At 64.2% G+C, this 54577-nt stretch carries 58 protein-coding genes and 1 pseudogene (1 of these 59 cut by a window edge); 27 read left to right on the top strand and 32 right to left on the bottom strand.

Going from position 1 to position 54577, the window contains the following annotated elements; all coding sequences use genetic code 11:
• The 6 genes from AB0E56_RS03295 to AB0E56_RS03270 all read left to right on the top strand — a co-directional run.
• Nucleotides 1-425 carry the 3' portion of a DUF3830 family protein gene (locus AB0E56_RS03295; protein ID WP_017829890.1) on the top strand. It extends 46 nt beyond the left edge of the window, so the window shows 425 of its 471 coding nt (coding positions 47-471); its start codon lies off the left edge, out of view; its stop codon occupies nt 423-425.
• Between the two features lie 41 nt (nt 426-466).
• Entirely contained in the window at nt 467-1546 is a 1080-nt protein-coding gene (locus AB0E56_RS03290) for an ABC transporter substrate-binding protein (protein ID WP_359796637.1), read from the top strand.
• On the top strand, nt 1543-2370 hold the full coding sequence (locus AB0E56_RS03285; RefSeq protein WP_183151364.1) for an ABC transporter permease: 828 nt from the start codon (nt 1543-1545) through the stop codon (nt 2368-2370). The genes AB0E56_RS03290 and AB0E56_RS03285 overlap by 4 nt, the downstream gene beginning before the upstream one ends.
• 2 nt (nt 2371-2372) lie before the next feature.
• A complete protein-coding gene (locus tag AB0E56_RS03280) occupies nt 2373-3173 on the top strand; it encodes an ABC transporter permease (protein ID WP_359796636.1) in 801 nt (266 codons plus the stop codon).
• Nucleotides 3173-4216 carry an ABC transporter ATP-binding protein gene (locus AB0E56_RS03275; protein ID WP_359796635.1) on the top strand — a complete coding sequence of 348 codons (1044 nt, stop codon included), beginning with the start codon at nt 3173-3175 and terminating at the stop codon, nt 4214-4216. The genes AB0E56_RS03280 and AB0E56_RS03275 overlap by 1 nt, the downstream gene beginning before the upstream one ends.
• 97 nt (nt 4217-4313) lie before the next feature.
• Complete coding sequence (locus tag AB0E56_RS03270) at nt 4314-6071, top strand: alkaline phosphatase family protein (RefSeq protein ID WP_359796634.1); 1758 nt, start codon at nt 4314-4316, stop codon at nt 6069-6071.
• 100 nt (nt 6072-6171) lie between these two features.
• Here AB0E56_RS03270 and AB0E56_RS03265 read toward each other — a convergent pair whose 3' ends face one another.
• Both AB0E56_RS03265 and AB0E56_RS03260 read right to left on the bottom strand, forming a co-directional pair.
• On the bottom strand, nt 6172-8103 hold the full coding sequence (locus AB0E56_RS03265) for a carboxypeptidase regulatory-like domain-containing protein (RefSeq protein ID WP_359796633.1): 1932 nt from the start codon (nt 8101-8103) through the stop codon (nt 6172-6174).
• A gap of 133 nt (nt 8104-8236) precedes the next feature.
• Nucleotides 8237-8365 (bottom strand): annotated as a pseudogene (locus AB0E56_RS03260) (alkane 1-monooxygenase); the annotation flags it as partial.
• Between the two features lie 17 nt (nt 8366-8382).
• On the opposite strand from AB0E56_RS03260, the gene AB0E56_RS03255 reads away from it, so the two are divergent.
• The 5 genes from AB0E56_RS03255 to AB0E56_RS03235 all read left to right on the top strand — a co-directional run bounded on the left by AB0E56_RS03255 (nt 8383) and on the right by AB0E56_RS03235 (nt 12036).
• A complete protein-coding gene (locus AB0E56_RS03255) occupies nt 8383-10017 on the top strand; it encodes a recombinase family protein (RefSeq protein ID WP_359796632.1) in 1635 nt (544 codons plus the stop codon).
• A gap of 371 nt (nt 10018-10388) precedes the next feature.
• Nucleotides 10389-10916, top strand: a complete 528-nt coding sequence (locus tag AB0E56_RS03250) for a hypothetical protein (RefSeq protein ID WP_359796631.1) — start codon at nt 10389-10391, stop codon at nt 10914-10916.
• Between the two features lie 24 nt (nt 10917-10940).
• Nucleotides 10941-11276, top strand: a complete 336-nt coding sequence (locus tag AB0E56_RS03245; protein WP_359796630.1) for a hypothetical protein — start codon at nt 10941-10943, stop codon at nt 11274-11276.
• A gap of 59 nt (nt 11277-11335) precedes the next feature.
• The gene (locus AB0E56_RS03240) at nt 11336-11698 is read left to right on the top strand and encodes an Imm51 family immunity protein (RefSeq protein WP_359796629.1); all 363 of its coding nucleotides are present in this window, start codon (nt 11336-11338) and stop codon (nt 11696-11698) included.
• Nucleotides 11699-11733: 35 nt separating this feature from the next.
• Nucleotides 11734-12036, top strand: a complete 303-nt coding sequence (locus tag AB0E56_RS03235; RefSeq protein WP_359796628.1) for a hypothetical protein — start codon at nt 11734-11736, stop codon at nt 12034-12036.
• 54 nt (nt 12037-12090) lie between these two features.
• On the opposite strand, the gene AB0E56_RS03230 is transcribed toward AB0E56_RS03235, so the two are convergent.
• The 3 genes from AB0E56_RS03230 to AB0E56_RS03220 form a co-directional block, all read right to left on the bottom strand.
• Nucleotides 12091-12228 carry a hypothetical protein gene (locus tag AB0E56_RS03230; protein WP_359796627.1) on the bottom strand — a complete coding sequence of 46 codons (138 nt, stop codon included), beginning with the start codon at nt 12226-12228 and terminating at the stop codon, nt 12091-12093.
• A complete protein-coding gene (locus AB0E56_RS03225) occupies nt 12225-12392 on the bottom strand; it encodes a hypothetical protein (protein ID WP_359796626.1) in 168 nt (55 codons plus the stop codon). Before AB0E56_RS03225 ends, AB0E56_RS03230 begins: the two co-directional genes overlap by 4 nt.
• Nucleotides 12393-12459: 67 nt before the next feature.
• Nucleotides 12460-12702: a hypothetical protein gene (locus AB0E56_RS03220; RefSeq protein WP_359796625.1), complete on the bottom strand. Its 243-nt coding sequence runs from the start codon at nt 12700-12702 to the stop codon at nt 12460-12462.
• Nucleotides 12703-12838: 136 nt separating this feature from the next.
• Here AB0E56_RS03220 and AB0E56_RS03215 point away from each other — a divergent pair, with 136 nt between their 5' ends.
• A complete protein-coding gene (locus AB0E56_RS03215) occupies nt 12839-13138 on the top strand; it encodes a hypothetical protein (RefSeq protein ID WP_359796624.1) in 300 nt (99 codons plus the stop codon).
• Between the two features lie 213 nt (nt 13139-13351).
• A complete protein-coding gene (locus AB0E56_RS03210) occupies nt 13352-13849 on the top strand; it encodes a hypothetical protein (protein WP_359796623.1) in 498 nt (165 codons plus the stop codon).
• Between the two features lie 62 nt (nt 13850-13911).
• Here the strand turns inward: AB0E56_RS03210 and AB0E56_RS03205 are convergent, their stop codons facing one another.
• The gene (locus AB0E56_RS03205; protein WP_359796622.1) at nt 13912-15120 is read right to left on the bottom strand and encodes a hypothetical protein; all 1209 of its coding nucleotides are present in this window, start codon (nt 15118-15120) and stop codon (nt 13912-13914) included.
• 1163 nt (nt 15121-16283) lie between these two features.
• Here AB0E56_RS03205 and AB0E56_RS03200 point away from each other — a divergent pair.
• The 5 genes from AB0E56_RS03200 (at nt 16284) to AB0E56_RS03180 (ending at nt 19383) form a co-directional block, all read left to right on the top strand.
• Nucleotides 16284-16538: a hypothetical protein gene (locus AB0E56_RS03200; protein WP_359796621.1), complete on the top strand. Its 255-nt coding sequence runs from the start codon at nt 16284-16286 to the stop codon at nt 16536-16538.
• Nucleotides 16535-17557: a hypothetical protein gene (locus tag AB0E56_RS03195; protein WP_359796620.1), complete on the top strand. Its 1023-nt coding sequence runs from the start codon at nt 16535-16537 to the stop codon at nt 17555-17557. Before AB0E56_RS03200 ends, AB0E56_RS03195 begins: the two co-directional genes overlap by 4 nt.
• A 176-nt stretch (nt 17558-17733) precedes the next feature.
• Nucleotides 17734-18357, top strand: coding sequence for a hypothetical protein (locus tag AB0E56_RS03190; RefSeq protein WP_359796619.1), 624 nt, complete (start codon nt 17734-17736; stop codon nt 18355-18357).
• A gap of 362 nt (nt 18358-18719) precedes the next feature.
• Nucleotides 18720-18950 carry a hypothetical protein gene (locus AB0E56_RS03185; protein WP_359796618.1) on the top strand — a complete coding sequence of 77 codons (231 nt, stop codon included), beginning with the start codon at nt 18720-18722 and terminating at the stop codon, nt 18948-18950.
• Nucleotides 18951-19077: 127 nt separating this feature from the next.
• On the top strand, nt 19078-19383 hold the full coding sequence (locus AB0E56_RS03180) for a hypothetical protein (protein ID WP_359796617.1): 306 nt from the start codon (nt 19078-19080) through the stop codon (nt 19381-19383).
• A gap of 1426 nt (nt 19384-20809) precedes the next feature.
• Here AB0E56_RS03180 and AB0E56_RS03175 read toward each other — a convergent pair.
• Nucleotides 20810-21319, bottom strand: a complete 510-nt coding sequence (locus AB0E56_RS03175) for an N-acetyltransferase family protein (RefSeq protein WP_359796616.1) — start codon at nt 21317-21319, stop codon at nt 20810-20812.
• Nucleotides 21316-21672: a metalloregulator ArsR/SmtB family transcription factor gene (locus AB0E56_RS03170; RefSeq protein ID WP_359796615.1), complete on the bottom strand. Its 357-nt coding sequence runs from the start codon at nt 21670-21672 to the stop codon at nt 21316-21318. The genes AB0E56_RS03175 and AB0E56_RS03170 overlap by 4 nt, the downstream gene beginning before the upstream one ends.
• An 86-nt stretch (nt 21673-21758) precedes the next feature.
• On the opposite strand from AB0E56_RS03170, the gene AB0E56_RS03165 reads away from it, so the two are divergent.
• Nucleotides 21759-23078 (top strand): NAD(P)-binding domain-containing protein, encoded by a 1320-nt coding sequence (locus tag AB0E56_RS03165; RefSeq protein WP_359796614.1) that lies wholly within the window; start codon nt 21759-21761, stop codon nt 23076-23078.
• 54 nt (nt 23079-23132) lie between these two features.
• On the opposite strand, the gene AB0E56_RS03160 is transcribed toward AB0E56_RS03165, so the two are convergent.
• The 9 genes from AB0E56_RS03160 to AB0E56_RS03120 form a co-directional block, all read right to left on the bottom strand.
• Nucleotides 23133-23540, bottom strand: coding sequence for an arsenate reductase ArsC (locus tag AB0E56_RS03160; protein ID WP_359796613.1), 408 nt, complete (start codon nt 23538-23540; stop codon nt 23133-23135).
• Between the two features lie 14 nt (nt 23541-23554).
• Complete coding sequence (locus AB0E56_RS03155) at nt 23555-24550, bottom strand: metalloregulator ArsR/SmtB family transcription factor (RefSeq protein ID WP_359796612.1); 996 nt, start codon at nt 24548-24550, stop codon at nt 23555-23557.
• Nucleotides 24547-25638 (bottom strand): ACR3 family arsenite efflux transporter, encoded by a 1092-nt coding sequence (arsB, locus tag AB0E56_RS03150; RefSeq protein WP_359796611.1) that lies wholly within the window; start codon nt 25636-25638, stop codon nt 24547-24549. Before arsB ends, AB0E56_RS03155 begins: the two co-directional genes overlap by 4 nt.
• 91 nt (nt 25639-25729) lie before the next feature.
• On the bottom strand, nt 25730-27004 hold the full coding sequence (locus AB0E56_RS03145) for a hypothetical protein (RefSeq protein WP_359796610.1): 1275 nt from the start codon (nt 27002-27004) through the stop codon (nt 25730-25732).
• Between the two features lie 3 nt (nt 27005-27007).
• Nucleotides 27008-27874, bottom strand: a complete 867-nt coding sequence (locus tag AB0E56_RS03140) for a hypothetical protein (RefSeq protein WP_359796608.1) — start codon at nt 27872-27874, stop codon at nt 27008-27010.
• Between the two features lie 134 nt (nt 27875-28008).
• A complete protein-coding gene (locus AB0E56_RS03135) occupies nt 28009-28869 on the bottom strand; it encodes an AbiJ-NTD4 domain-containing protein (RefSeq protein ID WP_359796607.1) in 861 nt (286 codons plus the stop codon).
• 77 nt (nt 28870-28946) lie between these two features.
• Nucleotides 28947-29666, bottom strand: a complete 720-nt coding sequence (locus AB0E56_RS03130) for a hypothetical protein (RefSeq protein WP_359796606.1) — start codon at nt 29664-29666, stop codon at nt 28947-28949.
• Nucleotides 29667-29928: 262 nt separating this feature from the next.
• On the bottom strand, nt 29929-31155 hold the full coding sequence (locus AB0E56_RS03125) for an MFS transporter (protein WP_359796605.1): 1227 nt from the start codon (nt 31153-31155) through the stop codon (nt 29929-29931).
• A gap of 28 nt (nt 31156-31183) precedes the next feature.
• Nucleotides 31184-31555: a metalloregulator ArsR/SmtB family transcription factor gene (locus AB0E56_RS03120; protein WP_359796604.1), complete on the bottom strand. Its 372-nt coding sequence runs from the start codon at nt 31553-31555 to the stop codon at nt 31184-31186.
• A 195-nt stretch (nt 31556-31750) separates the two neighbouring features.
• Here AB0E56_RS03120 and AB0E56_RS03115 point away from each other — a divergent pair, with 195 nt between their 5' ends.
• Genes AB0E56_RS03115 through AB0E56_RS03105 form a run of 3 tightly spaced genes read left to right on the top strand, consistent with a single transcriptional unit; the run spans nt 31751 to nt 33526 of the window.
• Nucleotides 31751-32374 carry a hypothetical protein gene (locus tag AB0E56_RS03115; protein WP_359796603.1) on the top strand — a complete coding sequence of 208 codons (624 nt, stop codon included), beginning with the start codon at nt 31751-31753 and terminating at the stop codon, nt 32372-32374.
• A gap of 2 nt (nt 32375-32376) precedes the next feature.
• Nucleotides 32377-33306, top strand: coding sequence for a recombinase family protein (locus AB0E56_RS03110; protein WP_359796602.1), 930 nt, complete (start codon nt 32377-32379; stop codon nt 33304-33306).
• Nucleotides 33296-33526 carry a hypothetical protein gene (locus AB0E56_RS03105; protein ID WP_359796601.1) on the top strand — a complete coding sequence of 77 codons (231 nt, stop codon included), beginning with the start codon at nt 33296-33298 and terminating at the stop codon, nt 33524-33526. The genes AB0E56_RS03110 and AB0E56_RS03105 overlap by 11 nt, the downstream gene beginning before the upstream one ends.
• 166 nt (nt 33527-33692) lie before the next feature.
• Here the strand turns inward: AB0E56_RS03105 and AB0E56_RS03100 are convergent, their stop codons facing one another.
• From AB0E56_RS03100 to AB0E56_RS03090, 3 genes are all read right to left on the bottom strand, one after another.
• On the bottom strand, nt 33693-34523 hold the full coding sequence (locus AB0E56_RS03100; RefSeq protein WP_359796600.1) for a hypothetical protein: 831 nt from the start codon (nt 34521-34523) through the stop codon (nt 33693-33695).
• A gap of 111 nt (nt 34524-34634) precedes the next feature.
• Nucleotides 34635-35690, bottom strand: a complete 1056-nt coding sequence (locus AB0E56_RS03095; protein WP_359796599.1) for an LLM class flavin-dependent oxidoreductase — start codon at nt 35688-35690, stop codon at nt 34635-34637.
• Between the two features lie 28 nt (nt 35691-35718).
• A complete protein-coding gene (locus tag AB0E56_RS03090) occupies nt 35719-37221 on the bottom strand; it encodes a methyltransferase (RefSeq protein WP_359796598.1) in 1503 nt (500 codons plus the stop codon).
• Nucleotides 37222-37327: 106 nt separating this feature from the next.
• Here AB0E56_RS03090 and AB0E56_RS03085 point away from each other — a divergent pair, with 106 nt between their 5' ends.
• From AB0E56_RS03085 to AB0E56_RS03065, 5 genes are all read left to right on the top strand, one after another.
• On the top strand, nt 37328-39493 hold the full coding sequence (locus AB0E56_RS03085; RefSeq protein ID WP_359796597.1) for a DUF6049 family protein: 2166 nt from the start codon (nt 37328-37330) through the stop codon (nt 39491-39493).
• Nucleotides 39486-41120: a murein biosynthesis integral membrane protein MurJ gene (gene murJ, locus AB0E56_RS03080; RefSeq protein ID WP_359796596.1), complete on the top strand. Its 1635-nt coding sequence runs from the start codon at nt 39486-39488 to the stop codon at nt 41118-41120. The genes AB0E56_RS03085 and murJ overlap by 8 nt, the downstream gene beginning before the upstream one ends.
• Before the next feature lie 119 nt (nt 41121-41239).
• The gene (gene trxB / locus AB0E56_RS03075) at nt 41240-42214 is read left to right on the top strand and encodes a thioredoxin-disulfide reductase (protein ID WP_359796594.1); all 975 of its coding nucleotides are present in this window, start codon (nt 41240-41242) and stop codon (nt 42212-42214) included.
• 68 nt (nt 42215-42282) lie between these two features.
• The gene (trxA, locus tag AB0E56_RS03070) at nt 42283-42606 is read left to right on the top strand and encodes a thioredoxin (protein ID WP_046014687.1); all 324 of its coding nucleotides are present in this window, start codon (nt 42283-42285) and stop codon (nt 42604-42606) included.
• 175 nt (nt 42607-42781) lie between these two features.
• Nucleotides 42782-42958, top strand: a complete 177-nt coding sequence (locus AB0E56_RS03065) for a hypothetical protein (protein ID WP_359796593.1) — start codon at nt 42782-42784, stop codon at nt 42956-42958.
• Nucleotides 42959-43036: 78 nt separating this feature from the next.
• Here AB0E56_RS03065 and AB0E56_RS03060 read toward each other — a convergent pair whose 3' ends face one another.
• The 12 genes from AB0E56_RS03060 to AB0E56_RS03005 form a co-directional block, all read right to left on the bottom strand.
• A complete protein-coding gene (locus tag AB0E56_RS03060; RefSeq protein ID WP_359796592.1) occupies nt 43037-43225 on the bottom strand; it encodes a hypothetical protein in 189 nt (62 codons plus the stop codon).
• A gap of 142 nt (nt 43226-43367) precedes the next feature.
• Nucleotides 43368-44009 (bottom strand): N-acetyltransferase, encoded by a 642-nt coding sequence (locus tag AB0E56_RS03055; RefSeq protein ID WP_359796591.1) that lies wholly within the window; start codon nt 44007-44009, stop codon nt 43368-43370.
• Complete coding sequence (locus tag AB0E56_RS03050) at nt 44006-44692, bottom strand: PIG-L family deacetylase (protein ID WP_183151374.1); 687 nt, start codon at nt 44690-44692, stop codon at nt 44006-44008. Before AB0E56_RS03050 ends, AB0E56_RS03055 begins: the two co-directional genes overlap by 4 nt.
• A gap of 36 nt (nt 44693-44728) precedes the next feature.
• The gene (locus AB0E56_RS03045) at nt 44729-45616 is read right to left on the bottom strand and encodes a carbohydrate ABC transporter permease (RefSeq protein ID WP_359796590.1); all 888 of its coding nucleotides are present in this window, start codon (nt 45614-45616) and stop codon (nt 44729-44731) included.
• Nucleotides 45616-46590: a sugar ABC transporter permease gene (locus AB0E56_RS03040; protein WP_202045441.1), complete on the bottom strand. Its 975-nt coding sequence runs from the start codon at nt 46588-46590 to the stop codon at nt 45616-45618. The genes AB0E56_RS03045 and AB0E56_RS03040 overlap by 1 nt, the downstream gene beginning before the upstream one ends.
• 67 nt (nt 46591-46657) lie before the next feature.
• On the bottom strand, nt 46658-47962 hold the full coding sequence (locus AB0E56_RS03035) for an extracellular solute-binding protein (RefSeq protein ID WP_359796589.1): 1305 nt from the start codon (nt 47960-47962) through the stop codon (nt 46658-46660).
• 25 nt (nt 47963-47987) lie between these two features.
• Nucleotides 47988-48944, bottom strand: a complete 957-nt coding sequence (locus AB0E56_RS03030; RefSeq protein ID WP_359796588.1) for a GNAT family N-acetyltransferase — start codon at nt 48942-48944, stop codon at nt 47988-47990.
• A gap of 111 nt (nt 48945-49055) precedes the next feature.
• Nucleotides 49056-50243, bottom strand: coding sequence for a DUF1343 domain-containing protein (locus tag AB0E56_RS03025; protein WP_359796587.1), 1188 nt, complete (start codon nt 50241-50243; stop codon nt 49056-49058).
• 150 nt (nt 50244-50393) lie between these two features.
• A complete protein-coding gene (locus AB0E56_RS03020) occupies nt 50394-50729 on the bottom strand; it encodes a tryptophan synthase subunit alpha (protein WP_359796586.1) in 336 nt (111 codons plus the stop codon).
• A 9-nt stretch (nt 50730-50738) separates the two neighbouring features.
• A complete protein-coding gene (locus AB0E56_RS03015; protein WP_359796585.1) occupies nt 50739-52187 on the bottom strand; it encodes a sugar porter family MFS transporter in 1449 nt (482 codons plus the stop codon).
• Nucleotides 52188-52246: 59 nt separating this feature from the next.
• Complete coding sequence (locus AB0E56_RS03010; RefSeq protein WP_359796584.1) at nt 52247-53218, bottom strand: ParB/RepB/Spo0J family partition protein; 972 nt, start codon at nt 53216-53218, stop codon at nt 52247-52249.
• Entirely contained in the window at nt 53218-54093 is an 876-nt protein-coding gene (locus tag AB0E56_RS03005) for a ParA family protein (RefSeq protein WP_359796583.1), read from the bottom strand. Before AB0E56_RS03005 ends, AB0E56_RS03010 begins: the two co-directional genes overlap by 1 nt.
• Nucleotides 54094-54577: the final 484 nt, after the last annotated feature.

Below are 54577 nucleotides of genomic sequence, written 5' to 3'. Positions count from 1 at the left end.
TCGCCACCCTGTTCGAGGACCTCGCCCCTCGCACGTGCGAGGCCATGTGGGGTGCGCTCGAGAAGCCGGTCACCATGCAGGCCATGCACGCCATGTACGCCGGACCCGAGGTCATGGTCGGCCTCCCGGAAGAGGCGCAGAACTTCGACCCCGAGAAGGTGCCGTTCGAGAACCAGCAGGTCGTCCCGGCGCCGGGTGACCTGCAGTGGTACTGGCAGCGTCCGATGCAGATGGGCGGGCTGCCGTTCGAGTGGTACGAGATCGGCGTCTTCTACGATCGTGGTGCCCGTACTCTCGGCCCGCTCGGATGGACACCCGTCAACATCTGGGGCGGCATCACCGAAGGACTCGCGGAATTCGCCAAGGAGAGCGCCGCGATCCGCATCGACGGAGCGAAGCAGCTCACCATCGGACGCCTGGTCTAAGGCGTTCACTCAGTGCTGGACCCATCCCGAAGGAGCAGTGCATGAATACCCGAAGAATCCTCACCACCGGGGCGCTCGTCGCCACCGGCGCCCTCGTCCTCGCCGGCTGTGCATCCGGTGACGACACGGCATCCTCCGGCGACAAGGAGTTCGCCGGCGAGACCATCGTCGTCACCTCGTTCGGCGGCGACTGGGAGAAGGCCTTCATCGAGGCCGTCGTCGACCCGTTCGAAGAGGAGACCGGGGCGAAGGTCGAGCTGATCACGCTGTACAGCGCCGACGCCCTCGCGCAGGTCACCGCCCAGAAGGCGAGCCCGCAGATCGACGTCGTGCACTTCTCCGGCGGGCAGGAGTTCACGGCCGCTCAGGACGGTCTCATCGCGCCGATCGCGGCGGACGAGCTGTCCGAGTCCGGTGACCTGGTCGACCTCGCCACCGCCGGTCTCGAGCGCGGCGAGGGCCCGGTCATCCAGCTCGCGCCGATCGGGCTCGTCTACAACACCGAGGCGGACGCTCCGGCACCCACCTCCTGGCTCGACCTGTTCGACGAGGCCTACGCGGGTCACGTCGCGCTCACGGACTTCTCGAACACGTACGGCGTGCTCTCGATGCTCCGCGTGGCCGACGCGCTCGGCGGCGGCATCGACGACCCGTCGCAGGCGATCACAGACCTCGGCGAGCTGGCCTCGTCGGGCGACGCGATCGTGGTGCCCACCTCGCCCGACCTGCAGACGGCATTCGCCCAGCGCGACACCTGGCTCGCCCCGTACGCGATGGACTACGCCGGCACCCTGCAGGACGCGGGTCTTCCGGTAGAGTTCATCGTCCCGGAGGAGGGCGCCACCGCCTCCCTCATCACGGCGAACGTCGTCGAGGGCCGGGACAACCCCGACCTGGCGAAGCTCTTCATCGATTTCGAACTGCGCCCCGAAGCGCAGACCGTCTTCGCGGAGAACATGCGGTACTCGCCGGTCAACACCAAGGCCGAGCTCTCCGGCGATGCCGCGGATGCGGTGCTCACCGGCGACGAGCTGGAGACGGTCGTCGTCTACGCTCCGGGTGACATCGCGGCTTCGCGTCAGTCCTGGACCGATGAGTGGAATGCGCTGATCACCAAATGAGCGTCCGAACCCGTAGGGAGCCCTGGCTCCTGCTCCTGCCGGCGATCGTGCTGCTCGCGCTCGCCTTCATCACCCCGGTGGCCGGCATGCTCCTCATGAGCGTGCAGTCGTCGGCAGGCGGGTTCACCCTCGACAACTTCACCCGGTTGTTCACGAGTGAATATCACCTCCAGGCGGCGCTGCGCTCGCTCCGCCTGGGGGTGATCCAGACCGTCATCACTCTCGTCCTGGCGATCCCGCTGTCGTACGTGATGGCCCGGGCGGGCTCCAAGGTGCGCTCGTTCCTCCTCATCGTCGTGATCCTCCCGCTCATGACCAGCGTCGTGGTCCGCACCTTCGGCTGGGTGGTCCTGATGGGGCCGTCCGGACTGATGATGCAGATCCCCGGCGCGGAGTTCCTCGTCGGCGGCACGCAAGGCTTCCTCGGCACCGAGACCGGTGTCGTGATCGCGATGGTGCAGGTGCTCCTGCCGTTCGCCGTGCTCAGCATCCTCGGTGTGATCTCCGGGATCACGCCGCAGCTCGAGGAGGCGTCCCGCACGCTCGGCGCCGGATTCTGGCGCACGCTGCGGCACGTGGTGCTCCCCCTCGCGGTACCCGGCATCGTCGCGGGCGCCTCGCTCGTCTTCGTGCTGTCGGTGAGCTCGTTCATCACGCCGCGGTTCATCGGCGGCGCGCAGATCCCCGTGTTCGCGCAGACCATCTACGTCGATGCGACCACCAACCTCGACTGGTCGTTCGCGGCCGCACAGGCCGTGCTGCTGTTCGCGGGCGTCATGCTCGTTCTCGCGGCGACGTCGCGGCTCGGGAAGCAGAAGGTGTGACCATGGTCCGTTCCGTTCCCCTCCTCGGCAGGATCCTCGCGATCGTCCTCGGCGTCATCGTGACGCTGTACATGCTCGTGCCGCTCATGGTGGTCGCCGGAGCCTCGGTCGGCGAGAACCGCTTCCTGACCTTCCCCGGCCAGGGCTTCACGCTCGACTGGTACGTCGAAGCACTCACGTCCGACACCTACCTCGAACCGTTCCGCCTGAGCCTGCTGGTCGGCATCACGGTCGCGGTCCTCGCCGCAGCGATAGGCACCGCCGCCGCCTTGGCTCTGACTCGCTTCACGGTTCCCGGCGGCGCCGCCATCCAGGCGCTGCTGATGTCGCCGCTGACCATCCCGACGATCATCCTCGCGATCGGCGCCCTGTCCATCGCCTCCCTCACGATCGGCTCTCCCAACGTCGGCGTGCTCATCGCGATCCATGTGGTGATCGCCATCCCCTACGTCATGCGCACGGTCACGGGCGTGATGACCAGGGCCGATCACTTCACCGAGGAAGCGGCGCGCACTCTCGGCGCCAGCACCTGGAACCGCTACCGGCTCGTGGTGCTGCCCATCGCCCGCCCCGGTATCGCGGCCGGTGCGTTCTTCGCCTTCAACATCTCGTTCGACGATGCGGTCATCGCCCTCTTCCTGCGCACGCCGCAGCTGGAGACGCTCCCCATCGCCATCTACGGCCAGCTGGAGTTCAGCACGTCGCCCACCGTGGCGGCCGTCTCGACTCTCATGGTCCTGCTCACCGTCGTCCTCATGATCGTCCTCGAACGCATCATCGGTCTGGGAAGGTTGTTCGTCTGATGACAACGCTCACCATCAAATCGCTCACCAAGGACTTCAAGGGGACGAAGGTGCTCAAGGGCATCGACCTCTCGATGCAGTCCGGGGAGTTCGTCTCCCTCCTCGGCCCGTCCGGGTGCGGCAAGACCACGCTGCTGCGCTGCATCGCGGGGTTGGAGTCGCCTAGTGCCGGCACCATCGAGATCGCAGGGCAGGACGTGACGAAGCTCCCGCCCGAGAAGCGCCACCTCGGGATGATGTTCCAGAGCTACGCGCTGTTCCCGCACATGAGCGTGGTCGAGAACGTGCGCTTCGGTCTGCGGATGTCGGGCGAGAAGTCCAAGCCCGAGCAGAAGGAGCTGGCCGTGCGGGCGCTCGAACGCGTGCAGATGGGCCACCTCGCCGACCGCATGCCGGCGCAGTTGTCGGGCGGGCAGCAGCAGCGCGTGGCGCTCGCGCGCGCCATCGCCTTCGAGCCGCGCGTGCTGCTGCTCGACGAGCCGCTGTCGAACCTCGACGCCCGGCTGCGGGAAGACATGCAGGTCGAGCTGAAGGAGCTGCACCGCACGCTCGGCCTCACGACCGTGTTCGTCACGCATGACCAGGAGGAGGCGATGAGCCTCTCCGACCGCATCGTCCTCATGAACGCGGGTGTGATCGAGCAGGAGGGTGCGCCCGCAGAACTGTACGGCGCCCCGCGTACCCCGTTCGCCGCGGACTTCATCGGCGCGGCGAACCTGCTCCCGGCGACCCGCTCGGGCACGGTCGCGACGCTCGACGGAACTGGGATCCAGATGCCGTTGACCGGGGCGGGCCCGGACGGCGGCGGCGAGGTGGTGCTCCGTCAGGAAGACCTGCACCTGTCCCCCACCGTCGGCTCGGACGCCCCGGTGAGCGTCGAGGTCATCGCCCACGTCTATCGCGGAGCGGACATCGTGTACATCGTCGAGCTCGCCGGCAAGCGGATGAGAGTCGTGCGCCCCCGGCACGAGGCGCCGATCCCCGAAGGGACTGCCGGTCTCGGCTGGCGCGACGGCGCCCTGCTGTGGATCGCGGCCGCCTGACGGCCCGGACGCTCGATCGCCGACCCGACGCATCTTCACCAGGGGTAGTTCCACGGCATCCCCCGGCGATGAGACGCCACGGTCGTAGGATCGCGGCATGGCCGACGATGACGTGCACCCCGTCCACGACACCTCGCGCCGAGGCTTCTTCAAGATCGGCGGGGCGGCGCTCGCGGGTGCGGTCGTGGGCGGAGCGGGCGGAGCGGCCATCGGAGCCTCCGTCGCCGGCAGCGCGAGAGACGGCTTCGCAGACGACCCCGACCCCTTCTCCGCGCTGACGCCCCGCAGCGAACCGGGCTTCGATCATGTCGTCGTGGTGATGGGCGAGAACCGGTCGTTCGACAACCTCCTCGGCTACCTGTACTCGAAGGAGAATCTTCCGCAGGGTGAGACGTTCGAGGGCTTGGCGTTCGGAACGCACAGCAACACGGCGTCCGACGGCACGGTCGTCGATGCCCACATCTACCAGGGCCCGACCGACCGCATCATGAGCCATCCCGATCCGGACCCCGGCGAGGAATACCCGCACGTCAACACGCAGATCTTCGGGACGGTCGATCCGAAGACCAACGCCGACCTCTTCGTCGACCAGATGGAGTCGCCCTTCAACGCCCCGACGCACGGGGAGAAGGCGACGATGTCGGGCTTCCTCCAGGACTACATCATCAACTTCCGTCGGCTGCGCAAGGGCACGGAGCCGAGCGTCGACGAGGCCAGGCACATCATGGGCTCGTTCTCTCCCGCCATGCTCCCCGTGCTGTCGACGCTCGCGGCCGAGTTCGCCGTGTTCGACAACTGGTATGCCGCGGTTCCGTCGCAGACCTTCTGCAACCGGTCGTTCTTCCACGCGTCGACCTCGCACGGGTTCGTCACCAATCAGGCGGGCGGCGGCTACGACAAGTGGATCGACGCCCCGGCGGCCCCGACGGTGTTCAACCGGCTCGAGGAGAAGAAGCTCGACTGGAAGATCTACATCGACAAGCTGCAGCTCGTCTCCTTCACCGGGATGCTGCACGCGCCGGTGCTCGAGAAGTACTGGCGCACGGAGCACTTCGGCACGATGGACGACTTCTACGCCGACGCGAAGGACGGCAAGCTCCCCGCCTACGCGTTCATCGAGCCGCGGATGGTCTACGACCACAACGACTTCCACCCGCCGTTCGGCTCGCCCCGCGAGAGCACAGTAGAGGGCGAGGAGGTGTTCGACAGTGCGATCTCCGACGTGCGCGCGGGAGACCTGCTCATCCACGACATCTACGAGGCGGTGCGCACGAGCGCGTCTCCGAAGGGATCGAACGCGGTCAACACCCTGCTGCTGATCACGTTCGACGAGCACGGCGGATGCTACGACCACGTGCCACCGCCCGCAGCGACGAAACCGACGAAGGACACGACGGCCGGCGAGATGGGCTTCACGTTCGATCGACTCGGATGCCGGGTCCCGGCGATCGCCGTCTCGGCGTACACGAAGCGAAACACGATCATCCACGATGAGATGCACCACGGCTCGGTCACCGCGACGCTCTCCCGGCTGCACGGTCTGAAGCCCCTCAACGACCGCGATGCCTCGGCGAACACGCTGTTCAACGTCGTGAACCTGGATCAGCCGCGGCATCCGGCCGACTGGCCCGTCACCAAGCCCTCGTACACCCCGCCGAACCCGGAAGAGGCGATCCCCCAGCCCGACCTCGAGAAGCACCTCAAGCCGCTGACTCCGCCTGCAAGAGGTCTGCTCGGCCTCCTGCTCGCCCGCTACGGGAAGCCGGGCGAGAAGGAGCCGGAGACCTTCGCCGACGCCTACAAGGTCCTGCACGAGCACGGCGAGGAGCTGTTCGGCCCGCCGAACGGGAGCTGACCGCGGGGGGTCGGCGATCGGCCGATGCCCTCTCCGGCGTGAGCTCAGCCGTCCGGATCACTCCGCGTCGCCGGGCTCGACGCGCTCGAGGTGACGAGGGTCAGCCGCGCGAGCGACGGCGCGCGACGACCAGCAGCACGACGCCGAGGATCAGCACGGCCCCGCCCCCGACCGCCCAGGCCAGTGTCTCCGGGCCGAGTCCGGTCGCGGGGAGCGCGCCGTTGCCTCCCCCGGTGCTCGGGGGGTCGGTCGGATCCGGTGGGACGACCACGGCGTCCTCTGCGAGCGTGAAGTCCTGCCCCTCGACGGCTTCACCGGCGGCGGTGATCACCACCGTGCGGGTGGCGGAGCCGACGACGCTCGTCCCCGTCGGGGGCACCACCGTGAGGGTGTAGGTGCCGGGCGGGAGTTCGCCGAGGCCGAAAGTGCCGTCCGCACCCGAGGCGACCTGTTGCGGGGCACCGGGTCCGGTCACGGTCACGGTCACATCAGCGATGGGATTGCCGTCGTCGTCGCGCACCGTGCCGTCGACAGCGCCGAGTCGCGCGAGTTCGAAGTCGACATCCTCGACGTCTGCGGCGGCCACCTGCTGATCGCGCGTGACCGGCGACGTCGCGATGTAGCCCGCGGGCGTCGTCATGGTGATCGTGTAGTCACCCGCGGCGAGGCGGGGGAAGGTGTACGCCCCCGATGCATCTGTGACGCGCGTGAGGGTCACGCCTCCGGGGCCGACCGCGGTCACGGTCACGCCGGCGACGCCAGCGCCGTTCGAACGGACGGTTCCGCGCAGGTCGGGATTCTCGGCGATCCGGAAGTCGACGTTCTCGATCGGCACTTCGCTGCCTGCTGGCACGACGACGGGCGGCGGCGCGAGGTCGATCGTGTAGCCGGAGGGAGCAGTGATCGTCGCGGGGTGCGTACCGACCGATACCTGGTCGAACAGGTAGCTCCCGTCTGCGTCGGTGGTGGTGGTCTGACCGTCGATCGTCACGGCCACTCCGGCGACCGGCGCCCCCGTGGTGTCGGTGACGCGTCCGGACACGGCGACCGGCACGATGTCACGGAGTCCGAAATCGGCCACTGCATCGCCGGCGCTCAGGTTCGCCGTGATGGTGGTGGGTCCGGTCGGGATCTTCCCCGCCGGGGGTGTGATGCGCACGGTGTACCCATCGGCGGCGATGAATCCGGGGAACGAGTAGGTGCCGTCGGCGGCGGTGGTCGTGGTGCCCACGACGGTGCCGTTCGCGTCGGTCAGCGTGAGAGCGACGCCCGAGGCCGGAGCACCGGTGTCGCTCACGGTTCCCGTGATGTCCTGAGCGATCGACGCGAACCAGGTCTGGTAGACGGGGAACCCCGACCGGCGGGTGAAGATGAGACTGAGCGAACTGATCGCGGCGTTCGGCTCGAACCACGCCGCGGAGCCGCTGGTGTCGGCCGCGGCCGCGTTGCCGGTGAGCGTGAGGGTCGTCTCATCCCAGGTCGGGACGTCATCGGCCGCGCCGGTGCAGGAGGGCTTGCCGACCACACCGGGGGCGCAGTAGTTGAACAGGTCCTGCAGTCCGAGTTCCGCCGCGGTGAGCACGTGCCCGTCGGGCGCCGTGGCACGGATGCGCACCGCGTCCGCGTCGATGTCGCCCACTGCGAAGGCCCACCCCGAGGTCGGGGTCGGGGTCGCGAAAGAGTACGTCGTCGTCGAGGGGCTCGTCGCGTTGTCGGCCTTGGGCCGGAGGTTCAGGTAGGCCTGGTCCCTGCTGGAGCCGTACTTGGCGCCGATGGGTGTGCCCTCCGACAACCAGGTCGACGCGCCCGAGATCACGCCGATCTGTCCGTCGCGGGAATCGCTCGTCATCGTCGCCGTGAGCGCCGGTTGAGCCGCGATCTGGACGGTCGTCGTGTAGGCGCCGCCGGTACCGGTCAGCGGCTGCCACGTCGCCCACGCCGTGGTCGTGGCCGCTGCCGCGGGGATCGTCCCCACCAGCACGGCCACGAGAGCGAGACTTCCGGCGATGATTCCCGTGCGGCGCAGACGCATGAGGTCAGCGTACTGATATACCGGCTTCGCGGGAAGGGAGTCCACCGACCACGACGCGGGGCCCCCACGACGGGTTCACGAGACACGGCCTCAGTCCAGGCGAGGCCGTGCCCCCGTCCATGCGTCGGCGTCGTCAGACGGCGTCGCCCTGCACGGGTCCCTCGGTGTTGGGCTTCCACCCGAGCGCCGGGGCGACATGGGTCGCGAACGCCTCGAGCACATGCAGGTTGTACTCCGGCCCGAGCTGATTCGGCATGCCTATTGATGTACATTCAAGAGATGGGTGAGGACACGGGCAAGAGGGCTGCAATCTACGCCAGGATCAGCCGGGACAAGAAGGACGATGGCGATACCCTTGACGGGCAGATCGAACTCTGCGAGAAGCTGGCGGAGAAGTATGGCCTCGATGTTGTGGCCATTTACCGGGAACCTGACGGCACTGGAGCCTCAGAGAAGTCCACTGCAAAGAAGCGAGTGGAGTATGACAGGATGCTCGCCGCTGCTCGAAACCGCGAGTTCGAGTATGTGCTTGCCTACGCCGATGACCGGTTGACACGACGGCCCATGGAGCTCGAAGTGCTGATCAAGCTCGTCGAGGATACCGGCCTCAAGATCCGCACCCACCGGGTAGAAAACTACGACCTATCCACAGGGCCCGGTGTGGTTAGCGCTCGAATCATGAGCGCAATCGCTGCCAACGAAGCTCGGCTGATCTCCGAGCGACAGAAGCTCACCTTTGAGCGTCACGCCTATGCCGGAAAGCCCAAGCGTCAGCGTCAGCGTGCTTTCGGCTGGGAGGGCGATGGAGTCACCATCCGGGAGAGCGAAGCCATTCTGATTCGCGAGGCCGTCGAGGAGATCAAGGCGGGAGCATCCATCGCAAGCATCCAGCACAAATGGAACCACGCTGGGGTCCGAACCGCCGTCGATCCGGAACAGTCCAAGAAGGAAGAGAAGCCTGACGGGCAATGGGAGTGGTCGGTGGTCTACCGCGTGCTCCTCGGGTGGCGAACGGCTGGCATTCGCACACGCCACCGGGAACCGCTGCGTGGTGCCGACGGGAAGCTCGTGCAGGGCACATGGGAGCCGATCATCAGCTTGGCGGATCGAGAGCAGGCGCTCGCCATGCTCGGCAGGCTCTCTCGCAAGAAGCTGCGCACTGGGAGCTGGCCGCTCGCTGGCATCCTTCGCTGTGGCGAGTGCACCAAGCCACTCTATGGTCAGCTCCCATCAGGTACTCGGAGCAGAGCGATCTACGCCTGCAAGAAGGGCCATGTGGGGATCTCAGCGGGACTCCTTGAGCAATACCTCATCAAGGAGAGCGTTCGCCGCGCCTACGAGGCGCGAAAGCATAGAGCGAACAACCCGCCCGCACCCAAGCGGGCAGAGGACTGGCCGCACTTCAGTGAACTCAGTGAGACGAACCAACTGATCGCAGAAGCAACAGCGGCCTGGAGAGATAGGACGCTGCCGCCGAACATTGCCTTCGCTCAGATCACGGAACTGGAGCCCAAGAGCGACGAGCTACAGAAGCAGCTCGATGCGTTCCTCGCTGTTCAGCCAGCACCCAAGGAGACCCCGCTGAAGACAGTTGGCCAAGTGCTCGAATGGCTCATGGAGGTGCAGGGGCAGTTCCTCCGCGAGACTCCCGGGAAGCTTGAGGACTGGCAGAAACCCGGGGAGAGCTTCGACCCCATCGAGGAACGACCCGCGAGCCCTAGGAGCAGCGAGACAACCGAAGAGAAGAAGGAGCGTCCGCAAGAGCTGCCCTATGCGGCAAACCTTGAGGAGACGGAAGAGCTCAATCGGATACTGCGGGGTGAGCTTGAGATGGTGGTCATTCGGAAGGGCAAGGCGGGTCGGCAGAGCGAGGCGCAGTTCAAGGCGCGGATCGATCCCGTCTGGCGGGGCTGACCGCCAGCACGCTGGACACATGAGCCCGGGGCATCATCGCCCCGGGCTTCGTCGTAGCTGCCCGCTCCTGCGCCCATCGCGCCGAGTATGAGCAATCGCATCGACCTACGCTGCTCGTCGCCGAGATTATCACCGGGGGTCGACGGGCGATCACCTGCCGCTGTTTGTAGATGTGCCACAAGAAATCCGACACGAAGTGCGATTTTAGGCTCTTTGGACGCGCCATTTTGTAGGAATCCGAGAAGTCGAAAGTTTCTCGGCCGCTTTCCGCAGATCCGTTTCGAGCTTCGGCAAACCAATGGTGTGAGACGCGACAGCGGAAGCAATGGTCCGCTGCGATTCACCGCCAACCAAACAGAACGGACCATCCAATGACTACAACTGATTCCACCACTCAGATCAACTCTGTCGTCCAGCACGCATGGGCATCTGAGTCGCCAGTCGCCTTCATATTCGAACTCCTCGAGTCCCTCTTCGAGGGGGCCGAAACGAGGAACGACAAGTTCGCTGTGCTGATGCTTCTCGAAGGTCTCGGTGGTCGCTTCGCCAATCAACTCGGCGAGGAATCCCTGATGCAGCAGTTGGTGGCAATGGATGGGGCGCTCGGGGCTGCCCAGCGGAAGGCTAGGAAGGCCAAGAAGCGCAGCGCTCGTGCGGCCGGGAGGCGCTTTAGCGAGCTTCGCCAGGATGACCGGGACGACTTCGTAGTGGACTTCAAGAAGTTCTGGACCGAGACGCCAGAGCGGCTTGTCGAAGAGTTCCTTGCTGGCTTCGAAGACGACTCTGAAGCGCTCACTGCGGATCTGCGCTGCAATGCAGCCGATCACCTTCGTCGCGCCGCTGATCAAGCCGTCATGTACTGGGGTGACCGTGAGATCCACGGCTCAATCGCACTCTGAAACTTGCAACCGAAAGGAATCGCTATGAGTAAGACGATCAACCCCATCAGCTTCAAAGAAGCGCGACAACAGGGGCGAGTCGCTCCGGCCTCTATGGATACTGGGCCCTTGTACCGATGCGTCAACCATGCTGGGGAAACCCGCGATGGTGGCTTCTGCATCGAGTACGAGGTCCGCGCCACCGCACACACCATCGAAGTTGGCAAGGGGTATGACCCCATCGGACAGAGCGAAGAGATCATCCTCAGTCACGGCGGCAGCTCTGTCATCATCCCCCGAGAGTTTGCCGGGGCAATCGCAGAAGCCATGAGCCAGCTCGGCGGGCGGCACATGGATAACTCCCCATTCATCATCCGATGAGCTGACGGGTCGGCGCTCGCCTATCGAGCGCCGACCCAACTACCAATAAGGAACCAACCATGGAAAAGAAGATGCGAACCAGTTTCATCGACCACAGCGAGGACGGGGAGAACGCCTACTCGCTTGTGCTCGGGCTCAGTGGGCCTATGACAGACATCGACTGGGCTGTGGATGCAGCGAACTTGGAGATTACCTCCTGGGAAATGACCGGCTACTTCTGGCAGAGCTTCGTGCAGTGCCTCTGGCCGGAGCTGGCTGAGCAGGTCAACTTCGACTGTGAGTCGGGGATGTTCTGCGCCTACGGTCCGGAGCCAGAGCCGCTGAGAGCGTTGCAAGCACCCTTCGATGCCGTGCTGGCCGATCCCGCAGTGGTGGTCGAGACGATCACCCGCAGACTGGCCGAAGGGCAGGACTTCTATTGAGCAACGCAGCTACCAACAACCGAAAGAAGCGAACTATGAGATCAGCGACTAGCGAAACTCGAAAGCTCTACGGCTATGCCGGTCGAATCCTAAGCTCAGAGCAGATGTTCATCGAGGTGTGGATTCAGAATCAGGATGTCCCGATGCCAGAGGAGGAGGCTGAGCACGCGCGCCAAGAGGCCCGTATTGTGCCCATCATGGATGCCTGGAGTCATGTCACCTCCGAGTGGAGGCAGGAGTATGCGGAGGACATGTGGCGTCACCTCTCCGAGGGTCGCCATGCGGAGTGGGTAGTCATGCTCGATGGCAGGCCTGTCGCATACCGCTTCGCCGCATGATGACAGCACAAGAGCCCCGGCCATTGCCGGGGCTCTTTGCGTTGGTGCCGGAGGCTACTGCACGAGCCGATCAGCGATCCACTGCACACCATCGTGGAGCCAAGGCCGGCTGATCTCCCAGCCGTCCTGGATCGCATGGAGCATGATCTCGACAGCCTGCCGAAGCAGCTCCATCAGCTCGAAGAAGGTCATGAGGTTTTGTCCCTCACCGAGTAGAGGAGCGGAACCCCTTTGCCGATGATGACTGAGTAGACCTCTTGGCCCTGCGCGTCGGCATCGGCCAAGGCCTTCTTGAACTCGTCCATCAGCTCGGGCTTGATGTGCTTGTGGGCTTCAGTTGCATCGTAGGTTGCCACGGTTGTTCCTTTCGCCTGGGAGAAATGAGGAAGGGCCGAGGATCATCCCCGGCCCTGCTGGTTCCGATCAGTCCTGCTTCTTGAGCGTGTCGATCCGGTCGGCCAGCTCGTTGAGAACCTTGATCGCGGCGTCTCGCTTGGCGATGGCCTCTTCCTTGCTCTTGGCGTAGAAGGGACGCGACCGGTTGCTGTCGTCCACGAGGCCAGACACCTCGTGCTTCAGTCGAGCGAACATGCGGGTGATCTCGGAGCGGTCGAAGCTCTCGGCCTTGGGAGCGGTGGTGGTCTGGGGAGCGGTGGTGGTTGCCATAATGTTTGCCTTTCGAGCAGTGGATGTGGTGTGACATGGCCAAATATTCATGGACTCCCAGTAGGAGTCAACTCCTCTGCAAAAAGACTTTTGACCTGGGTTTTCCTTCTCGCCAGGCTCCGCGTATCGTCGCCGCATGGACGCATATTGGAAGCAGTATCAGCTCACCCTCGACCGCATCGAGGAGGAGAAACCACAGACCTTCGATGGAGTGAAAGCCATCCTTGATCTCTTCGAATCACCCTCCTCCGGGGAGGCCTTCTTCCCTGGCGGTGCTGATGAAACCCTCGGCGACTCGCTATCCAAGGCTGGCTGGCACATCGACTGGCGGGAGGGAGACTACCTCTGGCTCGGAATCTCACAGACTGGGGAACTCATCAGCTATGTGGAGGGCGATCTTTACCGGGGCAACGCCTTCAAGCCGCGCCGGGACTGACCATCGGCAGGATGCAGGAAGGCTGTTCTGAGCGCGCCCGCTACAGCCCCGATGGCGTCGATCGTAGAGCCTGTGCTTCAGCCTTAGACGGGCAACCATGGGCTGAGAGCGGCCATCCCGGATCATGATTCGAGGAGCATCGATTCCGGTAGCAAGTTGGCCGATCGATACGATGGCCGAAAGTGGTCGGCAGCGAGATAGGGGCGTTGGAGATTGGCAGAAGAAGCGCGTTCAGGTTGGATCAAGCTCGGCGTCATTGCTGAGCACACCGGAGTCGATGCGGATGAGCTTTTCCAGGTTCTCGGCCAGCGCTACTCCGTGGGAAGGGACCATAGCGGGAACCACTGGATCGTCAGGTGGTTCGATGCCTTTGACTGGCTCCAGGAGCACTATGCGAGCCAGTGGGATCCCGAGTTGCCGGAGGTCAAGGACGCCGTTTCCTTCTGGATCAGCCGAGAGCTTACAGAGTCGGTTGCACTTGAGAAGGTGCGCCGCGAGTTCATCAATGAGCGTGCCGCGCTCCCCATCAGTAGAACCGTCGGCATCCACACGCTCGGGGATAAGAACCACATCGTCGATGGCTATTCGGTCGTCGGCTTCGATGCAGATGGAGAGCCCATCCCTCTCTTCAACGAATACAGCTGGGAGCCCTGGGGCCAGCTTGAGGTCGAACTCGGCTTCCCAGTGAAGGGGCATGGGCCGAACTACTAACGGCAACGATGAACGGCGGCGAGGGTGGTAGATCCTCGCCGCCGTTGGTGTGCGCGCACCTGTCAGAAGCGCCAGGCCTCACCGTCGTAGTTCTTGCCATCGGCATACTTGAGAGTCATTGAGGCGAAGAACCGCTCAGAACCCATCTTCTTCGCAACGGCCTTAACAGCGTCGAAGATGCCCTGCTTATGTCCCATGTAGATGTAGGTGCCGAACACCGGGAAGGCTCCGCGCTCCCTCTGACGGGCCATGGTACTCACAACCTTCTTCAGATCCTCGGGATTCTTGAGAGTCAGCTCGATCTCAATGCCGAGGGAAACGGGTCGCTTGATGTCTGTTCGGTGAGCCTCAAGGTCGATCGCCAGGTCCACGGGGTGGTTCTGATTGCCGTAGCTTCGGCTCGCATAGTCGGTCGTAAGCGTCCACTGTCCGGGGTTCTTCGCGAGCGCTTCAGACACCTTCAAGCGACCTGACTCGACCTCTTGGGCCATGCGCTCCTGATCTCTCCAAGCCTGATCTGGATCGATGACAACCTTCTTCTCTACCTTGTCATAGCGGCTTGCCATGGTTCCGTAGGTGCTGTTCATGTACCGCTCAGGGATCAACAGAGGGAGGATTTGAAGGCCGCTCGGGATCGGAATCTTGCTCTTCTTCTGGATATCTGAGACACCGGCGACGAGCTGAGCGGCCACTTGGGTGATGGCTAATCGGTGTTCGAGGTTGAAGACTCTGACGCTTCCGAGCTTGTATAGCCCGGGCACTCGCTCATCTCTCACGCCGTGGAAGTGGAGCAGATCGTAACCTCGCTTGGTCAGGAACCACAGCTGAGTCATGCCGATGATTTTCTCGGAGCTGACCAGTCCAAGCTCCTTCAGAGCCAGCGCTCGCTTGTGAGCACTTGCCTTCTTGATGCCCCAAACGATGCCGAGCTGCTTCGAAGTGGCGAGCGGAAACTTCCAGAGGAACCAGAGGCCGAGCCGATCCTTGTCAGTGAAGAAGGTCCTTCCATACTTCGGAGCGTTGGGATTTCGGCGTGCCTCGGAGCGGAAAGTGTCTGGGATCAGGTTGGCTTCATCAGTCGAATCTGCGCCGACGGTGTCGCTTTCATCGTCCGCCTCAGTGACCTTGACAGCCGTCTTCGACGGAAGGACTGCTCCTGCCATCACACTCGGCTCGCTGTGCTCTTCCTCTTCGTAGTCTTCGTCTTCGAGGAAGTTTGGCACTGACTTTGTGGCCTCTTCGTTCCCCTGCGTTGCTACATCTGTGTTCATCTCTCTGTTCTCCCGAGTGAGTTCGTTGCTTAGAACAGCTCTCCTGGCTGTAGGAGACGCTTTCCTTGACCGGTTCGCGCTTTGGAGCGCGGGCCTGAGACCTATATCGAAATGGGGGGAAATGTGGGCGCGAAACGACTTTCGTGCGCTCCCGCACGGCTCCTGATCTTCAACTCCTGCGAGATCTCGCCTTAGGATCGCGCTCCTAGAATCGCCTCGTAGAACAGCAAGAGGCGGCCTTGCCGCCCGGGGGGAAAAGCAACTCCGAGCTTCGCTCGTCGTAGGCCCTGCCGTGGGCAGTGCCCTGGGAGCGGTGCTCCCAGCCGAATGCCTTGAGGCATCTTCGGTATCCCGCCAGCGCTGCGCGGGCCTAGGAGCTACGCTCCCAGCCGAAGTGCGTAAGCACTCTTCGGTATCCCGCTGGAAGGATGTTGGCACCCTCCCAACCTGCCCTCAGTGCGTAAGCACTCCGAGACCCCGCTGAAGACTGCGCCAGCAGACTTCACTCCTGCCACTGCGAACCCGCCCAGTGGAATACGCCGATCACACTGCGTGATGGTGTCGCACCACTACTAACCCTTCTCCCTGGACGAGAACCAACACACAGATGTTGGATGCTGAAAACTGCCAACAAGGAGCTGACAGATTTACCAAAGCCCCTACTTCGCCTCCAGAGAGCCGCGAAGCTAACAAGACCCTCAGATCTTCCAAGCCAGCGGAAGCGGGAGCAGCAGCGGCGGGCAGTATCTCGGGTCGTTTTTTCTTTTAGCCAGCGTTGAGGCTTAGGTTGCGTCTCCTGCTTCATCCTAAGGACGAGTCAACAGCAGTTGTTGGGATCCCTCAGCTCGGGACTAGGAGGATCGTTCTCACCGATGTTCAAACTGCGCCGATGGTGTCGAGCGTTCGGCTGATAGTAGCCGCGAGGTGATTCGACATGGATAGAGCAGAACCCCTGGGTGAGTGGGTCGGCTACCACGCTGATCCGGAGTGGCCCGAGCCAACAGTGTGCTGGCCTCCCTGTAGCGATTGCCGCTCGGGCATGATCCGCTACGAGGACGAGGCGGAAGCTGAACGGGTGCTTGCAGAGCTTCGGCAGTGATGTTCAATCTGCGCCGATGGTGTCGCCTCTGATATCTCCTCCTAACTCAAGAGGAGGAGATCACATGGATGACTTCAACCAGACTTCGGACAACTCCGAACGGACCTTCACACCAGAGGAGCTTGAACAGCTCTTCTGGCATCTACCGATCAACGAGACGGAAGTGGAATGGTGCGAGCACCCAGCTGCCTGCCCGCTGCCTGCTCATGTTCAAGGCATGGATGAGGCAACCGAGATGGAGCGGCTTGGCTTCGAGCGCGTGAACTTGATCCCGCTGCCACAGACGAAGGCGGACCTGAAGCGGAGGGCGAGACGATGAGTGCTGCAACCAGGATGAAGCTCCACTACTCTCCGAAGCTCGGTCGGTTCGTCCGTTGTGTCGCTGAATATGAATGTGAGTACGGGGATGCCCACACCACACCCCATCAGCTCGCAGAGGCTGGAGGAGCCAAGCTATCGCTCTACGGCCACAGCACCATTCAGACTGTCAGCCCCGTCGTCGATGGGAAGTACTTCGTTGGCACGAAGGATTGGGGTCGCGTCTATAGCGAGGACGGAGAGCCAGTGCCTCCGAGCGAGGCGCGAGCCTGGTGGAAGAAGATCGCTGACAGTGAGAAGGCTGAGAAGAAGGCCACGACAGAAGCCGACGACCAGGCTGTGTCTGCGCCGACGCCGACGCCTCACAATCGGCTGGCCCGGCCTGCTATCGGCATAGCCTCCAGACACAAGGAGTTTGAGCTAGCCGAATCAAGCAGCGATGCCGGTGTGCTTGCGATGCTCGCTGGCTCCAGCGATCCGGCTGTGCGGCTCGTGGTGATCCGGAATCCGGCAGTAGCTACATCTACTCTGGAACAGCTCACCATGAGCCAGGATCGGGGCTGGAAGGTCTACCGGCTCGCGGCCCTCGAGGAACTAGGCCACCGCTACCAGGACGAGAGGGATGAGCGAGAGCTTGAGATCGATCGGCTGATGAAAGCCGATGGCTCGCTTAAGAAGTTGGCACTCAAGGCTCCCGCCGCCGCTGTGCTTGCAGCCATGCCAGAACCAGCCTTCCAGCGGAAGCCCCCTTCGGCGCGGCGCTCTCTCATCCGGAGGGCAGTCGATCAGCTCGGCAGAATGCTCAAGGTGTCGGTGCGGGTCGCTGGCTGGACACACAGTCTCGTCTGGAAGGTCGCTGTGGGATCGGATGGCGTCAAGATGATCTCACTGCCGCGAAGAGTTGCTCGTGATCTTAGCCGGAAGGGTGTGCTCGGTTTCCTGGTCGAGATGTTCGTCTCCGTGGCCGAGAGGCCTTTCAGCTCGAAGAGTCTGTCGAAGCAGCTCGGCTTCGGGTGGTAAACCGTAGCGATATGGGCGAAGGTGCTTGAGGTTGGTGAGCATCTTCCATTTGAGTGACGAAGGGTCGCGATTCTCCGGGATCGCGGCCCTTCTTCGTTGCCGGTGGAAGGTCGAGTCTGCGCTGACGCCGTCGTTTTGATATGGGTCTTCACTCTCACCAAATGGAGGAAGAACACATGTCCACAAACATCCCACAGACCCAGGAACAGGCTCTCGCTACTAAGGAGCGATTCAGGTTCCGACTCATCCTTGCTTTCATCATCCTCGTTGCTTTCATCGTGTCGATGGTGCTCGGCTGGCTCGGCATCATCAAGCCTTCCGCCGCTACCCTCGACAACGGCGGCTTCTGCATCGCATCCACCTACGACAGTGATCCCGAGATCCAGGGCAAGGCTGGAGCGAAGAACTGTGGCGTTGCCGAGCTTCCTGAGATTCCCGCACCGGCTCCAGCCGTAATCGCGCAGCCCTGCTTCGTCGGCGGGAGCTTAGTTACCAGAACGATCACCACGAAGTGGTTGCTTCCGGAAGGTAGCAGCCTGACAGACGCCAACCTCGAAGTCGTCAAGCTCGTCGGTAGCGATGTCATGCCCCTACCGGCCACTGTTTCCGTCACCAGCACGAAAACCGCGACCGGATACACAACCGTTCTCAGTGGCGCTGATGTACTACCTGTGAGCACCGCGACCAAGTACGCGTTCCGTCTGACAGACGGTGGCCGTTCTTCCGCCTGGGCGAGCATCGAAGCATATGCTGCCCCGCTCGGGAACGGGTCGACCTGCTCCTGGAAGAGCAGCCTCTGACTCCACCGGCAGCGAAATCCTCCGGATGCCTCCAGCTCCGGTAGATAGAGAAACCGCCCGGCACTCCCACAGTGCCGGGCGGTTCTCTATGTACTCGGAAGCGAGCGGCCCAGGTGCCTACTTTCGAGCATGCCGACGGATGCTGAAATCGCAGTCTCAGCGCGCAGTCTGGAGCATCGAGGGGGTCAATGCTGTGGCCTGTGCTTCAGCCCGTAGCCTGCGACCTCGGGCTGAAATCGTCCGGCGCGCATGACCATACATGGATCCTGATTTCCTGTCGATTGTCGCCGGCCTCGCGCGAGGGATGTGTGACACCACAACGGGCGCCTCTTGTTAGAACAACCATCGACCAAGGAGGAACCATGGACCGAATCATCCAGAACCAGGCTGCAGCTCAGCGGACAAGAGAGATCGCTGAGGAGCGTAGCCGCAAGATGGTGCCAGCAGCCAAGCGGCCCAGTCAGCAACAGCGCCAGAAGTCCAGGGAGTTCGCCAACGCGCTCGGAGGCTACGACGCGTTCCAGGCAGTGAAGGCCGAGCGCCTGGCAGCACAGGCAGCAACCGATGTTGACTCGCCCGAGACTGCGATCTGAGACGCCAACGCAGATCCTGCGCACATGCTGTCCGCCTGACCATGATCGACGCTGAGACGGCAGGTAGCGATGCCCCTCGATATGAGCGATGTCCCCAACAGGACAGCACTCATCTGGAGGAATCACCATGTATCTACCTACACTCGCTCTCGGCGATCTCGTCAACACTGCCATTGCCGACTGGATCGGCCCCGTGCTAGTCGGCATCATCGCTGTGGTCGCCATCGTCCTTCTCTGGAAGCGGCAGTTCGCTGGCTTCCTGACTTTTGCAGCGATGGCCGTGCTCGCGGCGCTCTTCGTCTTCTTCGGTGGCGACCTCTTCGGCAAGAACGGCAATATCTCGAAGGCCGGTAAGGAAGTGGCCAAGAGAATCAATGCCATCGACCTGACTGCCACGACCTACGCTCCCGAGCTGCTCGACCTCGATCGCTGAGTCTGAGGCCCGCGAGTCGTTCAACTATGGCTCGCCGTCTGGTCCGGTCCACGGCGTCGAATCTCGAGACAAGAACGAGGCGTCGGGGAGCGGGACTAAAACAAGGTTTTGACGGACGGGAGTGACCCCGGCAATGAACGCAGGAAAGACACGCCCGAGAAACTGCCGCACCGCCCACCGACCGCCGCCGCTTTGATATAGCACTACGAATCGCTCGGCCCGGTGATCTGAATCTCGGGCCTGGAGACTCAGATCGCCGGGCCCCGATTTTCTTGCCGCCCAGGATCTCCAAATAAACAAGGTCCCAGTAGGTGGGTTGCCGGGTGTCGGAAGCCGGAGAAAAGCGTGCGGGGGTTCACCAGCCCCAAGAGGAAAACCAACTGGAAGCGCGAGAGGCCGGGCAGCAAATCTTCTGCCCCAGCTCAGATGGTCCTCAGCTACATGTACCCCACCGCTGAAAAAGAGTGGGGCGCTCACGAAGTAGAAACGACTGTGAGCGGGAACCGGTCGCAGATACAGCTTCCAATCCAGACGCCGAAATAGCGCCCCCGCTGGGCAGGCTAGACAGCTGGATGACCGAGTTCCTGATGCGGACGGAGAGCAGATCTCCGGCTTCTTCCCGGAGCTGGAGCATTGAGGAAGAACTGGGAGAAGACTCCCCTGCCAACAGCCGCTGCTCAACAGATGACTACAGGATCGCCAGGCTGACGGAAACGGCCCCCGCGCTGAGGCGATCATCCGCCTGCTGCTCCCCCGCCTCTCCGAGGGCTCTCCGAGGGCTCTTGCAGCGAGGCTGCCAACGCGGGTGCGTTGGATCACCTTGAGCTCTGGCGAGAACGCCATCGGGCAGAAACGCTCGCTGCCGCTCACGCAGATCTGCCTCCGGCTTGCCGCCTGCTGCTCGGGCGCACACTCGCCAGACTCAAGCCTCGGCCCCCAGGCCTCGGCACCCTCACGGGTTTGAGATTGGATCTCTGTTGGAAGAAGCGCCTCCCGTTCCTCTCCCGGAGCAGCTGGCGCTGACTCACCCCTACCACTCAAGAGGTTCAGCACCGAGGCCGCGGTGGATCCCGGACCTGCTCCCCAACTACCGCGGCTAGCGAGGGGCTCTCCTCTGGATTTCGATTGAGGGAGCCCCGGAGGGGCTGCGCCGAAGGCGCTGAGGTGTTTCCATCGGATGGCTCGCCGGGCAGGACTCTCCGCCCCACCCGAGGGCGCTGCTCTCCTTCTGAAGCGGGAGGGCGAAGCCCGGAGCGCTCCAGAAGAGCCGGGGGCTCGGGGGCCGGATTAGGTCCCCGGGAGGCCGCGCGGAGCGGCCCTCGGAGAGTGGCGTGGCGAATCCCTAGCCGTGGTGTCACACTTCGGTGCGATCACGCACCGACCTTCTCCTCGGAGGGGAGAATAGCGGCCAGAGGTGTGCGCGCACCTACCTCTCCGCTCGCCGTTCGATGAGGATAGTGTCTCGCCAGTCGCCCTGATGCGGTCCATGGCTCATCTGGGCGATGCGCTCCCTCCGGCCCACTACCCGGAACCCCGCAGACGCATGGAGCCGAAGACTCGCGGCGTTCTCCGGAAAGATCGAGGATTGAACTGTCCAGACGCCAGCACGGTCGGCCAGCTCAAGGAACGCTCGGAGGAGACGCGTCCCGACGCCCTGACCCGACGCTTCCGGACGGATGTAGATCGAGTGCTCGACGACTCCGCGATAGACCGTCCGAGCCGAGACGGGCGAGGCTGCGGCCCATCCCAGGAGCTCGCCGCCGGGCTCCACCGCTACGAGACGAAGATCAGGACGCTTGCTGTTATCGGAATCAGCCCAGCTCCCTGGCGGCCCAGCCTCGAATGTCGATTGTCCCGTGGCGATACCGGCCCGGTAGATCTCCTCGACGGCAGGCCAGTCCCCGGGAGCCATCGGCCGAAACTCCAGATCGATCATCGGGCAGTTAGGCTCTTCGCCGCGTCCACGAGGGGACCGGTCGTGGGGCTGTAGTAGGCCCAGCGCCCACGCTGCTCGCGGCTCACGAGTCCCGCCTCCACGAGGAGCTTCATGTGGTGGGAGACGGTTGGCTGAGAAAGGCCAACAGGCTCGGTGAGATCGCATGCGCACAGCTCACCCTCCGGGCTCGCCGCGATGAGCGAAAGTAGCTTCACTCGGGCGGGATCTCCCAGTGCCTTGAATACCTTGGCGAGATCTTGCGCCGTGCCGTCATCGATCACGCCACCGCTCGCCGGGTTGCAGCAGGATGCATCGGCGCTGGTGGGCTCGATGGTGACGGGGAGCGTGGCCATGGATCTATTCTGCCTCACATATTGACATCTGTCGATGTGTCGGTCAGGCTTGTCACATCGAAGATCATCAATCTATGGCGGTTGGGATGTATCCCGTTGCTGTGATCGGTGCTGGTCCGCAGGGCCTGGCCGCTGCTGCCCATCTGTTGGAGCGCGGGCTTGAGCCCCTCGTGCTGGAAGCCGGAGGTAGCGCCGCGTCTGCAGTTGCCGAATGGGGCCATGTGCGGCTCTTCTCGCCCTGGTCGGAGATGACTGATCGAGCAGCTCGCAGGCTTCTGGAGCCGACCGGCTGGAATGCACCGGCCAAGGGCTACCCGACTGGAGCGCAGTGGATCGAAGGCTACCTCGCTCCGCTCGCTGAGCAGCTCGGGGACCGAGTCCGCTATGGCTCCCGTGTGGTGGGGGTCGGGCGGAAGGGCCGCGATCTCTCCGTGGATGGTGGGCGAGCTGAACAGCCCTTCGTGGTTCATGTGCAGCGAGCGGACGGCCAGGAGGAGCGCATCGAGGTATCCGCCGTGGTCGACGCCTCCGGCACCTGGCGAACCCCGAGCCCTGCTGGAGCCGATGGACTCCCAGCCCTCGGGGAGAAGAAGGCACAGGAAGCGGGACTGCTCGACTACAGGATTCCCAGCGTGGAAGAAGCGGGCGACCTTGCGGGCAAGCATGTGGTCGTAGTGGGGAGCGGCCATTCGGCTGCCACCGCAGTGAACACTCTCGCTCGAATCGCCAAGCGAGAGCCGGGCACCCGGATCACCTGGGTTCTTCGGCGCGGAGCTGTCGGCAATACCTTCGGGGGCGGCGCGGCGGATGAGCTGCCTGAGCGAGGCTTGCTCGGCCAGCGGGCGAAGGAGTTTGTCGAAAGCGGAGCCGTTGACCTCCTCACCGGGTTCCGCGTTGAGCGTGTGGGCATCGATGATGGGCGTGCTGTTCTGATCTCGGAGGTTGGCCGCCAGCTTGCCGCAGCCGATCAGGTGTTCGTGCTGACCGGCTTCCGCCCGGATCTGACCTTCCTCTCGGAGATCCGCCTTGATCTCGATGTGAGACTCCAGGCTCCTGCCCGGATCGCCGCCGAAGTTGACCCGAACATCCACTCCTGTGGCTCGGTCAGAGCAACGGGGGCAGCGGATCTTGCCCACCCGGAGCCTGGCTTCTACATCGTGGGGGCCAAGTCCTACGGACGGGCGCCCACCTTCCTCGCGCTCACCGGCTTCGAGCAGGTGCGCAGCGTGGTCGCCGAGCTCGCTGGAGACAGGGAAGCCGCAGCTCGGGTCGAGCTGGCACTTCCAGACACCGGAGTCTGCGGTGGGTCCGGCGTCTTCGACGCCCCGGAGGATAGCAATGCAGGGTCCTGCTGTGCACCCACGCCGCAGCTCATCCAGCTCGGCGCAGCACCGGTCGCTCGCTGAATAGCAATAGAGGGCGGACAGGGATCTTCCTTGTCCGCCCTCTCTGTAGTGGGGTCAACCGAGGAGGTCAGAAGTCAGGGCTTGAATCCGGGCCTTGATTTCGTCCCTGATCGGTCGCACTGCGTCGATGCCCTGCCCTGCAGGATCGTCGAGCTTCCAGTCTTCGTAGCGCTTGCCAGGGAAGAACGGGCACTCGTCGCCGCAGCCCATGGTGATGACCACATCGGAGGCTTGCACGGCTTCGGTGGTGAGGATCTTAGGCTCTTCGGCAGTGATGTCGATGCCCTCTTCCCGCATCGCTTCAACGGCGATGGGGTTGATCTGGTCGGCGGGCATCGAGCCCGCGGAGCGCACCTCGATGCGGTCGCCACCGAACTGGCGAAGGTAGCCGGCGGCCATCTGAGAGCGTCCGGCATTGTGGACACAGACGAAAAGCACTGAAGGCTTCTGCGTGGTTGTCATTGGAGTTCCTTTGGTCAGTGAGTTGCGAGAGTTTCAAGGAGGCCACGGACGCGGGTTTCGATGTCTCCCCGGATCGCTTCGATGCCTTCCGGTGAAGCGAGCGCCGGATCTCCCACGGCCCAGTCCTCATAGCGGACTCCAGGAATGACCGGGCACACATCGCCGCAGCCCATGGTGACCACCACATCAGCAGCTCGCACCGCATCATCGGTCAGCGGCTTCGGATAGGCGTCGTCGGCCTCCCGCTTGCCCTCGATCTCTGCAAGGAGTGAGCGCACATGAGGGTGAACATCTGTGGCCGGAGTCGAGCCAGCGGAGCGGGCAACAACTCGGCCGCCCGAGAGCTGGTTGACGATGGCCGCAGCGAGCTGGGAGCGTCCGGCGTTCTGCACGCAGACGAAGAGCACCTGAGGTGCTCCAGCCTCGCGATCCCGAGTGAGGTCACTGAGCCGCTGTCTGGCGAAGCGCTCAGTCAGAGGAATCATGTGCTGAGTGAGCTTGGCCGAACGAACGAGGCTAGCGTAGGACTCTCGCACGATGGCCACGACGAGATCCCGGTTGAGGTTGGTCAGCTCGTCTGCAAGCTCCTCCGCCAGCCGGGACACTCGGGCGTCCATCGTCTTCAGTGCCTCTTCACGCTCTTCGGCGAGCTCGGGCGCTTCGAGGATCACGGCTGGGGCGAAGGCATCGAGCAGCGCAGCCGTCGCCGTCCGGCGAGCTGGAGCAATCCGGTAATAGACCCAGGTTCCGCGCCGCTCCGAGAGGAGCATCCCGGTCTCCTTGAGTACCTTGAGGTGATGGGAAACCGTCGGCTGAGAAACCTGCGCCAGCTCCGAGAGGTCGCAGACGCAGCACTCGCCTCGGGGATCAGTGGCGATGGCCGAGAGCATCCGGAGCCGAAGAGGATCAGCGAGTGCCTTTAGCGAATCCGTCAGCGCAGCTGCCGCTTCAGCACCGATGGCGTGGGTGGCCGCTGGAGCACAATCCTGTGCTGTGACGGTCGAACTCATGATGCGTTCCCTTCATAGGGGTCAGTGTGGAACCAGGCCCGAGCGGCCCAGAGCGAGACATAGACGAGGCCGACGAGCACCGGCACTTCGATGAGCGGGCCGACGACTCCCGCGAGCGCCTGACCTGACGCCGCGCCGAAGGCGCCGATGGCCACGGCGATTGCCAGTTCGAAATTGTTTCCCGCCGCCGTGAAGGCGAGGCTGGTGGAGCGTGCGTAGCTGAGCCCCAGCCCTTTCCCGAGCAGTAGGCCGAGGAACCACATCAGGCCGAAGTAGACCAGCAGCGGCAGAGCGATCCGAACCACATCGAGCGGGCGGGAAGTGATGGCGTCTCCTTGGAGAGCGAAGAGCAGCGCGATGGTGAAGAGCAAGCCGTACAGTGCCCAGGGGCCGATCTTCGGGAGAAACTTCTCCTCGTACCACTCGCGTCCACGGCGCTTTTCTCCGATCCAGCGCGAGGCGAAGCCTGCGACGAGCGGAACTCCGAGGAAGACGAGCACATTGAGAGCGATCTGCCAGACAGAAACCTCGAGTCCCTGGGAGTCGAGACCGAGCCAGCCGGGGAGCACGCTGAGGTAGAACCACCCCAGTAGCGAGAACGCCACTACCTGGAAGACGGAGTTGATAGCAACCAGGACGGCGGTTGCTTCCCGGTCCCCACAGGCCAGGTCGTTCCAGATCACCACCATGGCGATGCAGCGAGCCAGGCCGACGATGATCAGGCCTGTCCGGTACTCGGGGAGATCGGGCAAGAACATCCACGCGAGGGCGAACATCACGGCAGGGCCGACGAGCCAGTTAAGTACAAGCGAGGAGATGAGGAGCTTCCGGTCACCCGCGACTGCGGCCACCTTGTCGTAGCGCACCTTGGCGAGAACTGGATACATCATCACGAGCAGGCCCAAGCCAATGGGTACTGAGATGCCGCCGACCTCAAGCCGCGAGAGAAGATCGGCAAGGCCCGGAACGAAGCGCCCGAGAACGAGACCGGCCACCATGGCCAGGCCGATCCACGCGGGAAGCCAACGATCCAGAGTTGACAACCGCCTGGCTGCTCGGGGAGCCTGCGTCTCGGCTTGTATCGACATGCTTCTATATTGAAGCTGATCTAATCAGATTGCAACTCCGAGCAAGGTCATTCACCGACAGTTCATGTCAGCGATTTGGGACCGTTGCGCTTCAGAGCATGTATGTTTGCAGCTCCTTGTGTTTCTCTTCCCAGTCAGCGCAGTTGGGATGGGTGGCGAGCCAGTGGCGCGTTGCTCCGAGCGCGGAGTAGATCTCTCTCAGTAGCTCGATCTGCTGATGAACGAAGGTCCGATCTGTGAGATTGTCGCGGATACGGTGCGCAGGCCCCTGGCGGGCGTTCCTGACGAGCGCCATCGGCGACACGATCTTCTTTGCCTGGTCTTCCGCCACGCCACCGCTCTGCAAGAAACGCTCGAACCTCTTCAGCGTCCCCATCCGCTGGCCTCGCTCGTCGACGCTCTCGATGCCAACGGCCTTGAAGAACTCAGACCGCAGATTGTCCGAGAGTAGCTTGTCTAGCTGAAGCACGAAGTCATCCCACTCCCGCTGCGACGGACGAAGGAGCCACCCCATTTCAGCGGGGCGATCCGTAGAACGGAACATCGCTTCGCCGAAAGCGAGAATAGCCAGCTCATTGAGGTTTCCCAACTCCATGAAGAGCCGGGTGAACGGCCCAACACCATCCGGCCAACGGCCCATCTGGCCGTTCCACCAGAGCGGATGCGGCTCAAGATCTGTTCCGTCAACCTCATAGGTTTCCCACCGGCGCTGATGCTCCGGGGTCAGAGTGATGAGATCACAGTAGAAGACCGCTACCCGGCGCTCGATGGGAGAATCCGCGTCCGTCGGGTCGTAGCGAGTCAGATCGTATGCGAAGCCAATGTGGTTCAGCCCAACATGGTCGCGTTCGAAAACATCCTTGTCCTCAAATGCCTCATCGCTGAGGCCCATGCTCGCGCCAGAGTCACCGAAGCTGAATCGGAATCGGCTGTCGTTGCGGTATTGCTCAAGGACATCGAACTGGAAGTAGGCCAGATCGAGCGTCCCCTTGCCGCGCGCCATCGCCCGAGCATACGGCCGGCCATTGAGCTTGCTCGGAAGCCGGACTCCTTTCATGCCTGAGGCGGTTGGATACAGGCAGACGCCGTAGTCAGCGCTATCCAAGTCTTCGATGTCCTGGATCTGATCCTCCACCGAACGGCGCGACGGCCACGGACGGATGTGGATGTTCATGTAGTCAGCCCCTGTCATCACCTCGATGAGACCAGCATTCAGCAGCTCGATCGCGGGTGCGCGAGTCGGTTCCACGAGCTTCGCCCGAATGTGCAGACCGTTGAACTCCCCGGACCCGAGGTACCGATCTCGGATCAGTCCCATGAGCTTCACCGCTTCAGCGCTGAGTTCAGGCTGCTGCTTTGCGGCCACGATTCAGACCCTGAGATCCCGAGTGATCCAGGTGCCGACCTCGCGTTTGATTGAGTTCTCGATGTCGAACCCGTCGAACTCTTTGTAGAGGCGGTGGACCACATCTGAGGGCATGTTCTGGAGGCGCTTCTCCTTCAGAAGAAGGGTCCGCTTGCCCCGGCCCATGAGGTACCCGAGTTCGAGGGAGACATTCGGATTGAAGTCTCGCTGTTCGATGTCCTCGAAGACAGCGATGCCGTAGGCGCACCCAGTCAAGTAGACCTCGATGTTGGACCACAGCTCGCCGGTGTAGTCCCGGTCATCGGCCCGCACAGCATTCATTCCGTGCTCGGCCAGACCAGCCACGATGGCGTCGTGGATCTGCTTCATCTGAGGGGTCGCGCCGAAGCGCATCATGATGAATACATTCCGACTCGGCTCCGGGTGGTCTTCGAGGAAGGTCCGGAGGTAAGGCTCTAGATGACTCACATGCTCGAAGTCGCCGAGTTTTGCCAAGGTGCTCATGGTCTCTACTTCCCTGGCGTGAGTGGTTGCTGCCGCTTCGATCTTGGCAGCACGCCGGAGGTCGGTCGGCAGGGGGAGGGACACGAGAGCGCTGACCGGGAGGCCCAGTTGATCCTGCATGAGACTGGCAAGGGCTGCTGGAGCGTGATGCTCGCTCGGTCGATCGACCCAAGTGAGTTGAGCCATTCCTGTCGCGGGGCTGCTCGCTGCCATGATCTGGCTGCTGTCTCGAAGCGTGGTGAGAGAGAAGGGCTTGCCAAACGGGGAAGCGTGGAAAGGCAGTCCCAAGGTGGCGAGTTGGCGTTTCAAGGCCTCACCGAACTCATCAATGACCGCCTGCACGCTCGTCTTGGTGGCTTCGTCCATGTCGCCTCTGACATAGGCCGCTCCGGGCCATTCAAGTCCCAAATGTCGCTCATCTCGTCGGTGCCGTCAGCTCCGAGCATACTGAGCGCCTCCGACACCGGGTGCGGCGGCTATCAACCTGCGCCCCACCCCACTCAGACGAGGCCAGACTTTCTTCCCTCATCGATGAGGTAAGAGACGAAGGCCGAGCAACTGACGAGCATGTACTTCGCCATTGTCTGGTCGACGGACGCTGCGTCGATAGCACCATGTCGAACCCCGTTCTCATCGGAGGTCCAGCCGTAGATCTTCAGCCACCCCTCCTTGAGAGCAGGATGGATGTTGACCCCAGCGCCTTGGAGCTTCTTCAGCCCCGCGCCGAGCGTGCCTTCTCCGGTGATCTTCTTAGTGACCGCTTCGACCGCCGAGATGGACTCCTTGACAGAGTTTGGGTAGTCGGGATTCTGGCGATCCGCAAGGAGCTCTACTGCTCGCTCCAGACTGTGCCGAGCTCCGGCTATGGAAGCAGCATCCGCCAGCGCGGTATCCACGGAATCGGCTTCTGCGCTGGAGTCGATGGGCGTGATCTCGTTACCGATGAATCTGTACCCCACCAGGTACTGCTCGAATCGATCGTTCAAGGCATCCGTGAATGCGCCGCTGGAATCCTCACCACGCTCCTCGTCAGCCCGGGCCAGAACCTTGGAAGTTCGTTCGAGGACTTCGAGCGCGTCAACCCACTCGCCCTCGAGAATCTCCTTCTTGATGAGGTTCCATGTCGCGACGCGGTGCGGCTGCTCATCCCGAGGTCGCTTGAAGTGGTTCACCCACATGCTCGTCAGGAGTTCATCGTGGGTCGGACCGCTGTCGTGGTAGCCACGCAGCTGCGCATCAAACACTTCCTGAAGGATAACCAGCATGTTCCAGAGCGCCGTCCGAGTCTCTTCGTCAAGGCTCTCGCTCTGGACGATCGTGCGGCTCGCTCGAAGCCCCATGCGCTCTGCAAATGTTGGCATGGTCCGAGGGTACTGGTCACCCTCGACAGACCGGGGTCATTGAGGCTGTCCGCCCTGCATGAGCTTCGCTGTGCCCATCATTTTCCGGTCCGTCGCGGCTGACTTCGGAGCTGGAAAGCGTCAATGAGAAGACTCGTCCGGTCGAGAGCGGTTGAGTAGCATGATGCTACGAAGCTCACCCTGGATGTTCGAGTGACTGATTCCCCTCGGGGAGCTTCTGGATGTCGCTCCATGATGTTCAGCAGCGACACCTGATTGGCGTGAGTGACTGCGCTGCAAATCCGCCAAACCTCAAGACCAGTGAGCACATCCATGCTGTTTGTCCCGCTCGGATGGATCCTGTCGGTCATCTCGATGACTGAGGTTGACTTGACTGCATCCTCGAAGCCGGAATGATCGATGCCTTTGAGGCTACGATGATTGGCCTCCGCTGTGCTGGCCAGGGTGGGGTGGTCTCCCGAATGCCGGCCAACTACCGTCTTCCAGAGAGTCCGATCTGACTCGATGTTCTGGCGATAGACCCGGAGAGTTCGGCTCGCTGCGAGATCCTCGCTCTTGGCATCGAGTATCCAGAGAGCGAGTGACGATGCTTCCATAGCTGACCGGATCAGTGAGTAGAGGGCGAACATCGGGAGCCCTCTGCGCAGCACCGCATCGACCTCGCGCAGGTTGTCGGCTGCGACCTGCGCGAATACTCGGACTTGCTGCGAGGTTTCGAAGGGAGTCGTCTTGGCGTCGACTCGACCGAGCCAACTGTTTTCGGGGGGAGTCGGAAGATTGTGGCTCTTCTGAAGCACCCGGATCAGCGTCGGCTTGCAGTTGTGGATCTGTTGCTGACCCCAGCGTTCGAGGATCGGCCCCTCGCGGGTGTCGAGAAGAAGTTCCTGGGGTTCCGTGATTCAACGCTAGCCCAGGGGTGAGCCGCTAATTCTGGAATGATCGGCGCTGATTTTTCGCTCAGCAGGACACTGGTGTGCGACACCAGAGGGCCAGGATCCGCAGATGGATCGTGGCCCCTGTCCGCCCCTGTCATGTGGTCTCAGTTTCGGCTCTAGTGCTTTAGCGCAGAGCCGGATCACTCGCCATCTGAGGCCGCCGCCAAGCAGCGAGCGTAGCGCCAACCCCGGCGATGCCGATCGCTACGAGGACGAGTGCTACCGCAGGGAGGCCGATCGCGGCCCCCAGTGCTCCAGCCAGAGGATAGGTGATGAGGAAGCAGGCATGGGAGAGCGAGAACTGAGCAGCGAACACGGAGGGACGGTTCTGTTCGTCACTGTTCCTGCGGAGCAGCCGGGCTGACGGAGTCAGGATCGTGGAGGTTGCCGCACCGAGCAACAGCCACAGCGTGAGCAGACTGATCCACTGTGTGGTTCCCTCCATCCAGGCGATGACTCCAGTAGCGGCCAAGAGAAGCACGGGAAGCGCGACTCCGCCAATAAGCATGACCCGGCGATCCGGAAGCCGCTCCAGGAGCTTCGGCATCCCGAGAGCGACCAACATGGAGCCACCGCCGTAGGCTCCGAGGAGCAATGCCACATCCGTCTGTGGCCTACCCAAGTCGCCCTGGACGAGCACCACAGTGTTCACGATCACCATGGCCGTCGAGGTCGCTACTACGAGGTTCAGCCCCATGAGTCCGCGTAGCTCGCCATTGGACCAAAAGACTCGAGCGCCCTTGGTGAGCCGGTCGAAGAACTTGGTCGGTGCAGGAGGAGGAATGAGCGGGAAGCGAGAAGCGATAACCAAGGCTGCGGAGGCGAGGAATCCAACCACGGTGCCGACGAAGAGGTTATGGAAGCTGATCACGGTGAGGAGCACGGCGGCGAGCATTGGACTCACCAGCGATTCCAGATCGTAGGCCAGCCTGGATAGCGATAGGGCGCGGGTGTAGTCGTTCTCATCCGGGAGCACGGAAGGTATTACGGCCTGGAATGTGGGCGTGAAGGTCGCCGAAGCCGACTGGAGCAAGAAGATCAGGATGTAGATCTGCCAAGCCTCGGTGACGAAGGGCAGAGACAGCGCTACACCAGCCCGGATGAGGTCGGAGCCGATGAGCACTGCCTTGCGGGGCAGTCGAGCGACGAGCGCTGTGGAGATCGGCGAGACTGCGACATAGGCAACCATTTTGATGGTCATCGCTACGCCCATCACGATTCCGGCATCGCCACCAGCGATGTCGAAGGCGAGCAGACCGAGCGCCACGGTGAGCAAGCCTGTACCGAGCAGGGCGATGATCTGGGCGCTGAAGAGCTTGGCGTAGGTCGGGTTCCGGAGGACGGCGAGCATTCTGAGGCCTTTGGGATCGAGGGTTGGGCTAGCTACTGCTGCTGGGTCCGTGGTGGTGGGGAGGGATCTGGCCGTTGGCCACAGCGTGTTCCGCCTGCTTGATGGCCTCCGTCACCAGGGCAACCGCATGCTCGTCGGTCAACCGGTAAAGCACGCTTGTGCCCTCCTGGCGAGTTGTCACCATCCGAGCCATCCTGAGCCTTGCCAGATGCTGGGACACTCCGGACGGTTTCTTGCCGACGAGTTCAGCCAAGGCATTGACCGGCAGTTCCTCAGCGCGCTTGAGCGCGAGCACGATCCTGATCCGAGTCGGGTCCGAGAGCAACCCGAGAACTTCAGCGGCGAGATCCACATACTCTGATGCCGGATCCATGCCGCATACCTTCTTATCCGCGTTCATACGCAGATACTAACAGTTGGAGCGGTGACCTGTTGCTGTACTGCCCCAGGACTCACTGAAGCCGCCACTGGGCCAGGAGGTTTGGAGCTGTGCGCAAACGAACGGTTGCGCACAGCTCAGGAACGGCACGGTTCGAGGGCGCTCCGATATGCCTTTTCGTCGGTGCGAAAGAACCGCACCGCGAAGGAGAAAATCATGCTCAAGCTAGGACTCATAGGACCGAGTGCTCGAAGGAACCAGCCGACCCCAGACGAGCAGACTCATACGCTGATCGGCTACGGGGTCGCCCCTGGAGACATCCACCAATCTGGCGATGAACTGTTGAACAAGGTGAGACTGTCGGCTCAGCCGGTGGAAGTTGTGGTCGGCTCGCTCGCGGGATGGGGGCGGGACTTTACTGGCCTTCTCGTCTGGCTGAAGTTGCTCGAAGAGAGCGCGGCATCCATCACCGTCCTCGCACCACAGCGCCTGACACTCTCCAAGGATGAGTGGTTCGCGGTCATGGCCAACATCGTGGATCTTCAGCTCGAAGGAATCGCAGAGCGAAAGCAAGACGCGGCGGCAGCGGCTCGAAGCAGAGAGATCCCGATTGGCCCGACTCCGAAGCTTAGCCAGGCGGATGTGGACTGGATCTGGGAGAAACGGGAGCAGGACAACTGGGGGCCAGATCGAATCGTCAGTGGACTGAAGAGAGATCGGAACCTCACCGTCAGCAAGTGGACCGTGCTGAGAGTGCTCGGCCTCAGAAAGGGTGCCAAGCCCTATGTGCCGCGAGACAACCACAAGTTCTTGAAGCGCGACGCCGAGAGGAGGGGCTGACCATGGCGAAGTCAACCAACCTAATCTCGCTCGGCTGGGCACGAGTCTCGACCGACAAGAAGGAGGACCGGAAGGAACAGACGCTCGATCAGCAGATCGATTCGCTCTCCAACTACGGTGTTCCGACCGAGAACATCTACAGCGACAAGATCAGCGGAACCATCAGCCTCAAGAAGAGTGAGCAATGGGCTGCACTCAGCGAGCGAGCGCTCGACCTCAAGCAGAAGATCGAGATCGTGCTCGTGAGCTGGTCCCGACTCAGCAGGGACTTCTACGACTTCCTCGCGGCGGTGAACCAGTACACAACCAACGGCTGTGTCTTCACCGTCATCGGGGAGCCTCGCTACCAGAAGTATGCTCCGAAAGACGCCATGGAGTCATTCCAACTCGCCATGGAAGCTTTCGGCGCGCAGGACTACCGAGAGCGAATCTCCAAGGCCACGAAGGAGTCGCTTCACTACAAGAAGCATGTGCTCGGGATCAGGCTCGGCAGACCCGAGAAGCTGACGCTGGCGGACTGCGACGAGATCAATCGGCTCGCTCGACTCGACGACTTCAAGAATCCTCGGCTCATCGCTGAGGAGATCACCGCACAACGGCTGGCAGCAATCCCCGAAGGCCTGGACGAGCCAGAGAGAGAAAAGGCAGAGAGCCGCGCCACGGTATCTCGCACGATCATCTACAGGTACCTGGCTCTCACTGGGCTTGCGGAATCTGACTTCAAGCTGATCGATGTGCTCAAGGAGCAACACGGCGATGACTGCGAGGCCATCGCCAAGGATCTCACCGCTGCCCGTGTCGCTGCGATCCCGGAGGAGATCACCGACGATGAAGAGGCCTACGCCAAGGCGCTGAAGGCTTCGACGGTGCTGCGCTCCTCCGTCTACCGATACTTGACCAGGGAGGCCACCGATGTGTGGCATGACCGTTGAGGAGATGCTGTCCTATCGGCAGATGATGACTGACTTCGCTGAGGATAGCTACGAGCTACCTGCAACTGACGATCAGATCCGCTACCTGGCAGACATGCTGGAGCTGAGCCACGGTGCTCTCTGGCAGACCTTCGGCACGCTGACGAGGGGGACAGCCTCAGTGCTGATCTCGGGACTCATCGCCGCTCGGAGCATAGACGCGGAAGCCGATCATGCGTAGGCGGGAGAAGGACTACACGAAAGATAAGCGCTGGTTCGACTGGCTGATGGATGGACTGCCCTGGCTCCTGTGGCTGATCCCGTTCCGCTGATCAGTAGGAGAAGGCCGGGGACCGAAAGATGATCCCCGGCCTTCCTCGCACCATCAGCGCCCACAGGCTGCGATCTCAGGCTTCAGTCTGTTCCCCGCTTTCGGGTCTCGTCCGAGGTTCCAGCTTCTTCGCTCCGTCCGCGGTAGCGACCGTCTCATAGTGGGCATACAGGTCGCTTGCGTGTTCTGGCTCCAGCTCCATCACCACAGTCGGCTTGTTAGACCTGAACGAGCCACCGGCAAAGTAGCCCTTGCGATTTGCTCCCAAGAAATAGCGATCGTGGAGCTCCTGCGCCGGAACATAGATAACTTCGGCGACCGAATCGCCTACTTCTCGCCGCCCGAGAATCTCCTCGAACTGGCCTTGCTTCAACGAGGCTTTGAGCTTCGGCTTCTGGAATGCCTCTACCTTCTCCACATATCTGTCGACGGTGATCAGCCGGACTCCCGGCATCGCATCCACGACCGCCTCCAGATCGTAGGGGTGAAAGTACGGATCGATAACGAGCGGGTTCTCCAATGAATCCAGCTCGCTGAGGAGGCCGATGTAGTCGAGTGGAGCCTCCGGGTCCAGCTTGAACACGGCGTTGGTTCCCTCTGACTGCCGCATCGTACCCCTCAGTAGGGCGATGCCCTGTTCAGTGATCTTGAAGGTGCCTTGTGCGGCAGGGCCGATGAAGCCTGCGCTGAGAAGATACACCGATGCGTTGGGACCTACGACGGGGTAAAGGGACTCCATCAGAAGCGAGGAGGTGCCACGAAGACCTCCACCATTCCAGTCCCGCTCGATAGGGAACTTGCTAGCCGCGACAAAGTCAATTTCGGCCGCAGTCATGCCAGGCCCAGTCTGTGCCAGCCAGAGCATGTAAAGAGGCCGAATCACGCTCTGGGGTAGCGGTTCTGTCATGTTGCCGATGATACAGGGGGCTGGTTTCGTGCCCTCAGCGCGCCTAGGCTGCGATCTCAGCCTGTCCTAGACGATCCTCGACAGTGTGTGCATGGCGACGAGGAGCCGGGCTCAGATCGCGTATCCCTGCACGGGGCCGTCCCAGTTCGGCTTCCAGCCCAGCTCAGGCGCTACATACTTCGCGAACGATTCCAGGATATGTACACAATAAGCAACTCCCAATTGGTTCGGGATCGTGAGCAGCAGCGTGTCGGCGGCCATCACGGCCTCGTCCTGCTTCAGCTGCGAGATCAGCACATCGGGCTCTGCGGCGTAGGTCTTGCCGAAGGTGGAGCGGAATCCGTCGATGACCCCGATCTGGTCGGCGTTCTCCTCACTGCGCAGTCCGAAGTACGCCCTGTCCATGTCGGAGACGAGGGGGACGACGCTGCGGCTCACGGAGACGCGAGGGCGGCCCGTGTGTCCTGCCTCCTTGTACGCGGAGCGGAACAGTTCGATCTGCTCGCGCTGCAGCTCGTGGAACGGCTGGCCGGTCGCCTCGGTCACGAGCGTCGAGCTCATCATGTTGAGTCCCTTGCGCCCGGTCTCCTCTGCGGTCGCCCGCGAACCCGAGCCCCACCAGATGTGGTCGCGGAGGGTCGGCGACTGCGGCTCGATCGCGAGGTAGCGACCGGCACCCACCATCCGCGGGTCACCGGGAGCGATGCCTTCGCCGTCGATCGCGTGCAGGAAGAGGTCGAACTTCTCCCGCGCCAGCACGCTGCCGCGCTCCGGATCCTCCTCGTCGACGTAACCGAACGTCTCGTAGCCGCGCAAGGCGGTCTCGGGTGAGCCACGGCTCACACCGAGCGCGATCCGCCCGTCGGCGATCAGGTCGAGCGCGGCCGCCTCTTCGGCGAACTGGAAAGGGTTCTCGTAGCGCATGTCGATCACGCCGGTGCCGACTTCGATGCGCTTCGTGCGCGCCGCCATCGCCGACAGCAGCGGCATGGGCGATGCGGCCTGGCGGGCCCAGTGGTGCACGCGCACCGAGGCGCCGTTGACGCCGATCTCGTCCGCCCCCTCCGCGATCTCGATCGTCTGCTTCAGCATGTCACCCGCGGTGCGGGTCGCCGAGCCGGGCACATCTGCATAGTGCCCGAAGGAGAGGAATCCGAAAGCCTTCATGATCTATTCCAACGCATGGATCAGTCCTCTATTCCCCCGGCAGCAGGATGCCGTCGAGCATGAGCGAACGCAGGCGCGGCTCGAGCTCCGCCCACAGGTCGGCGAGCGGCACCTCGAAGAGGTCGGCGAGCGCGGCCGCTATCTGCGCGACCGTGAGCTCGCCGTCGCACGCACCCACGAATCCGGCGAGCGCGGGATCGACGGCGATCGTCCGGCCGAACCCGCCACCCTGACGCAGCTCGATCACACTCGGGTCATCGTTGCCCGGCATCAGATGGCGTGCCTCGGTGACATCCGCGGCGACCACGAGTGTCGGCGGCAGTCCCTCCACGAGCACATCGTGGGCGGCGAGGCCCGCGGCCAGGGCGGCGCCGACGTTCGACACGTGCTGGGCGACGCGCTCCGTCCGTCGGAGCGGCTCCCCCGCGGTGCCCCGACGCATCAGGACGTACCCGAACCCGATCGAGGTCACCCCGCGCGCCGCGAAGTCGTCGAGCCAGGCGGTGAGCAACGGGGTGAAGGAGGGGTCGCGCGGTGTGGTGCCGCCGTCGCGGATCCACAGCTCGGCATACGCGAGCGGTGAGAGCTCCTCGCGCTGGATCACCCAGAGGTCGAGGTCGGCCGGAACCCAGGCCTCCAGTCGGGCGAGACCGGCGACCGCGGCGTCGGACTCCCAGTTGCCGAGCAGCTGCGCGATGCCGTTCTGCGTCAGGAACCTCGGGGCGCTGCGCACGAACTGCTCGACCAGGGCATCGCCCACCAGGCCGCCGTCGCGATACTCGTACGCGGGGACGCCCTCGACCCGCGGCGTGATCACGAACGGCGGATTGGAGACGATCAGATCGAACGCCTCTCCCGCCACGGGCTCGAACATGCTGCCGTGGCGGAACTCGATGTTCGAGACGCCGTTCAGGCGCGCGTTGAGTTCGGCGAACGCGAGCGCGCGGGACGAGATGTCGGTCGCCACGACCGTGCGTGCGCGACGCGCGACCAGGAGCGCCTGGATGCCGCACCCCGTGCCGAGATCGAGCGCACGATCCACCTCGATCGGGACGATCGTCTCGGCCAGGGTGCGCGAGGCGCCGCCGACCCCGAGAACATGATCGGCGGGGAGGGCGCCGTCGAGAGCCACTTCGTCGAGGTCGCTGGCGATCCACCACTCCCCCACGCCGTCCGCATCGACGAACGACTGCGGCCGCAACAGGGCGGTCGGCGTCACCGTCTCGCTCTCGACCCTGCCGAGTCCGAGAGCCACGAGCCCCTCGACTCCGAGCTGAGGCAGCGCCGCCGCGACCGAGGCCTCCGGTTGCGGCATCCCCAGCACCAGGAGGCGGCCGAGAGTGGCGAGAGGCCCGCCGTCGCCGTCGATCGCACGGAGGATCGGCTCGCGCATTCCCCGTCCGAGGGCGTCGTCGGCCTCTTCTCCCCAGAGGCGTCGCAGAGGCTCGGAGCGGAGGTCGGCGGCGTCGAGGTCTGCGGCGAGCGCGGCGGTGCGGAGCGGGTCGGGGACCGGTGCGGGGGTGTCGGACACGGCCGTCACTCTACGCGTCTTCAGGGTTCTCCTTCGTGCGGCCTCCTAGAATCACTAGGTCAGTACTCACGAGCAGCCCCTCTCCGGGCGTTCGAGGAAGACCTTCATGACCGCGATCACCCCCGACACCGGCCTCCGTGCGCGCCTGCGACGGCTCGCAGGCAGGACCGCTGTTCTGGCGATCGCATTGGGCGGTTGCGCACTCGTCGTGCCGAGCACTGCCACCGCCGCCGAGCAGTCGGACGACGAGCCGAGCGTCGAGCTGCACGTTTCCGCCGGTCTTCGCGGGGTCATCGCACCCGGTTCATCGACATCGGCGATCCTCACGGTCGACAACGGCGCGGACGCGACACTGTCCGCCGGACAGGTCGAGGTCGAGCTCAGTCGCACTCCGTTGACCGACGGCGAGGCGGTGTCGAGCTGGCTCGACGACGGCGAGGCCCCGGGCGATTTCGCGACCGTCGGAACCGAAACGACTGAGGCGGTGGATGCCGGCGCGTCCGCCACGGCCACGGTCTTCCTCTCCGAGGCGACCCTCGAAGGCCTCGGCCCCGGCGTGTATCCGCTGCGTGCCGAACTCACCGACGCGACGACCGGAGGGACCGGCGATGACGCGGTCCAGATCGACGCGAGCGCGACGAGCGTCCTGGTCGTGGCCGCGGCACAGACCAATCAGGTCGGTGTGATCGTGCCGATCACGGCGACACCCGAGGGTGGCGCCCTGCTCACCGCAGAAGAACTCACCACCCTGACCGGCCCTGAGGGGGCGTTGACCGCGCAGCTCGACGGCGTCGCGGGGACCACGGCTGTGCTCGCGATCGACCCCTCGATCCCCGCGGCGATCCGCGTGCTCGGCTCCGCGGCCCCGGAGAGCGCGCGGGAGTGGCTCGTGCGACTCGACGGATTGTCGAACGCCCGATTCGCGTTGCAGTTCGGCGACGCGGACGCGGCGGCTCAGGCGCAAGCCGGCCTGCCGTCGCTGCTGCAGCCGACGACGCTGGCCCCGTTCCTCGATGTGGCGAACTTCCCGCAGACTCCCGCGACGGCCGCGCCGACTGCCGATCCGGGGGCGACGGCGGATCCGACCCCTGGCGCCACCGAGTCCCCCGCCCTCCCCACCGACGAAGAGCTCATGGCGATCGAGGGGGCCCTGCCGCGCATCCTGTGGCCGCAGGACGCACTCACGCAGAACGACCTCACGGCATTCGCGGGGTACCTCGGCGGGGACGCCACGACGATCGTGTCGTCGACGGCTGTCGGCGGAGGCAGTGCCGCGCACGCCACGGCGGGAGGCCAGGATCTCCTCGTCACGGATGCCGCCGCGTCCGCCGTGCTGTCGGAGGTCGCGGCCGAGCCGGACCCGGTGGACCGCCAGCGCCTGCTCGCCGAAGCGGCGGCACGCCTCCAACTGACGAAGGGAGCGACGCCCGGCGCCCCGCTCCTCATCGGGTTGGAGCGCGACGAGGACCGCACGTCCGACGCGCTGCGCGACGCGATCTCCTCGGCCGACTCGATCGGTTTCGAGCTGTCAGCCCTCCGCGCGGTCGCTCCGGTGTCCGCGACGGTGACGGACGCCCCCGACGCCGCCAGGGCTGGTGCCGTCACTGCTCTCTTGGCCGACGAGACCACTCTCACGGCGTTCTCCTCGATCCTCGCCGACCCCCAGGTGCTGTTGAGCCCGGAGCGGATCCGCATCCTGCGCACGCTGGCGGTCGGGTCGTCGGCTGCCGCATTCACGGAGAAGGTCGCGGCCCATCAGGAACGCACCAGGGCGACTCTCGCTGCCGTGAACATCCCGCCGTCCAGCACGATCCAGCTCCTCACGGCGAACGCCGACCTGCCGATCGCGGTGCGCAACGACCTGCCGTGGCCCGTGACCGTGCAACTGTTCGTGTCGCCCGCCGATCCGCGACTCGACGTCAAGCCCATGACCGAGACGGTCGTGCAGGCCAACTCCACCACACGGGTCAAGGTTCCCGTTTCCGCGCGGGTGGGCAGCGGCGAGGTCGACCTCCGCCTGAGCCTGTACAGTCCTACGGGCGTGCAGATCCAGGGGGACCAGTCCATCCGGGTCGCCGTCCGTGCGGAGTGGGAGACCATCGGGTTGGTCATCTTCGGGGGTCTGGCCGTGCTGTTGATCGCGCTCGGCGTGATCCGCACCATCCGCCGCAAGCGCCGGGAGGCGGCCGAGGAGTCGGCCGTCGAGGCACAGATCGACGCATTGGATGAGACGGCTGCCCTGCCGACCGAGCCCGAGGAGCGGCGTGACTAGTCTCGGACGTGCGAGCGCCATCATCGGAGCGGGCACCATGGTCTCCCGCCTGACGGGACTGCTGCGCAGCATCGTGCTCGTCGGGGTCATCGGGTCGTACAAGTCCGGACCGGCCGACGCGTTCACGTTCGCGAACCAGCTTCCGAACAGCGTCTTCTCCCTGATCTCGGTGGGTATCCTCACGGCGGTCATCGTGCCCCAGATCGTGAAGGCGACGGCGGATGCCGACGGCGGCAACGCCTTCATCTCAAAGCTGTTCACGCTCGGAACCGTCGTCCTCGTCGTGATCACCGGGATAGCCACGGCGGCCGCACCCTGGCTGGTTCATCTGGTGGCAGGCCGGGCGACCCCCGACATCCTGGCTCTGGCCACCGCTCTCGCGTACTGGTGTCTGCCCCAGATCCTGCTCTACGGCCTGTACGCGCTGCTCGGCGAGGCCCTCAACGCCCGACGCATCTTCGGCCCGTTCACCTGGGCCCCGGTGGTCAACAACGTCATCTCGATCATCGGGTTCCTGATCCTCGGCGCGGTGTTCGCTCCGGTCTCGACCGATGCCGCGGACTGGACCCCGGCCATGATCAACACGCTCGGCGGCACGGCCACGCTGGGCATCGCGCTGCAGGCCGTGGTGCTGCTGGTGTTCTGGCGTCGCACCGGTCTGGCGCTGAAGCCCGACTTCCGGTGGCGCGGCGTGGGTCTCGGGGCGGTGGGACGCCTGGCGGGATGGACCTTCCTCATGGCGTTCGCGAGCCTCGCCGCAGGAATGCTGCAGGGGTTCATCATCAGCGAGGCTGCCGGCGCCGGTGCGTCGGTGACGGTCACGGCCAACGCCTGGCTGATCTTCATGCTGCCCTACTCGGTGATCGTGCTCTCGATCGGCACTCCCTACTTCACGCAGATCAGCGAGCATGCCGCAGCAGCGCGCCACGACGAGGTCCGTGCCGACATCTCGCGCAGCATCCGCACCCTCCTCTTCTTCATCATGGCCGCCGTCGCCGCCGTCGCGGCCGCAGCGGTGCCCGCCTCCCGCGTCTTCACGAAGGATGCGGAGGGGGTCACGGCCGCGAGCGCGGCGCAGTCGGCGGCGGTCGTACTGCTCTGCTATCTCGTCAGCCTCATCCCGCTCACGATCCTCTTCATCGTCCAGCGCACCTTCTACGCGTATGACGACACTCGCACGCCGTTCTGGTTCACGATCGTCCAGTGCGTACTGATCGTCGTCACCACGCTCGCGGCGTGGGCCCTGTACGAGGCCGATGTGATCCCGCTCACCTCCCTCGCGGCCGCCGTGGCGCTCGGACAGTCGATCGCAAGCATCCTGCAGACCCTGCTCGCCACGTGGCTGCTGCATCGCAAGATCGGCGGGTTGCAGATCGGCTCCTGGATGGCCGCCGTCGGTCGCTTCGCCGTGGCGGCCGTGCCCGCGGGTCTCGCCGGGTGGGGGGCCTTCGTGCTCGCCGGGGGTGCCGAGGGATGGATGGTGGGAAGCCCGGTGCTCAGTGCCCTCGCCACCGCCGTCATCGGCATCGTCGTGGTCGTGGTCTACGTCGCCATCCTCGCCGTGATGCGGGCTCCCGAGCTCAAGGCCGGCGGCGCCCTGGTCCGCCGGTTCCTCCCCGGTCGCTGATCCGCGCACGGAGCCGTCTCCCAGGCCGGTGGCGCACACTGTCGAGGGAATGCCCCGCGGTTACCATGGGTTGAAGCAGTCGAAGGTCATTCGACCGCAGTTTCTACGACGGAGAGCACATGCGTCAGGTCATCATCATCGGCTCCGGCCCTGCCGGATTCACGGCTGCCATCTACGCGGCCAGGGCGAACCTCAAGCCGCTGCTCATCGCGAGCTCGGTGGAGGTCGGCGGCGAGCTGATGAACACCACCGAGGTCGAGAACTACCCGGGCTTCCCCGAGGGCATCCAGGGTCCTGAGCTGATGGCGAAGTTCCAGGAGCAGGCAGAGAAGTTCGGCACCGAGGTCGTCTACGACGATGTCACCGAGCTGCAGCTCGACGGCCCGGTCAAGAAGGTCATCCTCGGCAGCGGTGCCGAGCACGAGACGCAGTCGCTCATCTATGCGACCGGATCCGCGTACCGCAAGCTCGGCATCGAGGGCGAAGAGCGTCTTTCCGGCTACGGCGTCTCCTGGTGTGCGACGTGCGACGGGTTCTTCTTCCGTCAGAAGACGATCGCGGTCGTCGGCGGCGGCGACTCGGCGATGGAAGAGGCCACCTTCCTCACGCGCTTCGCCGACAAGGTCTACGTCATCCACCGCAAGGACTCCCTGCGGGCGTCGAAGATCATGCAGGAGCGCGCGTTCGCGAACGACAAGATCGAGTTCGTGTGGAACAGCGAGGTCGCCGAGGTCCTCGGCGGCGACTCGGTGACGGGCGTGCAGCTGCGCTCCACGGTCGACGGCACGCTGAGCGATCTGCCGCTCGACGGTCTGTTCATCGCGATCGGCAACGACCCCCGTACGCACCTCGTGCACGACAAGCTCGAGCTGACGGCGGAGGGCACCATCTGGGTCGACGGCCGCTCGTCGAAGACCTCGGTGCCTGGCGTGTTCGCCGCGGGCGACGTCATCGACCCGACGTACCGTCAGGCCATCACGGCTGCCGGCACAGGCACCGTCGCCGCTCTCGACGCGGAGCACTTCCTCGCGGATTTTGAGGACGCCTCCGTGGAGGTCCCCGCTGCGGAGGCCGCCGAGATCCTCACCGCCTGAGCACGGCGGGAACACTTTCCCCTCGTCGGCTGTTGTAGCAGACGAACCTCGAATCAAGGAGAACTCTGATGAGTGCAAAGGCTACGAGCCAGGCGACCTGGGAGCAGGACGTTCTGCAGGCCGACGGTCCCGTGCTGGTGGACTTCTGGGCCGAGTGGTGTGGTCCGTGTCGTATGGTCGCGCCGGTTCTGGACGAGATCCAGGCCGACAACCCCGACAAGATCACGATCCTCAAGCTGAACGTCGACGAGAACCCTGAGCTCGCGATGAAGTACCAGATCACGTCGATCCCGGCGATGAAGGTCTTCGACGGCGGTGAGGTCAAGACGACCATCATCGGCGCCAAGCCCAAGTTCGCGCTCGAGAAGGACCTCGCCGCGTTCATCGGCTGATACTCCGACTCGCAAGGGCCGCACCTCCCGGGGAGGTGCGGCCCTTCTGCGTCCCGGTGGAGGGGAGGTGAGCACTAGCGGGACTTTCCTCCCAGCTGTATAATGTTACCTACTATCGCCCTTGTGGCGTCGGTGAATTGGCATGGGTTCAATCGGTGACCGGCAGGAGAATGCGATGAATACGCTGCTCATCCTCATCGGGGTTCTCCTTATCGCCTCTCCCGCGGTCCTCCTGGTTCTGCTCCTCGTCATCGTGGTGCGGTTTCGAGAGAACGCCTACGCGGAACTTCGTGCGCTTCGTAACGGCGTGAGCCGGAGAACGGATAACGCGTTGGGGTCGAAAGAACGCTGACCGCTCCAGAGTGATCTCCTCCAGGAGGTTGGCGATGTCGCCCTCTTCGTCTGCTCGACGAGAAGTCGCTTCATGACGCTACGGCCTGACGCCTGCGGGTAGAAGGAACAGCGCCAGGAGCACGATCGTGAGGACGCCGGCACCGGAGAACACCACCAGGGCGGCGCGATTCGTGCGACTCAGCCCGAACGGACCGACGACCGCGAAGACGGCAGCGATCAGGACGAGTGCCCACCCGAGCGGCGGAGCCAGGAAGATGGTCAGCATTCCGACCAGGATCAGCGCGGCAACGCCGATATCGCGCCCTCTGTCCAGCTTCGACGGCGTAGACGCCTCCCCCGGTGTCATCCTGGGGCACTCACTGGAGATAGCATGGCTGTAACATTATACGTTGCCGCCTTGCCCGGTCTCAGCGCACAGCGGCGATCGGCCTCCCGAACGTCACGCCACCCGGTGTCCTGCGCAGTTCTGTGAATCCGATACGGCGGTAGAAGGCGATCGCCCCGGTGTTCGTCCCGCCAGCCGTCAGTTGCAGCCCCGGTATGCCGCGTCGGCCGAGATCTTGGACGAGGGCGTCGATCAGAGCGCGCCCCCACCCGCTCCCCTGCGCTTCTGGCAGCAGATCGATGTGCAGATGCGCGGGATGCTCGTCGACGAACGGCACCGGCCGCCCACCGATCGCCGCGGCGTATCGGAGCATCGCGGCGTCCTTCGCGGAGTCTCCCGCCGCGCGGCGGTGCCCCTCCTCGCGCGGCGGCCACCACTCGTAGCGGAACCAGCGTTCGAACGCTGCCGTGTCGGGCGCGCACACGACGTAGCCGACGACGCGCTGTCCGTCGTCGATCACGAAGGCGGCGTCCAGGTGCTTCGCGACGTAGGGCAGCACGAAGATGTCGGCGAGAAGCCCCGAGGATCGATAGAGCCCGGTGGCGTCGGCACCGCCGTCACCGGTGCGCAGGCAGATGTCGGCGAGGTCCGCCTCGTCTCCGCGCCGGAAGGGCCGGAGGAGCGCTCGCCCCTCCGGCCCTTCGGCAGACGCGATCGAGCTCACGGTCCTGCGAGCTTGGCGCCCTTGTCCGCGACCACGAAACCGCAGGCACGGGTGGTCCCTGCCAGGCAGCCCTTCGCCAGCATGTTGGCGCTGTAGTAGTCGATGTAGCGGAAGCCGTAGGTCTCGCCGCGCGCGAACGCCTGACCCTGGATCGCCGCACGCCACGTCTCATACGCGGCATCCGGGATCTCGACGTACATGTCGGGTGCGAAGCCCTCGGCGTCCTCCCAGTTGTCCGCGTGCAGGAACTGCGTGATCCCGTGGCGACCGTACGGGCTGCCCACCGGGAGCGACGCGAGGAAGCGGCCGCGCTCGGCGAGGATGGCTGCGCGCTCGTGGTCGCGGTGGATGCTCTTGGTCCAGTGCGTGATGAGGATCTCGGGCTTCTCCTGACGGATGATGTCGGCGATCTGCTCCGCCGCCGAATCGTCGTCGGGCAGGAAGCCGTCGGAGTAGTCGAGCACACGGAACTCCGCGCCGATGGCAGCCGCGAAAGCCTCGCCCTCGGCGACCTTCTGCACGCGGTACTCCTCCGGGCTGATCGTGGGGTGTCCGCGCTCCCCGTACGTGCAGGCGAGGATGATCGCGCGATCGCCCTCCTGCACCATCTTGGCGAGAGTGGGACCCGCGGTCAGGTCCATGTCGCCGATGTGCCCGCCGATGGCGAGGACTGTCCTACCCATTGTGTTGCTCCATTCGTGGTGCGTCGGACTGCGAGGTCACTTCATCCCGCTGAGCATCACGCCGCGGACGTAGTACTTCTGCAGGAAGAGGAAGATGATCAGGACGGGGAGCGTGCTGATCACGATGCCGGCCATCACGATCGGCATCGTGCGGTTCGGGTCGATGAAGCTCTGGAGCATCTGGATGCCGACCGGCAAGGTCATCAGATCGGGGTTGGCCGAGGCGATCAGCGACGACCAGATGTACTCGTTCCACTGACCGACGAAGGTGATGACACCCAGCGTGATCGCGACGGGCGTCGCCTGCGGGAGCACGATGTTGAAGAACAGCCGCCATTCGCCCGCACCGTCGATGCGGGCGGCCTCGAGCATCTCGTCGGGAACGCCGACCATGAACTGCCGCATCAGGAAGATGCCGAAGCCGCTCACGAGGAACGGGAGCATCAGCGAGACGATGTTGTTCGTCATGCCGCCGAAGCCGCCCTGCCCGAGGATGTTGTTCCCGCCGACCAGCGGCCAGTTCAGCATGATCAGGAAGTCGGGGATCAGCAGCAGGAACGGCGGCAGCATCATGGTCGCGAGAACGAAGCGGAAGATCACATCCCGCCCCCGGAACCGCAGCTTCGCCAGCGCATAGCCGGCCATGGCCGAGGTGATCAACACGGATGCCGTCACGATCAGGGTCACCACGACGCTGTTGAAGAACAGTTTGTCGAGCTGCAGCTGCTCGAACGCGGCGGTGTAGTTGTCCCACGTCCACGTCTCGGGGAAGAAGCGGTAGGGGAAGATGCCGTACTCGCCGGGTCCCTTGAGGGAGCTGAAAACCGTGTCGAAGAACGGCACGATCATCATGACCCCGCCGATCGCGACCACGAGGTAGGAGATCCACGGGAACGGGTGACGCTTGCTCTTGCGGACGCCCATCAGTCGTCTCCTCCGGTGCGACGGCTGATCCACAGCTGGAGCAGCGTGATGATGAAGATGATGAGGAACAGCACCATCGCCATGGCGCTCGCCGTGCCCCAGGCGCCGAACTTGAACGCCTGCTGGTACATCTCGAACGCCGCGACGTTCGTGGCGTTCGCGGGCCCGCCGTCCTTCGTCATCACGATGATCAGCGCGAACGACTGGAGTCCCGCGATGCACTGGGTGATGAAGACGAACACGAGCGAGGGGCGCAGCAGCGGCAGCGTGATGCTCCAGAACGTGCGCCACGGGCCCGCGCCGTCGATCTCCGCCGCCTCGTACATGGTCTTGTCGATGCCCTTGATGCCGGCGGTGAGGATGAGCACGGCGGCGCCGATGGAAGCCCACGCCTGCACCACGGCGACGGAGGGCAGCGCGAGATTCGGGTCGGAGAGGAATCCGATCGAGTTCACACCCACCGCGTTCAGCACCGCGTTGATGAGTCCAGCGGGCTGGTAGAGCATCTTCCAGACGTTGCCGATGGCGACCACGGTCGCGACCACGGGGAGGAAGTACAGGAATCGCCAGAACCCCTGGAACTTCAGCCGTTCGATCAGCTGGGCGACCACGACCGATCCGCCGACCGCCAGGATCACGGCGATGATCGCGAACAGGAACGTGTTCACCAGGATCGGCGAGACGAACGTGCTGTCCAACTGCAGGATCTCGGCGTAGTTCTGGAAGCCGGTGAACTCGATCTTCGTGAGATCGAACCCGCCCCAGGTCGACAGCGACAGGAAGATCGCGAAGAACGTGGGGAGGATGAGGAAGACGGTGAAGAACAGCAGGGAGGGCGCCAGGAACAGGTACCCGGCGCGCGCCTCGCGGCGGAATCTGCGGGCCCTCGGCTTGGTCTTCGTCGTGCCGACGGTGACCGCCATCGTGTCCTCGGCGGCTTCTTGCGCCGCCGTCATGAGTGTGGGATTGGCCATCGGCCCTCCGAGAGTGAGTGGTCTTGGCGGAGGGCGGGGACTCGGGTGTCCCCGCCCTCCGGTGGTGCTACTGGGCGTCGATCTCCTTGACCAGCTTCGAGAAGGTGGTCTTCACATCGGCGCCGTTGACGATGATCTCGTTCAGCGCCGTGTTGGTCGACGTCTTCGCCTCGTAGGCGTTGGACGCGTTCGACTCGGCCATGGCGTACTCCGCCGCGGCGTAGATCGGCTCGAGGTTGGGCTCTTCGGCGAGGTACTTCGGGCCGAGGATCTCCGCGTCGGTGGTACGCGGCGGGATCAGGCCCTGCGTCGCGAGGAAGTCGCCGAGAGCGGTCACGCCGTCCTCGTTCTCGTGGGAGTTCAACCAGCTGAGGAACTTCCACGCCTCCTCCTGGTGCTGGCTGCCGGAGTTCACGCCCGTGAAGAACGTGTAGGCGAGCGAGCCCACGTCGCCGTCGTTCGGCCCCGGGACGGGTGCCACACCGACGTTCGCGTAGTCGTCGCCCATCGACGCCTTGAGGCTGCCGATCCACCATCCGGCCTGGACGGCCATGGCCACCCCGCCGGTCGGGAACGCCTTGGTGGGCATGATCGACGTCGACGTCGCACCGGTCTCGGCGAGATCGGCCTCGAGCTGCATGACGTCTTCGGCGGTGTCGTCCATCGCCGACTTCCCGTCCGGCGCGAGGAACTCTCCGCCTGCCGAATCCAGCAGCGACAGGAACGGGTGCACCGTGTGGTTGTCGCCATCCTGGATCAGCGAGATGCCCTGGACGATGGTGTTGCCGGAGCCGTCCTTCTTCGTCGTCGCGTTGGCGATCTCCGTCAGCTCATCCCAGGTCTTCGGCGGACCGTCGTAGCCGGCGTCGGCGAGGATCTGCTTGTTGTAGAAGAGCGCGTAGGTGTTGAACTCCGTCGGGTATCCGAGCAGATCTCCCTCACCGGTGGTCACCGAGTCCAGCGCGGCCTGGCTGTAGTTGTCGGTGATGTCCTTCGCGACGTCCTCCGGCGGTGCGGAGAGCACGCCGTTGGCCTGCAGCTGTCCGCCCCACAGCGAATACGAGCTGACGATGTCCGCCCCGCGCCCGCCGGTCTGTCGGACGTTGAGTGTGGTGAGCAGCTCGTCGAAGTTGACGGCCTGAGAGGTGACCTGGATGTCCGGGTTCTCCTCGTTCCACTGGTCGATCAGTGCACCGACTCCGGTCTTGAAGGGGTCGCTGCCGTAGTGGCTGAGGAAGGTGAGTTCGACGACGCCGTCCTCCCCTCCACCTTCTGCGCCGGTCGTGCATCCGGCCAGTGCGAGCGCGGCCACGCTGCTGAGCGCGATCGCGGTCACCATGCGTCGGCTACGACGCTGTGCTGCAGACTTCATGTGATTCCTCTCGGGTGTGTCCGCGCTAGGCGGCGGTGGGGGCGTGCATGATCGTGAAGGTCCGTGTGATCTCGAACCCGGTGTTGAGGTAGAGGTGTCCGGCGGCGGAGGTCTCCTCGGTCCAGAGGAACCATGCGCTGTGTGCGCCGAGTGCCCGCATGCGCTCGAGCGTGAGATGGAGCAGGATCTTCCCGAGTCCCGTGCCTCGGCTCTCCGGCAGCACACCGAACGGTCCGAAGCGCTCGAGCACGTTCTCGTAGGTACCGTGCATGGCCCAGCCGAGCATGACGCCGTCGGGGTTGCGGCACGCCATGATCCGCTCCAGGGACTGTCCCCCGAGCACTCCCTCGCGGATCCCGCGCGACCAGTCGGCGTTGAACGTCCCCGCGACCTCGATGAGATCGACCAGGTCGTCGCCGGTCGGCGAGAAGAAGGTCCAACCCTGTGCCCGCAGTTCGGCGATACGCGCACGGATGTCGTCCGGCATCGAGTAGTCGTTCAGCGTGCGGTCCATCGCGACCGAGGTGTACTGCGTCTCAAAGCCCATGGACCGCAGGAAGGCGTCGGCCTCGGGGTACCGGTCCGCATCGAGGCCCGGCAGGAAGTAGTTCGGCGTGTACGAAGAGAAGTAGACCTTCTCGACGCCGTGGCCGCGCAGCCACTTCTTGGCGGCGGTCATGAGCGCGGTCGCGATCCCGGCTCGGCGGGCGGAGGGGACGACGAAGAAGAAGGGGATCCAGCCGGACTCGGGTTCGAGGTCGTCGGCGTCGACAGCGATCCTGCGACGGACGGCGTACACCGCACCGAGGATCGCCCCGTCCTCCTCTGCCAGGAACATCCCGTTCGCGTCGAAGTTGCGATCGAGCAGGATCAGGTCGCGGAAGCGGTCGTAGCTGATCCCGTCTCCGGGCGCCGCCTCGGTCCAGGCCTGCGCGATCTCCGGGCCGTCGCCGGCACGGAAGGTCCTGATGTTGCTCGTCATTGGGTGCTCCTGGGGGTGGGTGTCGGCGTCGGCACGATGGATTGAAATTACATTCACCAGCGCCGCAATGTCAATAAGTTTTGAATATCTTTAACACTCTGGAAATATTTTTCAGCGCGGATACAGCAGGACCGTTTCGTCGTACACTTCGGCGACGCGCTGTGGCGCGCTGTACAGCGGCGCGAACTCTCCCGTGCCGTTGATGGCCTCGCGGAGCGACGTGGATCCCCACAGGCGGTCCAGGGCGTATCCGGTGTCCCCCGGATCCAGCCGCTCGCCCGCGTTCAAGCTGCGGACATCGTCGGGAGCCTGATCCCGGGCGGTCTCGAGGATCGCCAGCGCCGTCGCGACGGGATCGAAGGCCCGGTGGTCGACGATGTGCAGCTGCACGCCTCTGACGGTCTCCCCTGCATGCTTGTGGAACGTCGGCTGGAACGCGATCTCTCGCACGAGCATGCCCGGAAGGTCGCGTCCGCGAAGAGACGCCGCGAACTCGACGGGGAGGAACGGGGCGCCGATCATCTCGAAGGGACGCGTGGTGCCGCGCCCTTCACTGAGGGTGGTCCCTTCGACCAGCCCGGTGCCGGCGAATGCGTACACGGAGTCGAGGGTCGGGATGTTCGGAGACGGCGGCACCCAGGCGAGGCCGGTCGACGACCAGTCGTTCGTGGCGTCCCAGCTCTCCATCGCGACGACGTGCAGGTCGAGGCTCAGCCCCTCGTTCGTCAGGTCGCGTTCGGCGAACAGGCGTGCCAGCTCTCCCGCGGTCAGCCCGTGACGCTGCGAGATGTCACTGCGCCCCACGAAGCTCGTGAATCGGGCTTCGCTCACACCCGGCCCGCTGAGCACGGCGCCGCCGAGGGGGTTCGGGCGGTCGAAGACGGTGAAAGGCAAGCCCAGCCGCGCCGCGCTGCGCATGGCGTCGTACATCGTCCAGATGTAGGTGTAGAAGCGAACACCGATGTCCTGCATGTCGAAGGCGAGCGCATCGACCCCCGACGCATCGATCATCTCGTCGAGGTGCTCTCCCTCGCTCAGATAGGTGTCGCTGAAAGGCAGGCCGGTGCGCTCGTCACGATCGATCGAGGTGCTCTCGCCGGCCTGGACCGCGCCATCCAGACCGTGCTCCGGTCCGAAGAGATGGTGCAGTGGAGCACCTGCTGACACCAGCGCGTCGATGTTCCTCGACAGATCGGGCATCGTGCCGGTGAAGTTGGTCAGCAGACCGATGCGCTCACCCACCAGGAGGTCCGGCTGCGCGACTGCGCGTTCCACTCCGGTGCGCGTACGTGATGCCATGACGAACTCCCTTGTGTCGTGAACACGGGAGGATCTCGTCCTGGAGTCACCAGCCGCGTTGCTGTCACCTTTTTACCAGTGTTACATGTTTTATGAAAATCATGTTCACAATCGGACGCATGAAACGGCCACGACGCTGCGGTCGTACGGTCAGGAGGCGTCGGCGACGGAGGGATCCCAGCGCCGGTGACGCTGCTTCTCGTCCAGCAGGCCCCAGACGGCAGGGGTCAGTTCGGGGTACTCCAGCGCGATCTGCCGCAGCACACGGTAGTGACGCGCCGCGTTGGGGCGCACGCCGTCGTTCGCGGTGATGTTGTCCGCGCGCAGGAGGTAGACCACCAACTCATCGACGCTCGGAAGCTCCTCCATGAACTCCCATGGGTCCTCGCCGCCGAGCAGTCGTTCCTGGATGAGGACGGCGAGTTCGTCTGCGGCCTCGGCGCGCAGCACTTCCAGGCTGGCTCGACGCTGCACGGACTCGCTCATGCCTCAAGCCTACGTCCGCTGCGGGCCTCTCCGGCGCTCCACGGTCATGTTCTCGCCCATCTCCTCGAGCTCCTTGCCCTTCGTCTCCGGAACTTTGAAGAAGACGAAGAAGAAGGATAGGAGGGCGAAGAATGCGTAGAAGCCGTAGGCGAACGTGAGGCCGATCTCGGCGAACGCCGGGAACGTCGTCGAGATGAAGAAGTTCGCGACCCACTGCGCTGCCGCCGCGACGGCGAGTGCACCAGCGCGGATCGAGTTCGGGAAGATCTCGCCGAGAAGCACCCAGACGAGCGGCCCCCAGCTCGCGCCGAAGAACACCACGAACCCGTTCGCACAGATCAAGGCGATGGTCGCCCACGGGTCGGGGAGCGTCGCGGTTCCCTCCGCGTCGAGGGTTCCGAACGAGAACGCGACCGCCATGAGTCCGAGCGTCACGGTCATGCCCACCGAGCCCACCAACAGCATGATCCGGCGCCCGATCTTGTCGACCAGCAGGATCGCGACGATGGTCACGACGATGTTCGTCACCGAGGTGATCACCGAGGTCAGGAGCGCACTGGATTCGTCGAAGCCGACCGACTGCCACAGCGTCGTGGAGTAGTAGAAGATCACGTTGATGCCGACGAACTGCTGGAAGACCGACAGCAGGATGCCGATCCACACGATCGGCTTGAGCCCGAGACGGTTGCCGCGCAGATCGCGCAGCGACTCCGAGCGTTCCGTGTCGATCGTGCCCGTGATCTCCTTGATCTTGCCGTCGACGTCGATCGTCCCGGTCACGGTCTCGAGCACATCGGCAGCCCGTTTCAACTCACCCTTGCGCACCAGGTATCGCGGCGACTCCGGGAGCCGCAACGACATGAGTCCGTACACCAGGGCGGGGATCGCCGCGACCATGAACATCCATCGCCACGCCGTGAGACCCCACAGCGGCTGGTCCGCGGCACCGGCGATGTTGGCCAGGAGCGCATCCGAGAGCAGCGCAGCGAAGATACCGGTGACGATGGCGAGTTGCTGCAGAGAGCCGAGACGCCCTCGGATGGCCGCCGGAGACACCTCTGCGATGTACGCGGGGGCGATGACGGATGCGGCGCCGACTCCGAGTCCGCCGATCACCCGCCAGATGATCAGGTCGACCACGCTGAAGGCGAGACCTGACCCGATGGCTGAGACGAAGAACATCGCCGCCGCGACGACCATGACGGGGATGCGTCCGTATTTGTTCGACACCGGCCCTGCGAACCACGCACCCACCGCGCACCCGATCAGAGCCGACGAGACGGCGAAGCCCTTCAGCGCCGTCCCGAGATCGAACCCCGAGACGTCACCGGCCAGGGCATCGACGGCTCCGTTGATCACCGCGGTGTCGAACCCGAAGAGGAAGCCACCCAGTGCCGCGGCGATGCTCACAGCGATCACGCGGCGCTTGATGGCAGCTGGACCCGCTGCTCGTGACATGATTCCCCCTCAACGTCGAGATGTCGCGAGTCTAAGCGACCGGTTGCTGCTGCGGCGGCTCATCTTGTCGAGCCGTAGCCGCCTTCGCCGAGCTCTTCCAGAATGCGGTTGAGGTCCTGAATGGACGCGAAATCGATTGTGACCTGGCCTTTGCGAGCGCCGAGACTGATCTTCACGCGGGTGTTCAGCCGGTCGCCGAGCTTCCCCGCGACTTCATCCAGATAGGCACGACGCGCACCGGGCGTTGCTTTCGCAGACGTGGAGGCCGAGGGCTGCGACTTCGCCGCCAGCTCCGTCGCGCGCACCGACAGGTCTTCGTTCACGACCTTGTCGGCGAGGCGCTGCATCGATTCGGGGTTCTCGAGGCTGAGGATCGCGCGGGCATGGCCAGCGGTGAGCACGCCGGCCGCCACGCGCTGCTGCACCGGCACCGGGAGTTTGAGCAACCGGATGGTGTTGCTGATCTGCGGGCGCGAGCGTCCGATACGGGTGGCGAGTTCCTCCTGCGTGATGCCGAAATCCTCGAGGAGCTGCTGATAGGCCGAGGCCTCCTCCAGCGGGTTCAGCTCCGAACGATGGAGGTTCTCGAGGAGGGCGTCGCGCAGCAGATCCTCGTCGGCGGTGTCGCGAACGATCGCAGGGATGACCTCGAGGCCGGCCTCACGGGCGGCTCGTGTGCGTCGCTCCCCCATGATGAGCTCGTACTCATCGTCGGCGTTCTTTCGCACGACGACGGGCTGCAAGACACCGAACTCCCGCACGCTGTGCACCAGCTCGGCGAGGTCGTCCGGGTCGAAGTGGGTCCGCGGCTGCCGCGGGTTCGCCACGATCGCGTTCGGGTCCACCTGGATCAGGTGGATGCCCGGGACCTGCTCCAGGTCGGGTACCTCGACCGGTGCCTCGGCCGCGACCTCGTCAGCAGCTTTGCTCAGACTCGCCCCCGGGAAGAAGACATCGACGGGACGCTCCGTCTGATCGGCGGTGGGGATGAGGGCTCCGATCCCGCGACCCAGTCCAGTGCGCTTTGCCATCATTTCTCCTTGCTCTGCGTCGCTGCTCGCGACGCGATCTCGACGGCAGCCTCGCGATAGGCGATCGCGCCAGCGGATTGCCCGTCGTAGGCGATCACGGTCTGCCCGAAACTCGGTGCCTCCGACACGCGGACGGAACGCGGGATCACCGTGTCCAGCACCTGAGTCGGGAAGTGTGTTCGTACCTCTTCGGCCACCTGCTGGGCGAGTCGCGTCCGGCCGTCGAACATGGTCAGCAGGATGGTCGAGAGATGCAGCGCGGGATTCAGGTGCTTCTGGATCATCTGGATGCTTCCCAGAAGCTGACTCAGTCCCTCGAGCGCGTAGTACTCGCACTGGATCGGGATGAAGACCTCAGACGCCGCAGTGAAGGCGTTGATCGTCAGAAGGCCCAGCGACGGCGGGCAGTCGATGATCACGAAGTCCATCGGAGTGCGGGACAGATAGTCCTCGAGGGCGCGACGGAGTCGGTGCTCTCGTGCGACCTGGGCGACCAGCTCGATCTCTGCTCCCGCAAGGTGGATCGTGCTCGGCGCGCAGGAGAGGTTGGGGTCCTCCGGACTCGGTTGCACGATATCGGCGAGGGGGAACTCGTCGATCAGCACGTCGTACACGCTGGGGACATCCGCGCTGTGGGGAACTCCCAGTGCCGTGGAGGCATTGCCTTGCGGATCGAGGTCGATGACCAGCACCTTCGCCCCCAGACCCGCAAGGGCCGAGGCGATGTTCACGGCCGTCGTGGTCTTCCCCACGCCGCCCTTCTGGTTGGAGACCGTCAGAACGCGGGTCTCCCCGGAGAACTCCACGGTCGCGGCTTCGAGCGCGCGGCGTCGAGCGGAAAGATCGGCGAGCTCCCGCGCAAGCGGCGTGTCCATCCCGAACGATTCGTTCGTCGATGTCTTCTCGGGCTGTTTCACGTGAAACATCCACTCCTTTCGGGGGCCGCGTTCCACTCTAATCGCTGGCAGCGACGTTCCCTTACGGGATAACGCTTCTCCGAGCACGGCATACGCATGGGACGGAGCGAGCACATCAGAGGGCCCACCTACTTCTTCGATACACGAGTGGCCTGTAGCCCGTCTGTTTCACGTGAAACATTGCTCAGCCACGGACATGAACCTGACTCGGTTGACCAGTGCCTCCTCCCCCGCCTTGCTCCGCCCGACCCTCGTCAGTCCTCCGAACCTTGGCGGGAGCCCTTTGATCCCGACGGAGGAGATGCAACCACCGACGTGAAGAGTGCTTGCCCCGATACAGCCGCGATCATCCGAACCCACCACGACAGCCTGACGCGTCGCTCCGTGACCATCGCCGACCCCTTCCACCGCAGGCGCTCGCGACCTCGAGGAACACCTCCTC

Origin of the sequence: Microbacterium sp. NPDC028030, from assembly GCF_040637855.1 — a bacterium.
Classification (GTDB): domain Bacteria; phylum Actinomycetota; class Actinomycetes; order Actinomycetales; family Microbacteriaceae; genus Microbacterium.
This window is presented reverse-complemented; position numbering and strand designations above follow the sequence as displayed.

What these genes read in the sequence shown, in the direction of transcription:
- AB0E56_RS03175 (WP_359796616.1), bottom strand. Translation starts at nt 21,319, where the DNA reads ATGATCGATCTGGAGTTTCGGCCGATGGCTCCCGGGGACTGGCCTGCC.
- AB0E56_RS03115 (WP_359796603.1), top strand. Translation starts at nt 31,751, where the DNA reads ATGCTCAAGCTAGGACTCATAGGACCGAGTGCTCGAAGGAACCAGCCG.
- AB0E56_RS03290 (WP_359796637.1), top strand. Translation starts at nt 467, where the DNA reads ATGAATACCCGAAGAATCCTCACCACCGGGGCGCTCGTCGCCACCGGC.
- AB0E56_RS03100 (WP_359796600.1), bottom strand. Translation starts at nt 34,523, where the DNA reads ATGACAGAACCGCTACCCCAGAGCGTGATTCGGCCTCTTTACATGCTC.
- AB0E56_RS03050 (WP_183151374.1), bottom strand. Translation starts at nt 44,692, where the DNA reads ATGGGTAGGACAGTCCTCGCCATCGGCGGGCACATCGGCGACATGGAC.
- AB0E56_RS03165 (WP_359796614.1), top strand. Translation starts at nt 21,759, where the DNA reads ATGTATCCCGTTGCTGTGATCGGTGCTGGTCCGCAGGGCCTGGCCGCT.
- AB0E56_RS03270 (WP_359796634.1), top strand. Translation starts at nt 4,314, where the DNA reads ATGGCCGACGATGACGTGCACCCCGTCCACGACACCTCGCGCCGAGGC.
- AB0E56_RS03125 (WP_359796605.1), bottom strand. Translation starts at nt 31,155, where the DNA reads ATGCTCGCCGTCCTCCGGAACCCGACCTACGCCAAGCTCTTCAGCGCC.
- AB0E56_RS03215 (WP_359796624.1), top strand. Translation starts at nt 12,839, where the DNA reads ATGGACGCATATTGGAAGCAGTATCAGCTCACCCTCGACCGCATCGAG.
- AB0E56_RS03155 (WP_359796612.1), bottom strand. Translation starts at nt 24,550, where the DNA reads ATGAGTTCGACCGTCACAGCACAGGATTGTGCTCCAGCGGCCACCCAC.
- AB0E56_RS03015 (WP_359796585.1), bottom strand. Translation starts at nt 52,187, where the DNA reads ATGTCACGAGCAGCGGGTCCAGCTGCCATCAAGCGCCGCGTGATCGCT.
- AB0E56_RS03030 (WP_359796588.1), bottom strand. Translation starts at nt 48,944, where the DNA reads ATGACGAGCAACATCAGGACCTTCCGTGCCGGCGACGGCCCGGAGATC.
- AB0E56_RS03235 (WP_359796628.1), top strand. Translation starts at nt 11,734, where the DNA reads ATGAGATCAGCGACTAGCGAAACTCGAAAGCTCTACGGCTATGCCGGT.
- trxA (WP_046014687.1), top strand. Translation starts at nt 42,283, where the DNA reads ATGAGTGCAAAGGCTACGAGCCAGGCGACCTGGGAGCAGGACGTTCTG.
- AB0E56_RS03035 (WP_359796589.1), bottom strand. Translation starts at nt 47,962, where the DNA reads ATGAAGTCTGCAGCACAGCGTCGTAGCCGACGCATGGTGACCGCGATC.
- AB0E56_RS03180 (WP_359796617.1), top strand. Translation starts at nt 19,078, where the DNA reads ATGTATCTACCTACACTCGCTCTCGGCGATCTCGTCAACACTGCCATT.
- AB0E56_RS03170 (WP_359796615.1), bottom strand. Translation starts at nt 21,672, where the DNA reads ATGGCCACGCTCCCCGTCACCATCGAGCCCACCAGCGCCGATGCATCC.
- AB0E56_RS03250 (WP_359796631.1), top strand. Translation starts at nt 10,389, where the DNA reads ATGACTACAACTGATTCCACCACTCAGATCAACTCTGTCGTCCAGCAC.
- AB0E56_RS03195 (WP_359796620.1), top strand. Translation starts at nt 16,535, where the DNA reads ATGAGTGCTGCAACCAGGATGAAGCTCCACTACTCTCCGAAGCTCGGT.
- AB0E56_RS03205 (WP_359796622.1), bottom strand. Translation starts at nt 15,120, where the DNA reads ATGAACACAGATGTAGCAACGCAGGGGAACGAAGAGGCCACAAAGTCA.
- AB0E56_RS03140 (WP_359796608.1), bottom strand. Translation starts at nt 27,874, where the DNA reads ATGGACGAAGCCACCAAGACGAGCGTGCAGGCGGTCATTGATGAGTTC.
- AB0E56_RS03230 (WP_359796627.1), bottom strand. Translation starts at nt 12,228, where the DNA reads ATGACCTTCTTCGAGCTGATGGAGCTGCTTCGGCAGGCTGTCGAGATC.
- AB0E56_RS03280 (WP_359796636.1), top strand. Translation starts at nt 2,373, where the DNA reads ATGGTCCGTTCCGTTCCCCTCCTCGGCAGGATCCTCGCGATCGTCCTC.
- AB0E56_RS03120 (WP_359796604.1), bottom strand. Translation starts at nt 31,555, where the DNA reads ATGAACGCGGATAAGAAGGTATGCGGCATGGATCCGGCATCAGAGTAT.
- AB0E56_RS03005 (WP_359796583.1), bottom strand. Translation starts at nt 54,093, where the DNA reads ATGGACACGCCGCTTGCGCGGGAGCTCGCCGATCTTTCCGCTCGACGC.
- trxB (WP_359796594.1), top strand. Translation starts at nt 41,240, where the DNA reads ATGCGTCAGGTCATCATCATCGGCTCCGGCCCTGCCGGATTCACGGCT.
- AB0E56_RS03255 (WP_359796632.1), top strand. Translation starts at nt 8,383, where the DNA reads ATGGGTGAGGACACGGGCAAGAGGGCTGCAATCTACGCCAGGATCAGC.
- AB0E56_RS03045 (WP_359796590.1), bottom strand. Translation starts at nt 45,616, where the DNA reads ATGGGCGTCCGCAAGAGCAAGCGTCACCCGTTCCCGTGGATCTCCTAC.
- AB0E56_RS03010 (WP_359796584.1), bottom strand. Translation starts at nt 53,218, where the DNA reads ATGGCAAAGCGCACTGGACTGGGTCGCGGGATCGGAGCCCTCATCCCC.
- AB0E56_RS03285 (WP_183151364.1), top strand. Translation starts at nt 1,543, where the DNA reads ATGAGCGTCCGAACCCGTAGGGAGCCCTGGCTCCTGCTCCTGCCGGCG.
- AB0E56_RS03185 (WP_359796618.1), top strand. Translation starts at nt 18,720, where the DNA reads ATGGACCGAATCATCCAGAACCAGGCTGCAGCTCAGCGGACAAGAGAG.
- AB0E56_RS03065 (WP_359796593.1), top strand. Translation starts at nt 42,782, where the DNA reads ATGAATACGCTGCTCATCCTCATCGGGGTTCTCCTTATCGCCTCTCCC.
- AB0E56_RS03095 (WP_359796599.1), bottom strand. Translation starts at nt 35,690, where the DNA reads ATGAAGGCTTTCGGATTCCTCTCCTTCGGGCACTATGCAGATGTGCCC.
- AB0E56_RS03105 (WP_359796601.1), top strand. Translation starts at nt 33,296, where the DNA reads ATGACCGTTGAGGAGATGCTGTCCTATCGGCAGATGATGACTGACTTC.
- AB0E56_RS03220 (WP_359796625.1), bottom strand. Translation starts at nt 12,702, where the DNA reads ATGGCAACCACCACCGCTCCCCAGACCACCACCGCTCCCAAGGCCGAG.
- AB0E56_RS03240 (WP_359796629.1), top strand. Translation starts at nt 11,336, where the DNA reads ATGGAAAAGAAGATGCGAACCAGTTTCATCGACCACAGCGAGGACGGG.
- AB0E56_RS03265 (WP_359796633.1), bottom strand. Translation starts at nt 8,103, where the DNA reads ATGCGTCTGCGCCGCACGGGAATCATCGCCGGAAGTCTCGCTCTCGTG.
- arsB (WP_359796611.1), bottom strand. Translation starts at nt 25,638, where the DNA reads ATGTCGATACAAGCCGAGACGCAGGCTCCCCGAGCAGCCAGGCGGTTG.
- AB0E56_RS03190 (WP_359796619.1), top strand. Translation starts at nt 17,734, where the DNA reads ATGTCCACAAACATCCCACAGACCCAGGAACAGGCTCTCGCTACTAAG.
- AB0E56_RS03040 (WP_202045441.1), bottom strand. Translation starts at nt 46,590, where the DNA reads ATGGCCAATCCCACACTCATGACGGCGGCGCAAGAAGCCGCCGAGGAC.
- AB0E56_RS03025 (WP_359796587.1), bottom strand. Translation starts at nt 50,243, where the DNA reads ATGGCATCACGTACGCGCACCGGAGTGGAACGCGCAGTCGCGCAGCCG.
- AB0E56_RS03160 (WP_359796613.1), bottom strand. Translation starts at nt 23,540, where the DNA reads ATGACAACCACGCAGAAGCCTTCAGTGCTTTTCGTCTGTGTCCACAAT.
- AB0E56_RS03110 (WP_359796602.1), top strand. Translation starts at nt 32,377, where the DNA reads ATGGCGAAGTCAACCAACCTAATCTCGCTCGGCTGGGCACGAGTCTCG.
- AB0E56_RS03245 (WP_359796630.1), top strand. Translation starts at nt 10,941, where the DNA reads ATGAGTAAGACGATCAACCCCATCAGCTTCAAAGAAGCGCGACAACAG.
- AB0E56_RS03275 (WP_359796635.1), top strand. Translation starts at nt 3,173, where the DNA reads ATGACAACGCTCACCATCAAATCGCTCACCAAGGACTTCAAGGGGACG.
- AB0E56_RS03085 (WP_359796597.1), top strand. Translation starts at nt 37,328, where the DNA reads ATGACCGCGATCACCCCCGACACCGGCCTCCGTGCGCGCCTGCGACGG.
- AB0E56_RS03060 (WP_359796592.1), bottom strand. Translation starts at nt 43,225, where the DNA reads ATGCTGACCATCTTCCTGGCTCCGCCGCTCGGGTGGGCACTCGTCCTG.
- AB0E56_RS03200 (WP_359796621.1), top strand. Translation starts at nt 16,284, where the DNA reads ATGGATGACTTCAACCAGACTTCGGACAACTCCGAACGGACCTTCACA.
- AB0E56_RS03020 (WP_359796586.1), bottom strand. Translation starts at nt 50,729, where the DNA reads ATGAGCGAGTCCGTGCAGCGTCGAGCCAGCCTGGAAGTGCTGCGCGCC.
- AB0E56_RS03135 (WP_359796607.1), bottom strand. Translation starts at nt 28,869, where the DNA reads ATGCCAACATTTGCAGAGCGCATGGGGCTTCGAGCGAGCCGCACGATC.